We start from the raw sequence: 40,616 nt of genomic DNA, 5'->3' as shown, positions 1-40,616 counted from the left end.
CGCGGCAACGATAGCGCCGCAAGCTTGATCCGCATCAACTTCGCGCTGCGAGCCGTGTGAAGACAAGCGGCGTGCACTTTTCGTCGTCATTCCGGAGCGCGACGAAGTCGCGAGCCCGGAATCCATTGCGCCACCGACGATGCGGTCAGATGGATTCCGGATTCGCGCTTACGCGCGCCCCGGAATGACGAGCGGAGATGGCCGCCGTAAGATTGAAGTTCGTCCGGCGCTGACGTGTGCACCGCGAGATGAACTCGTCGCAAGAGAGTTCTGCACGCGCGCGGAAACACATGCAGCTCGACGCACCTCCGAACAGGACGCGCGGCTCGCGCTACATCGCGAGATGCGGACAGCATGAACAAAGTACTTCGATCATCCAAACAGTTGATTCAGGAACACACTGGAACCTACGCTCACAATCAACGCATATCTGTTCCGCTCGCTGCGACATCGACGCCGCGACGATTTACCTTGCCATCGCGTGACGCAGGCGATAGCCTTCTATTCTAGGTTGTTGCCCCGCCAGCCCCGGGCGACGCTGAAGACCAACAATAAACGGCGGGCTTTTCGGCCCGCCGTTTATTGAGGCTGAGGCCGGACCTCGCCGGCCGATCAATCCCCGATCAGTTATCCAGGAACGATCGCAGCTTCCGCGACCTCGACGGATGCTTCAGCTTGCGCAGCGCTTTCGCCTCGATCTGACGAATACGTTCGCGGGTGACCGAGAACTGCTGGCCGACTTCTTCCAGCGTGTGGTCGGTGTTCATGCCGATGCCGAAGCGCATGCGCAGCACGCGCTCTTCGCGCGGGGTGAGCGAGGCGAGCACGCGCGTGGTGGTCTCGCGCAGGTTCGACTGGATCGCCGCGTCGATCGGCAGGATCGCGTTCTTGTCCTCGATGAAATCGCCGAGATGTGAATCCTCTTCATCGCCAACGGGCGTCTCGAGCGAGAGCGGTTCCTTGGCGATCTTCAGAACCTTGCGCACCTTCTCCAGGGGCATGCCGAGCTTCTCGGCGAGTTCCTCCGGGGTCGGTTCGCGGCCGATCTCGTTGAGCATCTGGCGCGAGGTGCGCACGATCTTGTTGATCGTCTCGATCATGTGCACGGGGATGCGGATGGTGCGCGCCTGGTCGGCGATCGAGCGGGTGATCGCCTGCCGGATCCACCAGGTGGCGTAGGTCGAGAACTTGTAGCCGCGGCGGTACTCGAACTTGTCGACCGCCTTCATCAGGCCGATGTTGCCTTCCTGGATCAGGTCAAGGAACTGAAGGCCGCGGTTGGTGTACTTCTTGGCGATCGAAATCACGAGGCGGAGGTTGGCTTCCACCATCTCCTTCTTGGCCTGGCGTGCTTCGCGCTCGCCCTTCTGCACGGAGTGCACGATCTTGCGGAACTCGCCGATCTCGAGACCGGTGAGGGCAGCTAACTGATGCACCTCGTGGCGGAGGTCCTTGATGCGGTCCTTCTCGTGGTGGACGAAGTTCTTCCAGCCCTTGGCCGACAGCTTCGACACCCGGTTGAGCCAGCGCGGATCGAGCTCCGAGCCGGTGTAGTTGCGCAGGAAGTCGTCACGCGCGACGCCATGGCTGTCGGCAAGGCGCATCAGGCGGCCCTCATGCGAGACGAGGCGCTTGTTGATGTCGTAGAGCTGTTCGACGAGTGAATCGATACGGGCCTGGTTGAGGCGCAGCGACTTCACCTCGACGATGATCTCGTCCTTTAGCTTCTTGTACTTGCGCTCCTGGTGCGGCGAGAGCGACTCGTTCTGGAGCTGGTTGGCGATGTCCTGCTCCTGAAGCTTGCGCAGCTTCTTGTAGTTGTCGGCGATCTTGTCGAAGATCTCGACGACCTTCGGCTTGAGCTCGGCCTCGATCGCCGCGAGCGACATCTGGTTCTCGAACTCGTCGTCGTCCATGTCGGCTTCGGCTGCGGCCTCGCCCGGATCCTTCTCCTCGCCGCCTTCGCCGTCACCGGCGGCGGGCGCGGGGCGGAACGGGGTCGGCGACGGCGGCGCGGCTGGCGGCGCGACATGCGCGGGCGCAGCGGCCGTTGCCGGAGCGGCCTCGCCGCCTTCAGCCGGCGCTTCGCCGTTCTCCCCAGCGGGACCGCCGATCATCGCGGTGTTCATGCCGCCCTTGGCGTCAGGGCCGGCATAGGTCGCTTCGAGATCGATGATGTCGCGAAGGAAGATCTTTCCTTCGTTCAGCTCATCGCGCCAGATGATGATGGCCTGGAAGGTCAGCGGGCTTTCGCAGAGGCCCGCGATCATCGCCTCGCGGCCGGCTTCGATGCGCTTGGCAATCGCGATTTCGCCTTCGCGGGAGAGCAGCTCGACCGTGCCCATCTCGCGCAGATACATGCGCACGGGATCGTCCGTGCGCTCGCCCGGCTCGCTCTTCTTGACCTCGGTGACGGCCTTCTGGGTGACCTCGACGAGCTCGTTATCGGTGTCGTCGTCGCCGCCCTCGTCCTTCTCGTCCTCGCCTTCGCTGTCGTCGGCTTCGGTGACGTTGATGCCCATGTCCGAGAGCATCGACATGATGTCCTCGATCTGCTCGGGCGAGGTCTGGTCGGACGGCAAAACTTCGTTGAGCTGATCGAAGGTCACGAAGCCGCGCTTCTTGGCCTGCTTGATCATCTTCTTCACTGCCGCGTCGGAAAGATCGAGCAACGGCGAGGGCGCGTCCTGGGAATCCTTCTCCGGAGCGTCCGCTGCCTTGTCGTCTTTTTCCTTGTCCTTCGCCTGCAGCGTCTTTGCCTTGGTGGCCATCCATTGCTCCTAAACGCGCTTCATACAGACGTTCGCCGCGTCTGCCTGAATTCACTTGAACCTGTTGCTCGACGCTCTCGCTTCGGCAGCTCTCGACACGGAAAGGGCGGCGCAAACCTTTATCGCCACCCCGAAACTTCTCTCGCCGGATTTGCCTAACGCTTCGTGAGCCTCTTTGTCGCGGCGGATGCAGGTAAAGTGCCAACAGTGTTGCGCGGATTCATTCCTGACGCGTCTGTTCTGCCTGCGGCCGCCTGTGGGCCAAAGTGCTACAAGACCGTTAAGCCTCGATTAACCCTGTTTTTGCCGCCAAACCTTGGATTTGGCGAGTCTTTTAGCGGTTGCGGCCCCGGCCGTCCGCATGATTCTTCATCAAACGCTCTTCTGGAACCGGCCCGACAGCTCGCCAAAACCCTCGATCAGGGCCTCGGTGCCGTCGACCTCGCCCATCCGGGCCTTGACGTCACGCAGCCACGCCAAATTGGCCTCGCTGGGGTCTTCCCCCAAGGCCAGCTCAGCGTCTTTCAGCTCTCTAAGTAGTGAATGCCATTGCCGATGCAAGGCAACGAGCTGGTGCCAGGTGGCGAGAACATCGTCGCGCGCAGCGCCCTCGCGGGCGCCCCACACGGCCTGGGTTGTGATGGCGCGCTCAACCCTTTGAAGTAACGGGATAAATCCGCCCTTCTCCAGGTCGGCGTGCATCTTCTCGGCCTGCTCGCCAGGGTCAGGGCTGTGGTGATGATCGTTGGCGAAGGCGGCGATGATGCCGGCCCGGAGCTTGTGGGCCTCGGGATGAGCCAGCTCGAGGGCCGCCACCTCCTCCAGATGCTCGTGTAGCAGCCAGGGGTGATTGATCAGGCATTGCAGGATCAGGGCCTCGCGGCGGGACATGGCGCTGCGCTGGCCCCGCATGATCGGGCTTGCCGCCAGTTGCGGGCTCGCCGCCTGGTAGGGGCCGGAGGGGAGCAAGGTCGGGACCGGCCCGCCACGGCGGCCGGGCCCGGCGAATCGATTCGCGCCACCCGCCCCGCGCGGCTGGAACGGACGGCCGGCACCACCCCGGAAATTACCCCGGCCGGCAAAGCCGCCGCCTCCGCCCTCGGGCGCAAAGGCGCGCTGGAGCCGCTGGACAAAGTCGTCGCGGTAATAGCGCCGCACCACCTCGTCGCGGATGCCGTTGGAGAGCTCCTTGATGCGCGCCTCCAGCGCGGCGCGGCGTTCGGGCGTGACGAAGCTGCCGCCTTCGAGCTCACGCGACCAGATCATGTCGGCGAGCGGGCGGGCCGCCGCGATCACCTCCTCGATCGCGCCGCGACCACCGGAGCGGGCGAGATCATCGGGGTCCTGCCCCTCCGGCAGCAATGCGAAGCGCAGGCTCTTTCCTGGCGCGAGGAACGGCAAGGCAAGGTCGGCAGCGCGATACGCCGCCTTCTGGCCGGCCCGGTCGCCGTCGAAGCAGAGGATCGGCTCGTCCGCCATCTTCCAGAGCAGCGCAAGCTGGCTTTCGGTGAGCGCGGTGCCGAGCGGCGCGACGGTGCCGGCAAAGCCGGCGGTCACCATCGCGATGACGTCGACATAGCCTTCGACCACGATCAGCGGCGCGCCGTTATGGGAGGCTGCACGCGCAGCTTGGTGGTTGTAGAGATTGTCGCCCTTGTGGAAGAGCGGCGTCTCCGGCGAATTCAGGTATTTTGCCGGAACGTCCTTCTCCAGCGCGCGTCCGCCGAAGGCGATGACGCGGCCGCGCAAGTCCGTGATCGGAAACATCACGCGATCGCGGAAGCGGTCGTAGGGCACGGGAATATCGTTACCGGCGATCAGGAGGCCGGTCTCGACCATGTCGTCGACGGAGACGCCCTGCTTGCCGAGATGCTCCTTCAGCGCAAAGCGCTCGGGCGATGCGTAGCCGAGGCGGAACTGCAATTGCGTCGCGGGCGAGATCGCGCGATCGGCGAGATAGCCGCGCGCCTTCGCGCCGACGCGCGAGGCCAGCGTCTCCGCAAAGAATTTTGCGGCGAGGTCCATGACGTCATGCAGCGACTTGCGGCGCTGCTCGTGCCGCGCCGCATCGGGCGTCACCGCCGGCAAAGGCAGGCCCGCCATGTTGGCAAGCCGCTCCACCGCTTCGCCGAACGGCACGCCGTCGGTCTCCATCACGAAGGTGATGATGTCGCCGTGCTTGCCGGAGGAGAAGTCGTGGTAAAAACCCTTCTGGTCGTTGACGTAGAAGGACGGAGTCTTCTCCTGCTGGAACGGCGACAGCCCCTTCCACTCCTTGCCCGCCTTCTTCAGCTTCACGCGCCGGCCCACGACTTCCGAAACCGGAAGCCGGGCACGCAATTCGTCGAGGAACTGAGGCGTGAAGCGCATGGCCTGTGTTTAGCGCGAAACCGCGTGAGTCGGGCGAAAGGTTAGGGATATAGGTGCGGCCTGCCGAAAAGTCAGAATTGTCCGCCTTATCCGGGTTATTCGACCTATTCACAGCCCCGCCCGGTGGCGCGGTGGATTCCGGATTAGCCCTTCGGGCGCCCCGGAATAACGGCAATGGCCCCTTGAACCTGGGCCGCTTCCACGCTTCCATATGGTCATGTTCAGGACGTTTCGAGGCGGCCATAGCGGGGGTTGGCGCATCACCTCGATGTCGCCCGTGACGGGCGAACCCCTGCCCTTCGTGCCGGCGCTGTCGGTGACGGACAGCGACGCCGTCTCATTGCCGCTGGTGCCCTCGCGCAATTCGTGGCGGCTGGTCGGCGTCGCCAGCTACCTGCGCTACACCGAGCGCGCGGAGACGGAGCAGCTCACGGCCGTGCAGGCCGGGCTCGACCGACCCGAGGCGACCAGCGCGGCGTTGATCCCGATCCGCAAGTCGCAAGCCTGGTGGGAGCTGACGCCGGAAGAGCGACGCAAGATCTTCGAGGACAAGTCGCACCACATTGCAAGCAGCCTGCGCTTCCTGCCGGCAATCGCGCGGCAGCTCTACCATTGCCGCGACCTCGGCGAGCCCTTCGATTTCCTCACCTGGTTCGAATTCGCACCGGCAGATGCCTCGGCTTTCGAGGAGCTGGTCGCGATGCTGCGGCAGACCGAGGAGTGGACTTACGTCGAGCGCGAGATCGACATGCGCCTGGTGCGGGAGGTACTCGCGGGCTAGTGCTGAAGGAATTTGCCCGACTCGATGCGCGGCAGGTGTGTCACGGGCCAATTGTAGGCGTAGGTCCACGCTTTCGTGATCGCGCCATCTGCGAGCGTTACATCGATCCGCTCGCGCAGATATTCGGTCGGCTCCGGAAAGCCCTCGCCGCAGGCCTCATACATGTCGAGCTCGCGCAGGAGTTCGTCGCCCGCGCGCAGGCGAAACAGCTCGCCATGGACGAGGTCGGACGGCGCATCCGACAGCAGCAACCCGGGATAGTGCTTCACGAGGAACAGCCGCCCGCGGCAGGTCGCCTCCCCCAGGAAATCCGCATGCATGGCAAGCAGCCGCGCCATCGGATGATCGAAGCCGCGCATCAGGGTGCCGTAGACGAAAAGAAGATCGGAGGTCATGGGCTCTCTATAGCGGTCAATTTGACAGAGCGACAGCGCCACACACCCGCCGTCGTCCCGGCGAAGGCCGGGACCCATAACCCCAGGGAGTAGTTTGACGAAGACGCCCAGTTGCGTTGTCCGCCCGCGATACGCATCGCGCGCCCTCGTTAGATCACGCGGTATGGGTCCCGGCCTTCGCCGGGACGACATTGGGTTGGCATCGCACATTCGCTCAACGCCGGCATTGCGTAGAGCAACAGCTCACCCCGCCTTCACCACTTCCTCGCTGACCACCTCGAACCTCTTCAATTCCATCCGCCCAAAACTCGTCGAGAGCGCGACGTCGGCGGCGTCGCGCCCGGTCGCCATCAGGATGCGGCCGATGCGGGGGACATTATGGCGCGCGTCGAAGGTGAACCACCGCGCTCGGCAGGTAGACCTGCACCCAGGCATGCGTCGAGCCGCCGCCGACATGGCGCTGCTCGATATCCTCGGGCACGAAGATGTAGCCGGAGACAAAGCGCGCGGCGATGCCGAGCTGGCGCAGCGCCTCGATCATGAACAGCGCGTAATCGCGGCAGCTGCCGCTGCCCGACCGCAGCGTGTCGAGCGCGGATGCCGCGTGCCCTGCTCGTGGCGCTTGCGATACTCGAACGCCTCGCGGATGCCATGCGTCATGCCGCTCAGGATCTTGAACGTCGGCGTCGGCGCGTCCTCGTCGAGGAAGCCGCGCGCCCATTCCGAGAGCTCGCCGCCGGGATCGGCATATTGCGGCGTGATGTACTGGACGAGATCGGGGAATTCCTCGTCGTCATAGACGAAGGGATAGAAGAAAGCGGGATCGTCCGGCGTCAGCGCGAACTCCTCCACCGGATTGTGCTCGACCGTGACGTGCCAGTCAAAGGTCAGCCTGTCCGCGCGCTCGTCGAAATTAGCGATCGCGACCGAATTGCCGAACACGTCGTGGATCCAGCGCAGCGACATCGGCTCGGGCACGATGTCGAGCCGGCTGTCGAGCACGCGCAGATCATGCCCGTCGCGCGGACGCAGCATGATGCGATGTTCGCCGAATGCCACGGGACGGTTGTAGCGATACTCGGTCTTGTGATGAATCGTGAGCAGCGGCATCGTCAGGCGATCATGGTGATTTTAGACCGGTTATTCTATAGCGTTCGCTGCCCGATTTTGAGGGGCGGCGCGCTTTTTCCATAGGCATCGGAATGGCTTTAGACACGACGGACGCAACGTTTCAACTTCTCGGCAAAGGCGACATTCCTCCCGTGCATGAGGCGAATGCAGAGGGGGCATCGCCCTTCCTGCTCACCTCCGATCACCATGGACGGGTGCTGCCGCGCGCGCTCGGCGATCTCGGCGTCGCCGATCGCGAGCTCACGCGGCACATCGCCTGGGACATCGGCATTGCCGGCGTCGCCGAGCGGCTGGCCAAAATGCTCGATGCGCATCTGATCGCGCAACACTATTCGCGGCTCGTGATCGACTGCAACCGTCCACCCGGCGTCGCAAGCTCGATCCCGGCCATTTCAGAGGCAACCGCGATCCCGCGCAATGAGGGGATATCGGCGCAGGAGCGCGAGACGCGGCGGCGCGAGATCTTCGATCCCTATCACGGCCGCATTCACGCCGTGATCGATGCCCGCGTGCACGCCAAGCGGCCGACCGTGCTGGTGTCGCTGCACAGTTTCACGCCAGTCTATGCCGGCGTCGCGCGTCCCTGGCACATCGGCACGCTCTATCACCGCGATACGGTGCTGCCGCACCTGCTGCTGAGGCATCTGCGCTCCGAGAGCGATCTCGTCGTCGGCAACAACGAGCCCTATCCGGTGAGCGATCTCACCGACTACACCATCCCCGTGCACGGCGAAGCCCGCGGCCTGATCAACACCGGCATCGAAATCCGCCAGGACCTGATCACCGATCAATCCGGCCAGCAGCAATGGGCCGACCGGCTGGCGCGGATTTTTGCCGCGATCGAGGTGGAGCTGCGGGCGGAGGGATTGGTGTAGCGCCTTGCGTCCCGACCGTCGTCGACGCAAATCTTCTCGACGCATCAGACGGTGCAGCGACAACGCACGCCGCGTTCCCTCCCCCCTTGCGGGGGAGGGCTAGGGAGGGGGTGCCACGCGGCACACTCTCCCAATGGAGCAAGACTCTTTCTCGACGACGGCTACACCGTTTCCTGGGCTACCCCCCTCCCCTGCCCTCCCCCGCAAGGGGGGAGGGAGCAGAGCGGAGCCAATGGAGAGGACGGCAACCTATCTCGAACAGCTTTTCGACCAGCGCTCACTTCGCCCGGGTCAACGCCAGCCAGATACCGCCGCCGATCATGAAGCCGCCGGAGACGCGCGACATCATCCGCGTCCGGCGCGCGGAGAAGAATTTTCGCGCGCGGCCGGCGGCCGTGGCGTAGAGCGCGTCGGTCATCGCTGCTGTGACCATGAAGGTCGCGCCCAGCAGCGCGACCTGCGGGAAGTGGTCGCGGTTCATGTCCAAGAATTGCGGGATGAAGGCGCCGAAGAACACCAGCACCTTCGGGTTCGAGAGCAGCACCAGAAAACCTTGCAGGAAGAAACCGCCGCGCGGCGGCGCCGGCGGCTCGTCGACATTGACGCCTTCGACCGGCGCCCAGATCAGCTTGATGCCGAGCCAGATCAGATAGGCCGCGCCGGCAAAGCGCACCCAGTCGAACCAGTAGCCCATGGTGGCCATCAGCGAGGTCAGCCCGATCGCGACGACGCCGATCACGATCGCAAGGCCGGCCTGCGCGCCGGCGACATTGGTCAGCGCCGCACGCGTGCCGTGGCGCAGGCCATTGGCAATGACGAGGGTGACGATCGGACCAGGCAGCAGCGCCAGCGCAATGCTGGCAGCGACGAAGGCGAGATAGGCTTGCAGGGACATCATGGGGAGGACTCGCTGATGGCGTTTTGGCTCATTAATGCATGGCGGAGGCGGGAACGGAAGCTGAGACTATGAGGAAGATGCCACCTCAAACACTGCTGTCATACCCCGCGAAAGCGAGGTATCCAGTACGCCGCGGCCCCTCCATATCCCACAACCGTTTCTGGAATACTGGATCACCCGCTTTCGCGGGTGATGACAGCGTTGGAGGCGGCGCCGTCGCGCCTCCCTCACCTGCCATCCAGCGCCGCCGTCATCCATGACTTCATCTCCTGCGTCTCAAGGAACTCCAGTGCCACGCTTCGGACGGCCATCGCCTCGCGCGCACCTTGCGCGACCGCGACCAGGAGATCGCAGCGGCGCGAGAGGGCGATGCCGATGGCTACGCGGCGCGTGCCATCGGCCATGTCGAGATCGTACTGCCGGGCACGGCCATGCATCTCGCCGACGCCCACCTTCTCGCCCGGCGCTGTCGCCGCAAAGCGCGGGCTGATCAGATCGAGGTCGGTGACGCGGTCGACCTCATCGTCATCGGCAACGCCGCGGTCGCAATTGCAGAAGCCGAGCTTTGCGCGGACGTAGAGCTCGGCGCCCTCGCAGGCCCCGACGCAACGAAACGCGCGGCCTGCGGGCCAGCCATCGCGCGGGAAAGGCCAGGCGATCTCCCGCCAATGCGCGGGCCTGTCCGTCGGCGACGGCGCGAGCTGATAGGCTCCGACGCCCGATGCACCGAGCGCGATCAGCGCGAGCGCTATCGTCGCCACGCGGCGCATCGTCAGTTCTTCGGCAGGCCGGCGACGGCGCGCGCGGGCCCGGTCAGCTCGAGGACATGCATCCCCGTGTTGGCGCGATCGACGATGTAGATGTAACCGCGATCGTCGGTCTCGACATTGTTGGTCTGGATCGCGACCTTGCAGCGCTCGCCGCCTTCGATCGGAATGCAACGCTTGTCGGTCGCGCTCGTGATCGACGGAATGAAGTAGCCGACCTCCTTGGGATGGTAGGGATCGCGGATGTCGAGCGCGCGCACGCCGGCATTGAAGAAGGCGATGAAGGCCATCTTCTTGTAATAGACCGGCGCCATGCTTTCATTCGAGGAATGCGAGCCGAAGCGGCCGCCACGCTGGCAGAATTGCCCGCTCGCCTCCGGCACGGTGTAGCTCGAGATCATCATCGGCCGTGCCTCGGTGGTCACGTCCGCGAACCACACCATCTGACGCGCCTCGCCGCATTCGTTCAGGATCGCTTCATCAACGATCATGACGATGTCGCGGGTCTTGCCGTCCCTGTCCTCGGCGAACTCGGCGACGGGCATGTCCAGCATCGGGAATGTGGTGTGCGCGCCGTTGAAGGCGGACATCGGCAGCCGCGAAATCTCAGGATAGCGCAGATTGTCCGGCGTCGGCTCCTTCGGCCCGTTCAGGAGTTTCTCGCGATCGACGATCTGCAGGATGCCACCCTTGTTGGTGCCGTAGCCGAAAAACACGCGGTTGCCGGCGGGGCCGGTCGAGATCGGCCCGTGCAATTCGGTCGGCACCGCGCCGGTCGCGCCCGGCTCCTGGCCGGGCAGGCCGAAGTCGCGGATCTTCTGAGGATGCGCAGGGTCCGAGAGATCGTAGACCTGCGTCATGCGCCGCGTGCGCCAGTCCGGCGCGCCCGAGACGAGATAGGCAGTGCCGGTATCGCATTCCCACCAGTTCTTGTGCGTGTCCTTCAGGCCGGCGATGCGGGTGACGAGCACGGGATTGGCGGGATCGGCGACGTTCCAGATCTCGTGCGCCTCGCTGCCGAAGGTGCGGAGCATGTAGACCGCATTGGGATCGCCCTTCGGCAACGACTTACCGTCGCAGACCCGCACCATCTGCGCGCCGCCAGATTCATACTTGCCTTCCTGTCCCGGCAGGTGCCGCAGATATTTTGGATGCGCCGGGTCAGTGACGTCGACGATCGAGGTGCCGTTCGGCTCGGCCTGTCCCGTCATCGGATTGAGGGGTGCGGGCACGTCGTCGGTGCCGCCGTGATGACCGATATAGGCGATCCAGCGATCGCCCTGGTGATGGATGGTCGGCTGATAGGCGCTGCGCGCCTGGAGGTCGCTATTGCCGACCAGCTTCATGTTGGAGGCTTCCGGCGGGGCGCCGATCACCTGCTGCTTCTGGGCGTGGACGCTGGTGCTGCTGACGAAAAGGACAAGGCAAGCAGCAAGTTGAACTCGGCTGATCATTGATCCTCCCGGAACCAATCTGCGTTGGCTGAGGTGGCAGGCTAGCACAGGCTTTCGCGTGCGCCAAAAACACGATTTCGCGGGAGTCATTCCGGAAACCGCGCAGCGGTTACCCGGGATCTCGAATTTCACATTGCGCAATTGCGCAATGGGGTTCGACGCTAACGCGTCGCCCCGGAATGACGACGGCGCTTGACATGCAACCATTTGGTTGCATATTATTGCCGGTATGGATGAAGTCTTCAAAGCGCTGGCCGACGCATCGAGACGGTCGCTTCTGGACAGGCTTCACGCCAGGAACGGGCAGACGCTGAACGAACTCTGCGAGGGCCTGGACATGACGCGCCAGGCCGTCACGAAGCACCTTGCCATTCTCGAAGAGGCCAATTTGGTCACGACCTTCAAGCATGGCCGCGAGAAGCTGCACTACCTCAACCCGGTGCCGATCCATCAGATCGGCGAACGCTGGATCAAGAAATTTGAGCGCGGCAAGCTTGCCGCGCTCAGCGAGTTGAAACGTCAGTTGGAGAAACGCGATGAGTAAACCGAACTATGTCTACGTGACCTACATTGAGACCTCGCCCGAGGCACTGTGGCAGGCCTTGACCGACGGCGATTTCACCGAGCGCTACTGGTTCGGCCACCGCATCACCTCGGACTGGACGGAAGGCGCGCCCTACCGCTTCACCAACAACGGCAACCCCACGGTGGAGGGCGAGGTCATCACTTTCGATCCGACGCGGCGGCTTGCCTATAGCTGGCACAATCGCAAGCCTGAAGCTGCGGGCGAAGGAATCTCGCGCGTGACCTTCGATCTCGAGGCGCGCGGCAAGGTCGTCAAGCTGACAGTCACGCACGACGAGCTCGGCGAGGACGGCAAGACCCTGCGCGACATCTCCGGCGGCTGGCCGATGGTGCTGTCGAACCTGAAGAGCATGCTCGAGACCGGCCACACCATTGGAATCGTCCCGCCGAGCTACTCAACGAAGGATGCTGCGTGATGGCCCGGCCCGAATTCATCTACGTCACCTATATCGAAACCACGCCGGACAAGCTGTGGGAGGCGCTGACCAACAGCGAATTCACACGGCAGTACTGGTTCGACACCGAGGTCAGGTCCGACTGGAAGGTCGGCTCGTCCTTCGCGCTGGTGATGAGCGGCAAGACCACCGACACCGGCGAGATCCTCGAGGCCGACAGGCCGCGGCGGCTGTCCTACAGCTTCAAGCACGAAGTGAATGAAGAGATGCGGAACGAACGGCCGACCAAGGTCGTTTTCACGCTCGAGCCTTGGGGCAAACTCGTGAAGCTGACCGTGACCCATGAAGGCTTCGTCGAAGGTAGCAAGCTGCTTGACGGCATCTCCAAGGGCTGGCCCGCGATTCTGTCCGGGCTCAAGAGCCTTTTGGAGACCGGCAAGGCTTTCGCGATCCCACCGGCTGCGCTTGGCATCAAGGGATTTGAGTAAGCTGCCCGCCGCCCCCTCTCGCCGTTCTTACGGGGAGAGGATTGGGGTGAGGGGCTGCTTCCGCAAACACGATGACAGTTGAACTCGCGGAGAGTCCCCCTCACCCGGATTTTACGCCTCTGGCGTAAAATCCGACCTCTCCCCGCAAGCGGGGCGAGGTGAAATCACCTCGCCGCCGAACCGAAACAACTCAGAAGTCTGTACGACCATGGACATCAACCACTTCAAGCCGCTGACGGTCTACACCATCTACATCGCCTCCACACCCGAGAAGGTCTGGGAGGCGCTGACCACGGCGGAGTTCAGCCGGAAGTATTTCTTCGGCAATGCGGTCGAGGTCGAGCCGCGGCTCGGCGGCGCCTTCATTGTGCGCACGCCGGACGGAGCATTGCACATCAGCGGCGAAGTCCTCGCATACGATCCGCCGCGAAAACTCTCCGTCACCTTCAACGTCAACTGGCCCGACCTGATCGAGAAGCTTGGACCGACGCTCGTGACCTACGAGATCGAGCAGGTCGGCGACGCGGTCCGGCTCACCATGAGCGAGGGCCACGACCGGCCGCTCAGCGACGACATCCTGGCCGGCGGCCGCTCGGGTTGGCCTGCGATCCTCTCCAACCTCAAAAGCGTGCTCGAGACCGGCAAGCCGCTGGTCGTCAAGCTCGGCCCGCCGCAGCGGATGCTGGATGCGCTCAAGGCGATGGGGATCAAGACGCCGTAGCGGCTCCAAGCTGAGTCGTCGTCCCGGACAAGCGAACGAAGTGAGCGCCGATCCGGGAACCATAACCACAGGGAGTGGTTCGGCGAAGACTCGCAACCCAGATCTCGCGCCACAACTACTCCCTGGGGTTATGGCCTTCGCCGGGACGACGCTGGAGATTGTTACGGCACTGGCACCACCAAGCGGCGATAGAGATGCCAGGTCGCATGCCCGAGCACGGGCAGCGCCGGCGCTTGTCAGGAGCGCCACGCGAGCAGAAGCGCCACGCCAAGATTGGCCACGAACAGAGCCGCGTCGATGACGAAGATCCTGAGCATCGGGCCCTTCAACACCGGCCAATACGCCACCCCGACACGTCCGCCGCGCATCAGGACCGGAAGGTTATAGGCGAACTGGCTGAAGTGGCAGGCGGCAAAAAACAGGAACAGTACAAGCTGCGCCTCGACCGGTTGGAAGAAGGGCGGACGAGCGGCCAGAAGATAGAGCGACAAGAGCCCGATCGGCAGATTGATCCCACCCAGGAACGCCACGCTGGCCGCCAAGGTCGGCGCGATCGGATTGCTGCGCTCTTCGCCCGGCAGCAGTATCTTCAACGTATTGCGCTGGGCAACGCTGAACTGGATGAAGGCGCCGCCGAACCAGAGCGCGTTGAGGAGCAGAACGAAGTCCGAAAGGTGCATGGCTATTTTCCGTAGAAGGCTTCGCTGCGCACCACACGGCCGGCATCGTCGAAGTCCATGAACTCGCTGGCGCGGGTGTCGTCCAGTTGCCACCACACCGTCAGTCGCGCGATCGTGTCGTCCCAGCTCCAATTGAGGATCTTCAGGTCGGCGCTTTCGACACCGCCATAGGCTTTCCGCCAGTAGACGCGGATGTTCTCGGCGCCTGTGACGATGGGGGAATCGGTCAGCTTCAGCGCCAGAGGACTGCGCACCTCCGCATTGTCGGCAAGGTGCGCGACGACCGCGTCGATATCGACCCTGCACCAGTTCGCGCACCACGCCGCGACAAAGCGTTCGGCGGCTGCGCGATTCATGACCTGTCCGCTCATGACGTGGACCCTCCCCTTACTTTGTTGCAGGGAGAGTGGCAAAGCTCGCCTTTCATGTCAACTATATTGACCTGAGAAGTCGTCAGTTGTTGTCGGCGATGGTCTCCATGACGGCCATCCATGCGGCCGCACCCGACGTCCCGACGCGATCGAACGCCTCGCGCAGGGCCTTGCGCTCGTGGTCCGATGCCCTTTGTTCGACGCGTTGCCCCGCCTCCGTCAGGCGCAACAGTTTCGAGCGATGCTGCTCGGGCGACCGCTTCGAGGTCAGGAGCTTGCGCTCCAGCAACAGATTGAGCGGCCGGTTCAAGGCCTGCTTGGAAATGCCGAGGATCTCGATCAACGAGCCGATCGCGATATCGGGCCGGCGCGCCACCACGTAGAGGATACGATGGTGCGGGCGCGACAGGCCGAGCTTCGCAAGATACGCGTCGGCCTCCAGCGTCATCCCGCGCCAGCCGTAATACATGAGCTCCAGCGCCGCATCGAGATCGTGCAGCTTCTTGAGTGAGGCGCGGTGAAGCCCCGCGGCTTGAGACGTCTTTGGCATGATCTGACTGCGTCGAATTGAAAGAACCTATCCCCTCGCACGCAACTCGCGCCGCAGCACCTTGCCGGTGGCGGTCATCGGCAGCGTCTCCGCGAATTCGACGAAGCGCGGATATTCGTGAGCGGCAAGTTGCACCTTGACGAACTCCTGGATCTCGCGCGCGAGTGCGTCGCTTGCCGCAAAGCCAGGGCGCAGCACGATCCAGGCCTTGATCGATTCGGTGCGGATCGGATCGGGAATGCCGACCACCGCCGCCATCGCCACCGATGGATGCTTCATCAGCGTATGCTCGATCTCGGACGGGCCGACGCGATAGCCGGCGGTGGTGATGACATCGTCCTCGCGGCTGACGTACCAGAAATAGCCGTCCTCATCCTGCACGCCGAGATCGCCGGTGAGCAGGAATTCGCCGGCATATTTCTTCGCCGTCGCCTCGGGATTGCGCCAGTATTCGAGCATCGTGCACGGGCACGGCTGGCGCACGCCGATGATGCCGCGCTGACCGCGCGGCACTTCCTCGCCCTTGTCGGTGACGATGCGGACATCGAAGCCCGGCGTCGCCTTGCCCATGGAACCCGGTCGGATCGGAAACAGGTTCGAGTTGCTGCCGATCACGAGATTGCATTCGGTCTGGCCGAACACCTCGTGCGCATCGATGCCGAAGGTTTCGCGCACCCAGCCGAGCAGTTCGCCGCCGAGGGATTCGCCGCCGGTGAAGATGCTGCGCAGCTTCACGCCCGGATGCTTCACGCCGGCCTGCCGCATCAGCTTCAGCGCCGTCGGCGGCAGGAAGACGTTGCGCACGCCGAGATCGGCCATCATCTGCATCGCCGCCTGCGGCTCGAATTTTCGCGCGCGGTGACCGACCAGCGGAATGCCGTGATACCAGAACGCGAACAGGCCGTTGACGAGCCCGCCGATCCAGGCCCAGTCCGCCGGCGTCCACATCAGATCACCGGGGCGCGGCAGGAAGTTGTGACACATCTCCACATTCGGCAGATGGCCGAGCACGACACGATGGGCGTGCAGCGCGCCCTTGGGATTGCCGGTCGTGCCCGAGGTGTAGATGATCAGCGCGGGATCGTCGGCCGACGTGTCGACGGTCGCGAAGTCCTCGGACGCGGTTTCGATCGCCGACCAGAATGGTTTGGCGCCGGCGTGGACGGCGCCGCTCGTGACGTAGATGTCCTGCAAATAGGGCAGCCGATCGCGGATCTTCGTGAGCTTCTCCCAGCCCGCCTCATCGGTGATGATGGCTCTTGCTTGCGAATTCGACAGGCGGAATTCCAGCGCGTCCTCGCCAAACAGAGCAAACAGCGGGATCGAGATCAGCCCGGAGCGGAACGCAGCCATGTGCGCGATCGGCAGCTCCAGCGACTGCGACAGGAACACCGCGACGCGGTCGCCGCGGATGAGCCCGTCGGCCTTCAGCACGTTGGCGAAACGGCGCGACATCTCCGCGACCTCGTCGAAGGAGGTGCGGGACGTCGTGCCGTTCTCGTCGACATAGATCAGCGCAAGGCGGCCCGTGCCGTCGGCATGGCGGTCGCAGCAGGCCTCCGCCATGTTGAAACGCGACGGGACGTCCCAGCGAAAGTTGCGGTAGAGCTCGTCGTAGGTTGCGGCTTCGGTCAGCATGGCTGCGGGCGTTTCCCTCTTGCGCGGACGGCCGGAGCTTCCTCCATCCACGCGCTTCTTGCTTGACCGCCAGTTTAAGCACGTGGATGCCCGGGACAAGCCCGGGCATGACGATGGGGAAGCATCTCGCCTCTAAGGCGTCATCCCGGGGCGATGCGAAGCATCGAACCCGGAATCTCGAGATTCCGGGTTCGCCCTTTGGGGCCCCGGAATGACCGCGAGAGTTATCGCACCGTCCGGAAGAACGTCCTGACCTCGCCGACAAACAGCTCGGGCTGCTCGAATGCGGCGAAATGCCCGCCCTTCTCCATCTCGCGCCAATACGTGATGTTGGGAAAGTTCGGCTCCATCCAGCGCCGGACCGGCGTGATGATCATCGGTTGCCTCCCAGTGTCTTCGTCATTCCGGGGCGCGCGAAGCGCGAGCCCGGAATCCATTGATCAACGGATTCGGCGGCGCGATGGATTCCGGGTTCGACGCTTCGCGTCGCCCCGGAATGACGAGCTATCCGGTGAGCGCCGCCTTCACCAGGCCGCTGGCTTTGCCAAAATCCATCTGGCCGGTGTACTTCGCCTTCAGCGCCGCAATCACCTTGCCCATGTCCTTCATGCCGACCGCGCCGGTCTCGGCGATCACGTCCGAAATCGCCTTCTTCACGTCGTCATCCGACATCTGCTTCGGCAGGTATGCCGAGATCACCGCGATCTCCTCGCGCTCCTGGGCGGCGAGCTCGGCGCGGCCGCCCTTGTCGTAGAGCTCGACCGCCTCCTGGCGCTGCTTGATCATCTTCTGCAGCACGCCGAGCAGGTCGGCGTCCGATAGCGGCGGCTTGCCATTGCCGCGCGCCTCGATGTCGGCGTTCTTGATGGTCGAGTTGACCATGCGCAGCGTCGAGAGCTTGCGCTCGTCCTTGGCCTTCATGGCCTCCTTGACCGCATTGTTGATGTCGTCGCGCATCATGGCCGTGATCCCTTCAAATATCTGTCGCCTGATCTAGGCCGTTCGCGCCCCCGAGACAACCGGGCCCCTCAGCCATTCGACCAGCGCCTGCGCCGTCGCCTCGGGCTGTTCCGGCTGCGGCAGGTGTCCGCAATTGCTGAGCACGACGAGCTTGGCACCGGCAATGCCCTCCGCCATCTCCTTCGAGAGCGCGTTCGGGATGGTGTTGTCCTGATCGCCGGTCAGCACCAGCGTCGGGCATCGGATTGTTGCAAGCGTCGGCCGCGAGTCCACCCGCGCGATGATCGCGGTCTGCTGCCTGATGTACCCGTCGACGCCGACGTCCTCGCCCTGCGCATGCACGAGCTGGCGCAGCTTGGCGTCGTCGCGACGCGAAGGATGCACCAGTTCAGGAAACATCTCCTCGCGCGCTGCGCGCAGTTCGCCGCGCCGCGCCCGTTCCATCAGGCCGCGCCGGCGTGCAGTCGCCTCCGGCGTGTCGGGCCGCGCCTGGGTGCTGATCAAAGCGAGCTTCACCACCCGTTCGGGCGCCTGCCGCATGATCTCGAAGGCGATGTAGCCGCCCATGGAGTGGCCAGCGAGCGCAAAACGCGGTGGCGCTTCGCTGAGAATGCGCTCGCCGATCGCCGTCATGCTGTCGTCACGGATGTGGTTGGCGACCGTCACCGGGCCGAACGGCCAGAGTGCCGGGATCACCGGCGCGTAGATCCGGGCCGAGGAGGCCAGTCCCGGAACCAGCACAATCGGGGTCGTCTGGTCCATTATTGCCTCGCAAGCCCAGTAATTTGCCGGAAATTATTCTGCCGAGCTTAAGTGCCTGAGAGGGCCTGTCAAATATGCAAAAACGCATGTGAATCCGCCCTTTCCCGCTTTGACGGGCGCCACTTGCCAGACTATGAAGCGGGCTCATGACACAACCTGACAACGATCCCGCTTGGCCGGACCACAAGCCGACCGCGCTCTTGGTGCTTGCCGATGGCACGGTGCTCGAAGGCTTTGGTCTCGGCGCCGAAGGCCACGCCGTCGGTGAAGTCTGCTTCAACACCGCGATGACCGGCTATGAGGAGATCCTGACCGATCCCTCCTATGCCGGCCAGATCATCACCTTCACCTTCCCGCATATCGGTAACGTCGGCACCAACGACGAAGACATCGAGACGGTGAACATGGCCGCGACGCCCGGCGCGCGCGGCGTGATCCTGCGCACCGCGATCACCGATCCCTCGAACTATCGTGCGACCAGGCACCTCGACGCCTGGCTCAAGGCCCGCGGCATCATCGGCCTCTCCGGCATCGACACCCGCGCGCTGACCGCGCTGATCCGCAGCAAGGGCATGCCGAACGCCGTGATCGCGCATTCGAAGAGCGGCACGTTCGACCTGCACGGCCTCAAGGAAGAGGCGCGCGAATGGCCTGGGCTCGAGGGCATGGACCTCGTGCCGATGGTCACCTCCGGCCAGCGCTTCACCTGGGACGAGACGCCCTGGCTGTGGGACAAGGGTTTTGGCCGGCAGGAGAATCCGGAGTTCAACGTCGTCGCCATCGACTACGGCATCAAGCGCAACATCCTGCGCCTGCTCGCCGGCGTCGGCTGCAAGGTGACGGTGGTGCCGGCGACGACCTCGGCCGAAGACATCCTGGCGATGAAGCCCGACGGCGTGTTCCTGTCCAACGGACCGGGCGATCCGGCTGCGACCGGCAAATATGCTGTGCCGGTGATCCAGGACGTGATCAAGTCGGGCACGCCGACCTTCGGCATCTGCCTCGGTCACCAGATGCTCGGCCTCGCCGTCGGCGCCAAGACCAAGAAGATGCATCAGGGCCACCACGGCGCCAACCACCCCGTGAAGGATGAGACCACCGGCAAGGTCGAGATCACCTCGATGAACCACGGCTTCGCGGTGGACCAGGCGACGCTGCCGGAGGGCGCGACGCAAACACACATCTCGCTGTTCGACGGCTCCAATTGCGGCATCCAGCTCGACGGCAGGCCGGTGTTCTCGGTGCAGTATCACCCCGAAGCGTCGCCGGGCCCGCGCGACTCGCACTATCTGTTCCAGCGCTTCGCGGACCTGATGCGGCAGAAGAAGAGCGCGTAAGGCGCTCTCTCGATAAGTCGATTCCACAACGTCATGCCCGGGCTCGTCCCGGGCATTTTCGTTTTTGGTTGCGGGCCGTCATTCCGGGACGCGCGACTTGTCCGCCGAAGCTCGAAGAGCGAAGGCGCCCCGGAGTGATGGAGTGGCAACGGAAGGAACGTCATCTCTCGCGATCGGTTGATCTCTGCTACTCTCACGCAGGAGCCCCGCGATGCCTGTCGTCCGCGACAATGCCGAACCACTCGCCATCGTCTTCGAGGACGACGGGCTCGTGCCGAACAACATCCTCCCCTTCCTGGTCTATCAGGGCGCAGTCACGCTCGACCCGAAGCATCCCGAGGAAACCATCGAGAATCTGTTCGGTGCAAACGGCTGGGGCGGCACGTGGCGCAACGGCGTCTACGACTATCTGCACTATCATTCGACCGTGCATGAGGTGCTCGGCGTTGCGCGCGGCCACGCCCGCGTCCGCTTCGGCGGCGATCACGGCCAGGAGCTGGAGATCAGGGCCGGCGATGTCGCGATCCTTCCCGCCGGCACCGGGCATCAATGCATCGGGGCCAGCGACGATTTCTGCGTGATCGGTGCCTATCCGCCGGGCGCGAACATGGAGATCACGCGGGCAACGCCGGAGAACCACGCCAAGGCGCTGAAGACGATTCCCGCCGTGAAGCTACCGCCTGCCGATCCCGTCACCGGCAAGGATGGAGCGCTGATGCGGCTGTGGCGGTAACCGCAACTCGCGCCTCATACACGGTGTCGTCCCGGACAAGCAAGCGTAGCGAGCGCTGATCCGGGACGACATTGTTGAAGCGACGAGAAACTACGCCGCGTTGCTGCCTTCCTGGCGGGTGGCTTCGAACAGGAACCAGGTGCGGCGCTCGGTCTCGTCGATGAAGTTTTCGAGGATGCTCGCGCTCGCGACATCGCCGGCCTCGTCGCACACCTCATGCGCCTTGCGCATGGCGGCGGCGACGTGCTTATTGTCCTGCATCAATTCGCGCAGCATCTCACGCGGCGGGACGTAGTCCTCGTTGTTGTCCTTGATGGTCTGGAGCTTTGCGACCTGGCCAATCGACTTCAGCGTGGTGCCGCCGATCTTGCGGACGCGCTCGGCAAGCTGGTCGGTGGTGGCGAAGATCTGGTCCGACTGCTCGTCAAGCAGCAGGTGGTAGTCGCGGAAATGCCGCCCGCTGATGTGCCAGTGGAAATTCTTGGTCTTGAGATAGAGCGCGAACGCGTCGGCCAGAAGCACGTTGAGCGCCTGCGAAACCTTGTTGACCGCCTGGGGCGACAGATCGGTGGGAGTGTCGAGGTCGGGCGAGACCTTGTTGTTGGCTTTGCTCACGGGAAACCTTCCTGTTAGGACGCGGACATTGACGGCGCGCCGTCGCACCCCTAACGCAAGGCGGGCAGCGCCGGTTCCTGCGCAGGAACCGTTTGGCCGGGACCTTCAGATACCATGGACGATTGGATCGATTATTACGACTCCACGCATACGATCTATGTCAGCAAGCTGCATCGCGATTTGCACTTCCAGATCATTGCGCGCGACATCCTCAGCTACATCTCCTCGCCCGAGGCGACCGTGCTGGACTATGCCTGCGGCGAGGCGCTGTCGGCCGCTCAGGTGGCATCCGCCTGCGGCAAGCTGATCCTGGCCGAGCCCGCGCCCGGCGTCCGCGGCCGGCTGATCGCGCGATTTGCCCCGAACACGAAGATCCGCGTCCGCTCGCTCGAGGACGTGAAAAAGATGCAGGAGCAATCCGTCGACCTCGCCGTCATGAATTCGGTCGCGCAATACATGTCGCCCGAGGAGCTCGATTCCGCGCTTCTCAACATCCGGCGGCTCTTGAAGCCATCCGGCAGGCTGGTGCTCGGCGACATCCTTCAGCCGAATGTCGGCATGGGACGGGACGTGATGGCACTGCTCAGCTTCGGGCTACGTCACGGCTTCTTGAAAGACGCGCTGATCGGGCTGATCAGCACCGCACTGTCGGACTACCGTCATCTGCGATCGCGCATCGGGCTACAGCGCTACAGCGAGGATGAAATCACAGCCAAGCTGAGTGCGGCGGGGTTCGCTGTCCAGCGGGCCCACACCAATATCGGCCACAACCGCTGGCGCATGACCTTCGTCGCACGGCCGCCATTGGTGCGCGGTTAGGGTTAACGAGTGGCTGCGGTGGCTTGCCGCCCCGCGATCGGCGATGATCGAGACGGCCCGGTGGCGGAAGCGTCTACGCGAGGGCGGTGCATCGCTCTTTATCCTGGTTCAAATCCAGGCCGGGTCTCCACGCTTCGCCCCGACGGGGCTACGCGTGGCGCAGCCACGCTAGACCGACGCGGCAAAGCGTGTCCGGCGTAGCTTGAGCGAAGCGAAAGCGTAGACGGACTGGATCTCGCCGTAGCTCGAGGGCTTTCGCGGCCGTCCAACCAAAATCTCGAAAACAACCCCATGCAAAGTAGCCTGCTACGGCCGGGTGATGTCTCGCTGCATGTTGCGAAGGCATTGAAACGACGGGCAAATCAGCGGCCGACGCGCAAGTTCGCCGACGATCAGGCGAATCTCATCTCATCAAGCTTCAATCCACGCCGGCCACATCGCACTCGGGAACAAGCTGAAGCCGATCGGCATCCCTGGCTGCGGAGTTGATCACGGCATCGAGCAAGCCCGGGAAGCGCGCGTCCAGATCCTCGCGGCGGAGCCTCGTCATGCGGCTGGTGCCGACGATACGGGTCTGCGTCAGTCCGCATTCGCGCAGCTTGGCGAAGTGATAGGCGAGGTTCGACTTGGCCCCGAGCCCGCTGAAGTCGCCGCAGCGCAGTTCGCTGCTGACACGTTCTTGCTGGGCGAGCTGGTAGACGATCGCGAGCCGGATCGGATCGCTCAGGCAATCCAGAACCATCGGCAGCTCGATCTGCTCACGGGTGGGGTGGAGGGGCGTGCGGCTCATATCCGGGATCATAATGCGACGGCGACGATGTTCAATAGTTCTTGAACCAATTGACACTGAAACCTGCTCGAACAATAGTTCAATAAACTTTGAACATAGGAATATATCCCATGAGCGTGCTCTGGCTGGCCTTGGCCGCATTCGCGATCGGCACGGAAGGCTTTGTTATTGCGGGGCTTTTGCCGGCGATCGCCACTGATCTGGGGATTTCGGTCTCCGCCGCCGGGCAGTTGGTCACCACTTACGCCCTCACTTATGCGGTCGGTTCGCCGATCCTCGCCGTAACGCTGAACAACATCGACCGCCGCACGGTGCTGGCACTCGCGCTGTCGACCTTCATCGCCGGCAACCTCGCCGCAGTCGTGGCCTCGGGCTACGCCCTGCTGCTGGCATCGCGAATGCTAATGGCACTGGGTGCCGGGCTTTGCATGCCGACGGCGCTCGCCGTGTCCGTTGCGGTTGCCTCGCCCGAGCGGCGCGGCCGGGCGGTGGCGTTGGTCACCTCCGGCATCTCGGTCGCGACTGTCGTCGGCGTTCCCCTCGGCAACCTCGTCGGCAGCCTGTTCGGCTGGCGGGCGACCTTTGCCATGGTCGCCCTGCTCGGCGCCGTCGCGCTCGCAGGCCTGCTACTCGGCCTGCCCCGCGGGCTGCCGCGCAATACGGCCTCGCTCACTGAGCGGCTGGCCGTGGCTCGTCACGGCAACGTCCTGATTGCGCTCGTCATCACCATCCTGTGGGCGCTCGGCGGCTTCACCGTCTTCACCTATTTCGCTGTCCCGCTGAAAAGCCTCGGTTTCGACGCCTCCAGGATCAGTCTTGCGCTGCTGGTGTTCGGCGGGGCGGCCGCGATCGGGAACATGCTCGGCGGCGTCCTGGCCGACCGGCTCGGCACGCTGGCCACCGCAGGGCTCGGGCTCGCGGGCATGGCGACAGCCCTGATCCTGCATTCGGTGGTCCTGAAATTGATGCCTGACCAGGCGTATTACGCGGTGCTGGGCGCGATCTTCCTGTGGGGCATCTCGGGCTGGGCGTTCTATCCGGCTCAGCTCGCCAGCATCATCCGGATCGAACCGCAGGCCTCGATGATCGCACTCTCGCTGAATGCCTCGGCGATGTATCTCGGCTTCGCCATCGGCGGAGCGCTCGGCGGCGTGGTGCTTGCGGCGCTCTCGCCAACCGATCTCGGCTGGGTCGGCGGATCGAGCGTTGCGGCGTCGCTTCTGGTGCATCTCGCCCGGAGCTGGCAGGCCCGGCCAAAACCCGTGAAAATTGCCGGTTGATGGGCATTTTTCGGGGTTTCGCCGCCCCAAAAACTGGTCTATGACCCACCCGCGCGCGAGGGAACCCCCGCGCTCTCGGCTCAAGGGGACGCGCGGCGAGCGCGCCCTTTTTTTGTGCCTAAATTCCAGCCCGCGAGCGGTGATGCCCAAACGAACCGACATCTCGACCATCCTGATCATCGGCGCCGGTCCCATCGTGATCGGCCAGGCCTGCGAATTCGACTATTCCGGCACCCAGGCCTGCAAGACGCTGAGGGAAGAGGGCTACCGCATCGTCCTCGTCAATTCCAACCCGGCCACGATCATGACCGACCCGGAATTGGCCGATGCGACCTATATCGAGCCGATCACGCCGGAGATCGTCGCCAAGATCATCGAGAAGGAACGCCACGTCGTCCCCGGCGGCTTCGCGCTGCTGCCGACCATGGGCGGCCAGACCGCGCTGAACTGCGCGCTCTCGCTGCGCAAGCAGGGCACGCTGGACAAGTTCGACGTCGAGATGATCGGCGCGACCGCGGACGCGATCGACAAGGCCGAGGACCGTCAGCTCTTCCGCAACGCCATGGAGAAGATCGGGCTCCAGACGCCGAAGTCGCGGCTCGCCAACGCCTCGGCGCTGAAGAAGTCCTATCGCGACAAATACGTCGCCGAACGCGAGAAGCTGTCGGGCCACGCGCTTGAGGAGCTCGACCGACAGTGGTCGCTCGGCGAGAACGAACGCCGCAAGCACTATCAGCAGCATGCGCTCGGCGAAGCGCTGATGGCACTGTCCGAGATCGGACTGCCCGCGATCATCCGGCCTTCCTTCACGCTTGGCGGCACCGGCGGCGGCATCGCCTACAACAAGGAAGAATTCCTCGACATCATCGAGCGCGGCCTCGATGCGTCCCCCACCAACGAAGTCCTGATCGAGGAATCCGTTCTCGGCTGGAAAGAGTTCGAGATGGAGGTGGTGCGCGACAAGAAGGACAATTGCATCATCGTCTGCTCGATCGAGAACTTCGATCCGATGGGCGTGCACACCGGCGACTCCATTACCGTCGCGCCGGCGCTGACGCTGACGGACAAGGAATACCAGATCATGCGCGACGCCTCACTGGCGGTGCTGCGCGAGATCGGGGTGGAGACCGGCGGCTCCAACGTGCAGTTCGGCATCAACCCGGCCGACGGCCGCATGGTCGTGATCGAGATGAATCCGCGCGTGTCGCGCTCCTCGGCGCTGGCCTCGAAGGCAACGGGCTTCCCGATCGCCAAGGTCGCGGCCAAGCTCGCGATCGGCTACACGCTGGACGAGATCGCCAACGACATTACCGGCGGCGCGACACCGGCTTCGTTCGAGCCGACGATCGATTACGTGGTGACGAAGATCCCGCGTTTCGCCTTCGAGAAATTCCCGGGCGCCTCCTCCACGCTGACCACCTCGATGAAATCGGTCGGCGAAGTCATGGCGATCGGCCGCACGTTCCAGGAGAGCCTCCAGAAGGCCCTGCGCGGGCTCGAGACCGGTCTCACCGGCCTCGACGAGATCGAGATCGAGGGCCTCGGCCACGGCGACGACAAGAATGCGATCCGCGCGGCGCTCGGCACCCCGACGCCGAACCGGCTGTTGCAGGTCGCGCAGGCGATGCGGCTCGGCTGGTCCAACGAGGATATCTTCAACTCCTGCAAGATCGACCCGTGGTTCCTTGCCGAGATGCGCGTCATCGTCGACATGGAAGCCAAGATCAAGAAGAACGGCCTTCCGTCCAACGCCTTCGGCATGCGCAGCCTGAAGGCGATGGGCTTCTCGGACGCGCGGCTCGCCGTGCTCTCGGAAACCACGGAGGCCGAGGTCACGGCGAAGCGCCACGCGCTCGGCGTTCGTCCCGTGTTCAAGCGCATCGACACCTGCGCGGCCGAGTTCGCTTCGCCCACCGCCTATATGTACTCGACCTATGAGGCGCCATTCGCGGGCGCAGTTGCGGACGAGAGCGCGCCGTCGGACAAGAAAAAGGTCATCATCCTCGGCGGCGGCCCGAACCGCATCGGCCAGGGCATCGAGTTCGACTATTGCTGCTGCCACGCCTGCTTCGCGCTGCATGACGCTGGCTACGAATCCATCATGATCAACTGCAACCCGGAAACGGTGTCGACCGACTACGACACCGCCGACCGGCTCTATTTCGAGCCGCTCACCGCCGAGGACGTGCTGGAGATCATCGCGACCGAGCGCAGCAAGGGCACGCTGCATGGCGTGATCGTGCAGTTCGGCGGCCAGACGCCGCTGAAGCTCGCGCGTGCGCTGGAGGCGGCCGAAGTGCCGATCCTCGGCACCTCGCCCGACGCGATCGATCTCGCCGAGGACCGCGACCGCTTCAAGCGCGTGCTCGACAAGCTGCGGCTGAAGCAGCCGAAGAACGGCATCGCCTATTCGGTCGAGCAGGCCCGCCTCGTCTCCGCGGATCTCGGCCTGCCGCTGGTGGTGCGTCCGTCCTACGTGCTCGGCGGCCGCGCTATGCAGATCATCCGTGAGGAGAACCAGCTCAACGACTACCTGCTCGGCACGCTGCCGGAGCTCGTGCCGGCCGACGTCAAGGCGCGCTATCCGAACGACAAGACCGGGCAGATCAACACCGTGCTGGGCAAGAACCCGCTGCTGTTCGATCGTTATCTTTCCGACGCCACCGAGGTCGATGTCGATTGTCTCTGCGACGGCAAGGACGTCTTCATCGTCGGCATCATGGAGCACATCGAGGAAGCCGGCATCCATTCCGGCGACTCCGCCTGCTCGCTGCCGCCCTATTCGCTCGATGACAAGATGATCGAGGAGCTGGAGCGGCAGACCCGTGAGCTGGCGCTTGGCCTCGACGTCGTTGGCCTGATGAACGTGCAATACGCCATCAAGGACGGCGATATCTATGTGCTCGAGGTCAACCCGCGCGCCTCGCGCACCGTGCCGTTCGTCGCCAAGGTGATCGGCACGCCGGTCGCGAAGATCGCCGCGCGCATCATGGCCGGCGAGAAGCTCGCCGACTTCAAGCTCAGGAAGCGCGAGCTCAAGCATGTCGGCGTGAAGGAATCCGTGTTCCCGTTCGCGCGCTTCCCCGGCGTCGACACGGTGCTCGGCCCCGAGATGCGCTCGACCGGCGAGGTGATGGGCATCGACAGCTCCTTCGAGGTCGCATTCGCCAAGAGCCAGCTCGGCGGTGGCACGCCGGTACCAGGCAAGGGCACGGTATTCGTCTCGGTGCGCGAGAGCGACAAGCTTCGCATCACCGAGGCGGTGCGCCTGTTGCATTCGCTCGGCTTCAAGGTGTTGGCGACGTCGGGCACGCAGCGCTTCCTCACCGACCAGGGCATTCCGACCGAGAAGGTGAACAAGGTGCTGGAGGGCCGGCCGCACATCGTCGACGCCATCACCAACGGCGACATCCAGCTCGTCTTCAACACCACCGAAGGCCCGCAGGCGCTCGCCGACAGCCGTTCGCTGCGTCGCGCGGCCCTCTTGCATAAAGTGCCGTATTACACCACTCTTTCCGGGGCCGTGGCGGCCGCGCAGGGCATCCGCGCCTATCTGGGCGGGGACCTTGAGGTTCGTACCCTGCAGAGCTATTTTTCGGAAACCTGATCGTTGGTGGGGCGAAGCTTCCGCTAAGCGATTGGCAATGCAGCCACAATGGCCGGAGGAACTGTCCCGCCATGTGGTTGTTCTGTTCCGGCGCCAGACCCACATAACGTTCCGGTGGCTGCGTGTTCAGTCCCGGAAATAGTGTCGAATCATGGCTGCGACGCCCTTTCTTTTCGAGGGCGCGCAGCCGTAGAACGAGAGAAGCGATGGAAAAGGTTCCGATGACTCTGGCCGGTTTTACCGCGCTCGGGGAAGAATTGAAGCAGCGCCAGTCCGTGGACCGTCCGCGGATCATCGAACATATCGCGGAGGCGCGCTCACACGGAGACCTGTCGGAAAACGCGGAATACCACGCCGCGAAGGAAGAGCAGTCCCACAATGAGGGCCGCATCGCCGAGCTCGAGGACAAGCTCGCGCGCGCCGACATCATCGACATCTCGAAGCTGTCCGGCGACACCATCAAATTCGGCGCCACCGTGACGCTGGTCGATGAGGACACCGAGAAGAAGGCGGTGTGGCAGATCGTCGGCGAGGTCGAGGCCGACGCCAAGAAGGGCCGCATTTCCATCACCTCGCCGCTCGCGCGCGCGCTGATCGGCAAGAAGAAGGGCGCCACCGTCGAGGTCAACACGCCTGGCGGCGCCAAGGCCTATGAGATCACCAAGGTGGAGTGGCGGTAATTATTTGCCGTCACGTTTGACGATGATTTGAAAAGGCCGCGCATCGCGCGGCCTTTTTGTTGCGGCGTGTTTCGCGTCGTGAGGCGAGCTTGCGCCCTCACCACGCGTCATTGCGAGCGCAGCGAAGCAATCCAGAATCTTTCCGCGGAGACAGTCTGGATTGCTTCGCTACGCTCGCAATGATGGAGAAGACGGCTAGGCCAACTCGTTCGGGAGAGCCCCTCCCCCTCTCAGCGCGAGCGAAGCTCGTCGCGGCCCCGTCAGAACGGGGAGAGGGAGAGGAACGGCGAATAACGGGGAGACGGAGAAGACAGCAGGTCCTATCTCCGCCCCTTCACATCCAGCGGTACGGCGGCCTCGTATTTCGAATTGTGCAGCACGAGCGAGGTCCGCACGTTGCGCACATGGGGTGCCGCAGTCAGGTGCGTCACGAAATCCTGGAAGGTCGCCATGTCGGGCGCGACGCATTTGAGGATGAAGTCGACTTCGCCCGACAGCATCCAGCACTCGCGCACCAATGGCTCGGCGCGGACGAACTCCTCGAAGGCGCGCAGGTCGGCCTCGGCCTGGCTGGAGAGGTGCACGGCGGCGAACACCGTGACGTCGAAGCCGAGCTTTCGGGCGTCCAGGAGGCCGCGATAGCCGTGGATATAGCCTTCCTCCTCCAGCGCCCGGACGCGGCGCAGGCAGGGCGGCGGCGAAATTCCGACCCGTTTGGCCAGTTCGACATTGGTGATTCGACCGTCGGCCTGAATCTCGGCGAGAATTTTGAGATCGATCTCGTCTAGGTTCCGCGACACGTGATTGGAACTCCTGGCCTAGCGGCGGTATCGGGTGGGTCTGTCGCAATCCTCATAGCCGAGTCCGCATCGGGTGCGCAATTTTATTGCGCGTGCAACGCAATCGAGTTTTGTTCCCTGTTGGAAAAATCCGCCGATTGGGAATGCAATTCTTGCATAGCTCACCAGAAGGCTTAGATTAGCTCTGATATTTCAGCGCCTCCGCGACGCCCTCTTGGCACTTTCCGCGCCCGCGCTGCGAATCCCCCAAGAAAGGCGTCCGTGAAAATGCCCGCCCCTGTCCATGCAAAGGTCGTCATCATCGGCTCCGGCCCCGCCGGCTACGCGGCGGCGATCTACGCCGCGCGTGCGATGCTCGAGCCGATCCTGATCCAGGGCATCCAGCCGGGCGGCCAGCTCACCATCACCACCGACGTCGAGAACTACCCCGGCTTCGCCGACGTGATCCAGGGCCCCTGGCTGATGGAGCAGATGGAGAAACAGGCGCTGCACATGGGCACCCAGATCAAGACCGATCTGGTGACCAAGCTGGAGACCTCCCACCGTCCGTTCCGGCTCACCTGCGACTCCGGCGACGTCTATCTCGCCGATACCGTCATCCTCGCCACCGGCGCCCAGGCGCGCTGGCTCGGCATCCCGTCCGAGGAGACCTTCAAGGGTTTTGGTGTGTCGGCCTGCGCCACCTGCGACGGCTTCTTTTATCGCGGCAAGGAAGTGATGGTGGTGGGCGGCGGCAACACCGCGGTCGAAGAGGCGCTGTTCCTGACCAATTTCGCCTCCCGGGTCACGCTCGTGCACCGCCGTGACCACTTCCGCGCCGAGCGGATCCTTCAGGACCGCCTGTTCAAGCATCCCAAGATCAAGGTGGTCTGGGAGAGCGTCATCGACGAGATCTGCGGCGAGGCCAATCCGGGCAAGGTCACCCATGTCCGCCTCAAGAACGTCAAGACCGGCGCGCTCACCGAGGTGAAAGCCGACGGCGTGTTCATCGCCATCGGACATGCGCCGGCAACCGAGCTCGTGAAGGATCAGGTCAAGCTCAAACCGTCGGGCTATGTCGAGGTCGCCCCGAACTCGACCGCCACCTCGGTGCCCGGCCTGTTCGCCGCCGGCGACGTCGCCGACGAGACCTATCGCCAGGCCGTCACGGCCGCCGGCCTCGGCTGCATGGCAGCGCTCGAAGCCGAACGTTTCTTGGCCCTGCGCGCCAGTGAGCGCGCGGCAGCGGAATGATGACCATGGCTAGAACACGCGACGGATTTACGGACATGGACTGGGACAAGCTGAAGGTGTTTCACGCGGCGGCGGAAGCGGGCAGCTTCACGCATGCGGGAGAACAGCTCGGCCTGTCGCAATCGGCGGTCTCGCGGCAGGTCAGCGCGCTGGAACAGGAGCTCTCGGTTTCGCTGTTCCACCGCCACGCCCGCGGCCTGATCCTCACCGAGCAGGGCGACCTGCTGTTCCGCACCGCGCATGACGTGTTCATGCAGCTCCAGGCCGCGCGTGCGAAATTGACCGACAGCCGCGAGCGGCCGAGCGGCGATCTCAAGATCACCACCACGCCCGGCGTCGGCATCAACTGGCTGATCCCGCGACTCGGCGAATTCACCGCGCTCTATCCGGAGATCCGGATCTCGCTGATCGTCACCGACGAGGAGCTGGATCTGTCGATGCGCGAGGCTGACGTCGCGATCCGCACCCGCAAGCCGACGCAGCCCGATCTCATCCAGCGCAAGCTGTTCGCGATGGGCTTCCACGCCTATTGCTCGCCGGAATACATCAAGCGCTTCGGCACGCCGCGCACGCTGGAGGAGCTCGACTCCCACCGCATCATCACGCTCAGCGACGGCAACTTCGCGCCGCATCTTCAGAACCGCAACTGGCTGATCGAAGCCGGGCGCAACGGCAGCGGTCCGCGCGAAGCGTACTTCAAGGTCAACAACATCCTGGGCCTCGTGCGCGCCTGTCAGCAGGGCCTCGGCATCGCCGCGCTGCCGGATTACCTCGTCGAGGAAAACAGCCGCCTGGTGCAACTGTTCGGCGAGTCGGATTCGATCCAGCTTGATACGTATTTCGTTTATCCCGAAGAGCTGAAGACGGTCGCGCGCGTGCAGGTGTTCCGCGACTTCGTGGTGAGCAAGGCGCAGCGCTGGCCGTCCTGATTTCCGCATGTCTGACATGCGACCTCGGCGGTTGCTGCAAGGCTCAGGGCAAGCCCATAATGTTTGCACGCTGAGCCTTCGCGTTGCGCATTTGTCCCCCTCCTCCAGTGGCGCGGGAGTTCAGTAATCCCTCTTGGAAGGTGATTGTGTCGGCCTCACGTGGCCAATACCTAAGCCGGGCTCATTGGGCCCGGCTTTTTTTCGTCAAATTGGGTATTCGCCCTCCGCGTGTATTGACAGTTCCAGGCATACCCCGCATCATTTGCCAATGATCACGAAGTCGTGCGCAGTTGTCTCGAAAAAAGGCCCCCATCCGGGGACCTCGGAATTTTGCGCGCGCTAGCCAAGCTTCGTCATCGTCGCAATCCCGAAAACCCCGCCACCTGGACGGGGTTTTTTCATGTGCCCTCCGTCTCAGGTCAATCTGACAAGGAGATGGAACATGACCGGTCTACGAGAACATCTGCAAGGGCTCTGGCTGCCGCTGGTGACGCCGTTTCGCGACGGCCGTCTCGACGAGACGTCGCTGCGGCGGCTGACGCGGCACTACACGGCGCAAGCGGTCGACGGCTACATCCTCGGCGCGACCTCCGGCGAAGGCATGACGCTGCGGGACGCCGAGCTCGAACGCCTCGTCGCTACCGTGCGCGACGAGATGGCGGCCGGCCGCCGCACGGTGCCGATCTGCCTTGGCCTCTCCGGCGCGGACACCTCGCGGCTCAAGGATCGGCTCGACGAGACCGCGGACTGGCCGATCGACGGCTATCTGATCGCGAGCCCCTACTACGTGCGGCCGTCGCAGCGCGGATTGCTTGCGCATTTCGAAGCGCTCGCCGATCACGCCGCCTGGCCGCTTGCGCTCTACAACATCCCCTATCGCACCTCGGTCAACGTCACCAACCAGACGCTGCTGCGGCTTGCCGAGCATCCGAACATCGTCGGCCTGAAGGATTGCGGCGCGAGCCGCGAGCAATCGATCGCGCTGCTCCGCGACCGGCCGAAGGGCTTCCGCGTGCTCACCGGCGAGGACGCCAATTATCACGAGGCGCTCACCGACGGCGCCGACGGCGGCATCCTGCTCTCCGCCCATCTCGAGACCGCAGCCTTCGCCGCCATCTACACTGAGCTGAAGCGCGGCAACGCCAGCGCGGCGCTGGCGCGCTGGCAAGACGTCGCGGAGCTGACGCGCCTGTTGTTCGCTGAACCGAGTCCGGCGCCGGCGAAGTACTGGCTATGGCGAACGGGTCTGATCGACAGCCCCGAAGTGCGCCTGCCGATGGTGGAGGTGAGCAGCGAGCTCGCCGCCACACTCGATCACGAGATCGAACGACGGGTGAAAGTCGCGGCGTAGCTCTTCCCTCGCCTCTCCACCGCGCACGCTGCCGTCCCTTCTCCCCTTGTGGGAGAAGGTGGCGCGCACATCGTGCGCGCCGGATGAGGGGTTTAGCTCCGCACACTCACTGCAGCAGATCAGTTCGCGGAGAGAGACCCCTCACCCGTCTCGACGCTCCGCGGCGAGCCACCCTCTCCCACAAGGGGAGAGGGGAAGAAGCGCTCTTGGTTAACCCCACCCCAACCGCCTTCGCAGCCGCGGCATGGCGCGTCCACGTCCCGTTTGCGCAACCGCGCCTATCGTCTTCACCGAAGACCTTCCGAAGGGGGAAAAACCATGGGGCATCGAACCCGGCCTACGGCCGCGCGCCAATTCGCGCCCGCCGATCTCTTGCAGGGAATTCTGGTGGTGTCGTCGTTCGGCTTCTGGGCCGTGATGCTCGGCCTGCTGTCGGTCCTGCTGTTTCGCGTTTGGCTCGTGGGCTGACAAAGGCCCAGCGCGGATGGTTAATCCGCGGGTAGCATCTGTGTTCAAATGCCAACGCAGTTGCGATCCGGAATCTTAAAACCTCTCGCGTATCACCTGGGCCCATAAGCGAAGAAATCGCGGGGGCGTTTGTGAATAGTCAGAACGATATGGCGTCGCATTACGACGCCGGACAGCAAGGCTTTACCACCGAGGACATTCTCTGGTCCGTCGGCATCTGGTCGGTGATCCTGACCCTGTCGCCGGTGATCGTGTTCTACATGCTGATGGTGGCGTAACCCGCCTCCACCGGACTTCGGACACGCAAAACGCGCGGCTTGTCCGCGCGTTTTTCGTCCGGGAAACGCAATAATGAAACTAAGCCGCCTGCTTGTGCATTGCGCCGGATGCCGACGCCGTGCCGCGAATAGCCTTCACTGAACGCTCGATCGCCGCCCACAGCCTCGCAATTTCCTGAGCCGCACGGCTCTCGGCCTGATACTCCCGCGCGCCCTCGCCATGGCTCAGCGCCATCAGGAGGTCGGAACGGTTGGTGATCTGGCCGCCCCACACCGGTGCGCGGAACTTCGCCAGCGCCTCGCGGGCGATGGTGACGATCGGACTCTCGGCGTCATCACGACGGGCCGGCGCACCGTTCAGCACGACCGCGTAGGGCTTGCGCGCCGCGCGGCACATCTGAATCGTTTCCTGCACCGCGTTGACGTCGAACACGCCGGGACGCGCCGGAATGATGACCATGGTCGCGTTCCTGATCGCGTCGTCGACGACGGCCGACAGATTCGGCGGCGTGTCGATCAACACCCATTCATATCCGTCGCGCTTGGCAGCGGAGACGATGCCGCTGACGGAGTTCACTGCTGCCTTGATCGGCGGCTCGTTGGTGCCACGCAGCTTGTGCCACAGCGTGAGCGACCCCTGCGGATCGGCATCGACGAGCAGAATGGGCTTGGTCGCCTTGATCTGCGCGGCAAGATGAGCAGCCAGGGTACTCTTGCCCGAGCCGCCTTTACGCGATGCAAAAACAATAACGTTCATACCTCTGGCCTCCAGATTGACCCCAGACCACGAAAATGAATCACCGCGCTGATTCGTGAAAGAAAAATTTACCGGGAGTTGCGTCGCCGCCACGAAATAACAAGGCGTGTTGGCTTTTGAGTCACACTGCTTCGCGCGACGCGGATACGAACAGCAATGAATCGCCTGTCACACCAGCATTTCGTGCGCTTTTTGAGCAGCAATGCGGGAAAGAGTGGAATGCAACCTCGCCGCGCAAATCCTGATGCGGCTCTTTTCCGCCGATCGCAATGGGTAATTGCTGCAGCCACCCGCGTGGGGCGTGAACAAAAGGAGTCCTTAGGCTGTCGCGAAGCTGATGCCCTGAGTCATTTTGACTGAGGGTCCTCCGCCTCTCCACAATCGGATGAAAGGTCCCACGTTGAATCTCGGGGTGCAGGCATCTCCTCGCCGTCAGGACCAGGCTCCGCGCAAGCGACACCAAAACGCGAATGCCCGGGACAGGCCCGGGCATGTGTCTGCGGATGAGCGGTGCAGCAGGGCGCTCAGGTCTCGTCGGCCTTTTTCTTCTTGCTCGCCTTCGACGCCGGCTTGGTGCTCTTCCTCGCGGTATGCGGCTTGATGTCGGCCGGCCGGCCGGCGCGGACCTCGCCCGGCTCCGGCCCCTGCCGGAAGAACACCCGGCATGGCGGCGAGAGCTGCGCCTTCTTCTGGACCATGCAGGCGGTGATGGCATCGACGTTTGGAACGAACTCGCCGCACAGCCGCATCGCATCCGGCGAGCAGGCCTGCTGCTGTTCGGGAGTGTAGGCGAAGCCAGCGCCGGGCTGGATCAGGATGGCCAGGGCAATCCCGGAGATTGCAGCAGCCAGGGACTTCTCAAAGCGGAACGCCGGCATTGATCCCCCCAAATTGTCTTGTCGGAGGGAATAGTGGGTGAACGCCCGTTCGTTGGCAACCGAGCCCTGATGCGAAAACCGCGACCTGTGCGCTCCGGGCAACAGGCAGTCAGCCCAGCACCGGCCAGACCGGCGGCACCAACGCGCCGAGGCTGGTGGGTCACACCGCATTCTCCGCTGTCGTCACCCGCCTGGCGCGGATGCGCACTGGGGCGGGTGACCCAGTATTCCAGAGACGCCTGAAGTTCCCCGAGGAGCCGCGGCGTACTGGATCCCCCGCCTTCGCGGGGGATGACAGCTGTGTGCGGGGACAAAGTGAAGCGATGCCCGGTAGCCGATCGATCCATCCCGGGCAAGACTCCGCGGTGCGCGGCTAACCCTTTGGAAGAACTGGCGAGATCGGGTGGGGCCTAGAGCTTCGGTGACCGTCCGACAAAAAATGCGAAAACAACCCCATGCAAAGTAGCCAATGGGACCGAAGCGGCTTTTTGCGGATTTTACGAAGCCCCTTTGACATGTCGGGCAAAACAGCGGCATGATGCCATGATCGAGGGCGCGTGGGGGTGGTCAGCGGATATCCCCATGATGTGAGGACCGCATGGCCACCGTGTTGATCGTCGCGCCGGTCTTTGCCCTGATCGCGGCCGGCTATGCGGCGGTGCTGTTTCGCTTCGTCTCCGAGACCGCGCACAAGGGCATTTCCGAATTCGCCTTCAGCATTGCCATCCCGGCCCTGCTGTTCCGCACCATCGTCGTCTCGGAATTCCCGCACCTGAGCGCCTTCCGGATGTGGGGCGCCTATTACGGGGCGCTGGCGATCACCTGGATCGCGGCGCTGGCGCTGTCGGCCCTGCTGCGCGAGGACCGTGAGGACGGCGTGGTCTTCGCGATCGGGTCGGTCTACGGCAACATCGTGATGCTCGGCATTCCGCTCACGCTCTCGGCGCTGGGAAACGAGGCGGCGGGGCCGATGGCGCTGATCCTGTCGGTGAACACGCCGCTGCTCTGGCTCTGCGGCACGCTGCAAATGGAATGGACCGGTCGCAAGCAGACGGGCTCGGCCCTGTCGATCATTCTGCCGGTGCTGCTGGATCTTTCGCGCAACCCGATCATGCTGGCGATCGGCTTCGGCCTCGTCTGGCGCTTCACCGGCTTTGGCCTCAATCCCGTCGTCGACAGGACGATCGAGCTACTCGCGCAGGCGGGATCGCCCGCAGCGCTGATCGCGCTCGGCATCAATCTGTTCCGCTTCGAGGTCAAGGGCGAGAAGCTCGGCATCGTCGTCATGTGCGCGCTAAAACAGCTGGCGATGCCGGCGGCCGCCTTCCTGCTGGCAAAGCTCTTGGACCTGCCGCCGCTAGCGGCCGGCGTGGTCGTGCTGTTCGCGGCGATGCCGACCGGTGCGAACGCGTATATCTTTGCGGTTCAGTATCAGCGGCTGGTGAACCCGGTGTCGGGAGCGGTTGCGCTGGGCACGCTGCTGGCGGCGGCGACGTTACCGGTGGTGGTGGTGGTGATCGTGGCGGGGTTGAATTAGGGCGTGTACTGATAAGACAATGTCGGCTCCTGAGGGTCGAGCGGAAATCCTCTGATCGGTTGGAGCATTGCTGCTAGTGACCCGCAGCGGATTTTCTGCCGACATCGAATTGAGCTTGAGGTGCGCTCAAAGCGGTAGTTGAACTGGGTCCTATCTTCGACCAAGATTTGTTATCCGCACCTTGGGATGACCTGCGATGGAGCAAGAAGCCAGCAACACGAGCGGCGACAGGGAGACTAAGACGGAGAGGCTCGCGCTGGATTGGGAGCGCCTTCGGTTCGACCGGAAGAAAGCCGCGATAGAGTTTCGGCTGAAACGTGAAGAACTGGCGGGCGCTCGAGACAAAGAATGGAAAGAGTTGCTTGCCAACCCATTCACCCTCGCGATCGTGGGTGGTTTCATCACCGTCATGAGTACAATTATCTCAAATCATCTCACCGCATCTGCAAACGTTGAGCTTGAAGGTACCAAGGCACAGCTCGCCGCAAGGGCCGAGACCGCCAAAGCAGAGGCGGCAGCGCAAGCCGCAAAGCAGGCGCTTCAGGCTGATCTCATAAAAAAGTTTGTTGAAAGTCCGAAAACCCAAACGGTACGAGACAATCTTAAATTCCTGGTCGACGCTGGCTTGTTGCCGGACTATGCAGCGAAAATCAGTGCGTACCTCAAGAATAATCCCGATGCCGCCCCCCAGGTAGGAACTACATCTGAGCCGCGTCCTCCGGTGATCGGCGGAACCCTAAACTCTGGCGTGGCTTGGCCTTGGTTAGTTGGGTTAAAATTGACCGGAGCTCCCGTTGCCACGCTCTTTTGTCAGGGCACGGTAATTGGTCCGCACACGGTACTAACGGTTGCCCACTGCGTTTCTGGCTTTAACGGGTCAACCCCTGCGGTTTCGATAGTGCTTGCAAACGCAGAGGGAACCAAAAAAGAGGTACAGGTTGCGAAGGTTTTTGTGCATCCGTCGTTCTCGACGGATCCAGTACCGCGGAACAACATCGCTATCCTCGACCTAAAAGAGTCATTGCCGCCCCCATACGTGACGCTATCGCGAGCGAAAGCAACTGACCCAGCCCCTGGGACTGTAGTGATGGTTGCAGCAATAGCCTCAAAGGACTTTGCTTTCTTAGAAGCCCAAATTCCCATTGTTGAAGACAAGGTGTGCTTGGCGAGTATGAGTAAGGATATTGATCCGACTAGCAACGTATGTGCTGGCTTTGCAGCTGGCGGAGTTGACTCTTGCCAGGGGTCAAGCGGAGGACCGCTCGCCGCCGTTGATAAAGCGGGCCGCAAGTATCAGATTGGAATTACGAGTTGGGGTGAAGATTGCGCAAAGCCAAATAAGTATGGCGTCTATACTCGCGTCTCGGCATTTACGGATTGGATAAAGCAAGTCGTTCCTGATTTGCCAACCGACACTAGTGTCGCGTCGAAGCCGTAATCAGGACGCAGTGGTCGCATTTCTATGGATTACGTTGCAATTTGGAAGACGGTATGACCGGCGCGTCACCGCTTCTGGCCCATCGGCGACCCCCGGCAATGTCTGCTTTTGTACCGCTGTTGAGGATGAGCGGACATCTGGGCCGCCCAAATTAAGCGCTTGAGTTATGAGTACACGCCCCTAGCTAGTTTAGGGCGTGTACTCATAAGACAATGTCGGCTCCTGGGGGCCGAGCGGAAATCTTCTGATCGGTTGGAGCATTGCTGCTAGTGATCCAGAGCAGTCGATTGGTTTGCTCAGGCGAACATTAGTTCTTGATGAAGATCCTGCATCATTGGAGAGGACAGGCACAGAACGGGTACCCCGAACGCGAACGTGACGACGTTACTTCCATGGTTCTGACCACGGCATACCCTGATGGTCAGGGATTGCGCCGCGAGAACGAAACAGCATATGCGGCACCGCGGATGTCAATCAGCGGATCATCGGACTGCTCGATTCCATCGGTGAGCTGTCCCGGTAGAAACAGTAATCTTTTCTGGGCCTCGACACTGTTCGCTGCTGCCCTGTCGATCGTCAGCACTCCAAGCTCTACCACCTTACGATTGTCGGGCCAGGGCTTCGCCGGATCCTTCGTGGAATCGTCCGCCGCAGCGAGTTGTGCCTTGTAGTGAAAAATCACCGGTCCCCGCTTCAGGCGTTCTGGCAACTCTTCCATCAAGAAGTCCGGTGCTCGTTTCGCAGCGTCAGACTTATCCAGATGAACGACGTTCTCGGGCAGCATCTGATAACGGACCGCCTGCCTCTCACCCGCTTTGTTGACGAAAACGAACGCATCAATGCCGAAGTATTCTTCGTCGGCGAAGCTGTCTGGCGTGGCCACGGTGCTGAAGGCGGCAGGAACCGAGGGGTGGCTCGCCGCGAACTGTTCGGATTTCGTCGGCTTGGTAGCACTCGGCGGGCTCTCCGACAGCGCCAATAGCAGGTCGCGAAACTCTTCGCCCGTAGACACAGGGAAGAACTTGAGGGAATTGATCACAATGTCGGTGTCGCTGCCGTCCGGCAGATGGAACTTCACAGCCATCCCGTGCGGGTTGGCGTCTTTGGACCCATCCGGCAGGTTCGGTACCCCGTGGAATCCGAGAAGCGCACCGTCACGGGGATCGTGCCGCCGTTGAAAAGGGCCGCTCGGCTTAGCTCTGCGGCTTCCGGAGATGCTTTGAAACTACCCTCGACCACGATGCCTTTAGCATGATTGGCACGAAATCCGGGATGTACCCCGAATACCTTGTTCATTGCATTGACGAGCTGTTCCTCGAGGGGCTGGTCTTGCGCCAGTGCAACGACGGGCAAGGCAAAACCCAACCCAACTAGCGCAGCAACGACTGTGCGGTTTGTCATAGGGGACCTCCTATGTAAGGCGCAAGCAGTATAGCACCAAGAAGCTGGCCTATGGGCGAGTTCAGTCTCGGCATGAGTCAGTCAGCGGAGCGCATTGCGCCGGCGAGGCGATGGAATAGGTAGAGTGCACTGGCCCACCGGCGACCTCCGGCGATGTCCGCTCCTGTGCCGCTGTTGAGGGATGAGCGGACATCTGGGCCGCCGAAATTAAGCGCTTGAGTGATGAGTACACGCCCTAGCTAGTCCGCGGACTAGGGTCCAGACTCAATTGATCCAATAGGCGACGATGGCTGCGATGTGGACGGCAGCCAAGAAGTTTCTGGCGAGTTTATCGTAACGAGTTGCGACACGCCTGAAATCCTTGAGCCGGCAGAAGCAACGCTCGATAACATTGCGCCCTTTATAGATGCGCTTGCTGAAGTTGTGGAAGGTCACCCTGTTGGATTTGTTTGGAATGACGGGCTTGGCGCCACGATTGACGATTTCGGCGCGAAAGCCGTCGCCGTCGTAGCCTTTGTCCCCAATGAGGGCAGACATGGGCGGCGCGAGTTCCAAAAGGGCCGGCGCTGCGGCAATATCTGCGTCCTGGCCCGGAGTGAGATGAAATGCGCAGGGTTTGCAATCAGGGTCGCTCAGCGCGTGGATTTTCGTGGTCCGCCCGCCGCGCGAGCGGCCGATCGCCTGTTCATGTTCCCCCCTTTTCCGCCGCTCGCCGAGCGATGCGCCTTGATCGAGGTGGAGTCGATGGACAAAGTCACGCCATCCTTGCCGCAGCGGGCGAGCGCTTCAAAGATCGCCTGCCAATGTCCGCGCTTGGCCCAGCGATTGAACCGATTGTAGATCGTCGTGTAAGGACCAAAGTCGGGCGGGCAATCGCGCCAGCGCGCGCCACACTGAAGCATGTGGATGATACCGCTGATGATGCGTCGATCATCTTCGCGCTCCGGTCCGGTCTGGTTCGTTGGCAGATGCGGCTTTATCTGAGCCCACTGCTTGTCGTTGAGCCAGAACAGCCCCTTGCGCATCAAAGCCCCCGTGCCGAATCAGTTCGGGTGCAAGAGAATCAGAGCGCGCTAATTAGGTACAGACCCTA

General features: G+C 63.2%; 37 protein-coding genes and 4 pseudogenes. 19 read left to right on the top strand and 22 right to left on the bottom strand.

From position 1 onward, the window contains the following. Positions 1–623: 623 nt before the first annotated feature. A complete protein-coding gene (gene rpoD / locus AYJ54_RS24700; protein ID WP_063702166.1) occupies positions 624–2,771 on the bottom strand; it encodes an RNA polymerase sigma factor RpoD in 2,148 nt (715 codons plus the stop codon). A gap of 372 nt (positions 2,772–3,143) precedes the next feature. Then, positions 3,144–5,141 carry a DNA primase gene (dnaG, locus tag AYJ54_RS24695; RefSeq protein WP_063702164.1) on the bottom strand — a complete coding sequence of 666 codons (1,998 nt, stop codon included), beginning with the start codon at positions 5,139–5,141 and terminating at the stop codon, positions 3,144–3,146. Between the two features lie 217 nt (positions 5,142–5,358). Here dnaG and AYJ54_RS24690 point away from each other — a divergent pair, with 217 nt between their 5' ends. Next, on the top strand, positions 5,359–5,922 hold the full coding sequence (locus AYJ54_RS24690) for a chlorite dismutase family protein (RefSeq protein WP_063702254.1): 564 nt from the start codon (positions 5,359–5,361) through the stop codon (positions 5,920–5,922). Here the strand turns inward: AYJ54_RS24690 and AYJ54_RS24685 are convergent. From AYJ54_RS24685 to AYJ54_RS54335, 3 genes and pseudogenes are all read right to left on the bottom strand, one after another. Next, positions 5,919–6,317, bottom strand: a complete 399-nt coding sequence (locus tag AYJ54_RS24685; protein WP_063702162.1) for a gamma-glutamylcyclotransferase family protein — start codon at positions 6,315–6,317, stop codon at positions 5,919–5,921. The genes AYJ54_RS24690 and AYJ54_RS24685 overlap by 4 nt on opposite strands. Before the next feature lie 376 nt (positions 6,318–6,693). After that, positions 6,694–7,038, bottom strand: coding sequence for a transglutaminase-like domain-containing protein (locus AYJ54_RS54340; RefSeq protein ID WP_488226334.1), 345 nt, complete (start codon positions 7,036–7,038; stop codon positions 6,694–6,696). A 200-nt stretch (positions 7,039–7,238) separates the two neighbouring features. Beyond that, positions 7,239–7,427: pseudogene (locus AYJ54_RS54335) on the bottom strand (transglutaminase N-terminal domain-containing protein); the annotation flags it as partial. 92 nt (positions 7,428–7,519) lie between these two features. On the opposite strand from AYJ54_RS54335, the gene AYJ54_RS24675 reads away from it, so the two are divergent. Beyond that, a complete protein-coding gene (locus AYJ54_RS24675) occupies positions 7,520–8,323 on the top strand; it encodes an N-formylglutamate amidohydrolase (RefSeq protein ID WP_063702160.1) in 804 nt (267 codons plus the stop codon). A 277-nt stretch (positions 8,324–8,600) separates the two neighbouring features. On the opposite strand, the gene AYJ54_RS24670 is transcribed toward AYJ54_RS24675, so the two are convergent. The 3 genes from AYJ54_RS24670 to AYJ54_RS24660 form a co-directional block, all read right to left on the bottom strand. Next, positions 8,601–9,221: a LysE family translocator gene (locus AYJ54_RS24670; protein ID WP_082905787.1), complete on the bottom strand. Its 621-nt coding sequence runs from the start codon at positions 9,219–9,221 to the stop codon at positions 8,601–8,603. A 227-nt stretch (positions 9,222–9,448) separates the two neighbouring features. Further along, entirely contained in the window at positions 9,449–9,991 is a 543-nt protein-coding gene (locus tag AYJ54_RS24665) for a hypothetical protein (protein ID WP_063702158.1), read from the bottom strand. Between the two features lie 2 nt (positions 9,992–9,993). Then, the gene (locus AYJ54_RS24660; protein ID WP_063702157.1) at positions 9,994–11,442 is read right to left on the bottom strand and encodes an LVIVD repeat-containing protein; all 1,449 of its coding nucleotides are present in this window, start codon (positions 11,440–11,442) and stop codon (positions 9,994–9,996) included. A gap of 229 nt (positions 11,443–11,671) precedes the next feature. Here AYJ54_RS24660 and AYJ54_RS24655 point away from each other — a divergent pair, with 229 nt between their 5' ends. The 4 genes from AYJ54_RS24655 (at position 11,672) to AYJ54_RS24640 (ending at position 13,631) form a co-directional block, all read left to right on the top strand. Beyond that, positions 11,672–11,986, top strand: coding sequence for an ArsR/SmtB family transcription factor (locus AYJ54_RS24655; protein WP_063702156.1), 315 nt, complete (start codon positions 11,672–11,674; stop codon positions 11,984–11,986). Further along, positions 11,979–12,443: an SRPBCC family protein gene (locus AYJ54_RS24650; RefSeq protein ID WP_063702154.1), complete on the top strand. Its 465-nt coding sequence runs from the start codon at positions 11,979–11,981 to the stop codon at positions 12,441–12,443. Before AYJ54_RS24655 ends, AYJ54_RS24650 begins: the two co-directional genes overlap by 8 nt. Further along, on the top strand, positions 12,443–12,910 hold the full coding sequence (locus AYJ54_RS24645) for an SRPBCC family protein (protein ID WP_063702153.1): 468 nt from the start codon (positions 12,443–12,445) through the stop codon (positions 12,908–12,910). Before AYJ54_RS24650 ends, AYJ54_RS24645 begins: the two co-directional genes overlap by 1 nt. Before the next feature lie 208 nt (positions 12,911–13,118). Beyond that, positions 13,119–13,631 (top strand): SRPBCC family protein, encoded by a 513-nt coding sequence (locus AYJ54_RS24640; protein ID WP_063702149.1) that lies wholly within the window; start codon positions 13,119–13,121, stop codon positions 13,629–13,631. Positions 13,632–13,867: 236 nt separating this feature from the next. Here AYJ54_RS24640 and AYJ54_RS24635 read toward each other — a convergent pair whose 3' ends face one another. From AYJ54_RS24635 to AYJ54_RS24610, 7 genes and pseudogenes are all read right to left on the bottom strand, one after another. After that, a complete protein-coding gene (locus AYJ54_RS24635) occupies positions 13,868–14,311 on the bottom strand; it encodes a hypothetical protein (protein ID WP_063702147.1) in 444 nt (147 codons plus the stop codon). A 2-nt stretch (positions 14,312–14,313) separates the two neighbouring features. Further along, positions 14,314–14,682, bottom strand: a complete 369-nt coding sequence (locus tag AYJ54_RS24630) for a Cif family virulence factor (RefSeq protein ID WP_063702142.1) — start codon at positions 14,680–14,682, stop codon at positions 14,314–14,316. An 82-nt stretch (positions 14,683–14,764) separates the two neighbouring features. Further along, positions 14,765–15,232, bottom strand: a complete 468-nt coding sequence (locus AYJ54_RS24625; protein ID WP_063702140.1) for a MarR family winged helix-turn-helix transcriptional regulator — start codon at positions 15,230–15,232, stop codon at positions 14,765–14,767. 27 nt (positions 15,233–15,259) lie between these two features. Continuing rightward, entirely contained in the window at positions 15,260–16,870 is a 1,611-nt protein-coding gene (locus tag AYJ54_RS24620; protein WP_063702139.1) for an acyl-CoA synthetase, read from the bottom strand. 224 nt (positions 16,871–17,094) lie between these two features. Then, a pseudogene (locus AYJ54_RS47765) lies at positions 17,095–17,244 on the bottom strand (alpha/beta fold hydrolase); the annotation flags it as partial. A 130-nt stretch (positions 17,245–17,374) separates the two neighbouring features. After that, positions 17,375–17,830: a GatB/YqeY domain-containing protein gene (locus AYJ54_RS24615; protein ID WP_063702137.1), complete on the bottom strand. Its 456-nt coding sequence runs from the start codon at positions 17,828–17,830 to the stop codon at positions 17,375–17,377. A 33-nt stretch (positions 17,831–17,863) separates the two neighbouring features. Further along, the gene (locus AYJ54_RS24610; protein ID WP_063702135.1) at positions 17,864–18,592 is read right to left on the bottom strand and encodes an alpha/beta fold hydrolase; all 729 of its coding nucleotides are present in this window, start codon (positions 18,590–18,592) and stop codon (positions 17,864–17,866) included. Positions 18,593–18,738: 146 nt separating this feature from the next. Between AYJ54_RS24610 and carA the strand changes: the two genes are divergently transcribed. Both carA and AYJ54_RS24600 read left to right on the top strand, forming a co-directional pair. Beyond that, a complete protein-coding gene (gene carA / locus AYJ54_RS24605) occupies positions 18,739–19,929 on the top strand; it encodes a glutamine-hydrolyzing carbamoyl-phosphate synthase small subunit (protein WP_063702133.1) in 1,191 nt (396 codons plus the stop codon). 211 nt (positions 19,930–20,140) lie between these two features. After that, entirely contained in the window at positions 20,141–20,662 is a 522-nt protein-coding gene (locus AYJ54_RS24600) for a cupin domain-containing protein (RefSeq protein WP_063702131.1), read from the top strand. Between the two features lie 90 nt (positions 20,663–20,752). Here AYJ54_RS24600 and AYJ54_RS24595 read toward each other — a convergent pair whose 3' ends face one another. After that, the gene (locus tag AYJ54_RS24595) at positions 20,753–21,277 is read right to left on the bottom strand and encodes a Dps family protein (protein WP_063702129.1); all 525 of its coding nucleotides are present in this window, start codon (positions 21,275–21,277) and stop codon (positions 20,753–20,755) included. 114 nt (positions 21,278–21,391) lie between these two features. On the opposite strand from AYJ54_RS24595, the gene AYJ54_RS24590 reads away from it, so the two are divergent. Further along, positions 21,392–22,096: a class I SAM-dependent methyltransferase gene (locus AYJ54_RS24590; protein WP_063702127.1), complete on the top strand. Its 705-nt coding sequence runs from the start codon at positions 21,392–21,394 to the stop codon at positions 22,094–22,096. A gap of 418 nt (positions 22,097–22,514) precedes the next feature. Here AYJ54_RS24590 and AYJ54_RS24585 read toward each other — a convergent pair whose 3' ends face one another. Next, the gene (locus AYJ54_RS24585; RefSeq protein WP_063702250.1) at positions 22,515–22,886 is read right to left on the bottom strand and encodes an ArsR/SmtB family transcription factor; all 372 of its coding nucleotides are present in this window, start codon (positions 22,884–22,886) and stop codon (positions 22,515–22,517) included. Between the two features lie 110 nt (positions 22,887–22,996). Between AYJ54_RS24585 and AYJ54_RS24580 the strand changes: the two genes are divergently transcribed. The 3 genes from AYJ54_RS24580 to greA all read left to right on the top strand — a co-directional run bounded on the left by AYJ54_RS24580 (position 22,997) and on the right by greA (position 28,453). Next, the gene (locus AYJ54_RS24580) at positions 22,997–24,166 is read left to right on the top strand and encodes an MFS transporter (RefSeq protein WP_063702125.1); all 1,170 of its coding nucleotides are present in this window, start codon (positions 22,997–22,999) and stop codon (positions 24,164–24,166) included. A gap of 142 nt (positions 24,167–24,308) precedes the next feature. Continuing rightward, positions 24,309–27,773 (top strand): carbamoyl-phosphate synthase large subunit, encoded by a 3,465-nt coding sequence (gene carB, locus AYJ54_RS24575; RefSeq protein WP_063702123.1) that lies wholly within the window; start codon positions 24,309–24,311, stop codon positions 27,771–27,773. Between the two features lie 206 nt (positions 27,774–27,979). Next, entirely contained in the window at positions 27,980–28,453 is a 474-nt protein-coding gene (greA, locus tag AYJ54_RS24570; protein ID WP_063702121.1) for a transcription elongation factor GreA, read from the top strand. A gap of 320 nt (positions 28,454–28,773) precedes the next feature. Here greA and AYJ54_RS24565 read toward each other — a convergent pair whose 3' ends face one another. Then, positions 28,774–29,253, bottom strand: a complete 480-nt coding sequence (locus AYJ54_RS24565; RefSeq protein WP_027534298.1) for an Lrp/AsnC family transcriptional regulator — start codon at positions 29,251–29,253, stop codon at positions 28,774–28,776. A 267-nt stretch (positions 29,254–29,520) separates the two neighbouring features. On the opposite strand from AYJ54_RS24565, the gene trxB reads away from it, so the two are divergent. The 5 genes from trxB (at position 29,521) to AYJ54_RS50820 (ending at position 33,512) form a co-directional block, all read left to right on the top strand. Continuing rightward, positions 29,521–30,486, top strand: coding sequence for a thioredoxin-disulfide reductase (gene trxB / locus AYJ54_RS24560; RefSeq protein ID WP_063702120.1), 966 nt, complete (start codon positions 29,521–29,523; stop codon positions 30,484–30,486). A gap of 5 nt (positions 30,487–30,491) precedes the next feature. Continuing rightward, positions 30,492–31,415, top strand: coding sequence for a LysR family transcriptional regulator (locus AYJ54_RS24555; RefSeq protein ID WP_027551803.1), 924 nt, complete (start codon positions 30,492–30,494; stop codon positions 31,413–31,415). Between the two features lie 442 nt (positions 31,416–31,857). Continuing rightward, the gene (locus tag AYJ54_RS24550; protein ID WP_063702118.1) at positions 31,858–32,766 is read left to right on the top strand and encodes a 4-hydroxy-tetrahydrodipicolinate synthase family protein; all 909 of its coding nucleotides are present in this window, start codon (positions 31,858–31,860) and stop codon (positions 32,764–32,766) included. A gap of 318 nt (positions 32,767–33,084) precedes the next feature. Next, the gene (locus tag AYJ54_RS51390) at positions 33,085–33,234 is read left to right on the top strand and encodes a hypothetical protein (protein ID WP_201724238.1); all 150 of its coding nucleotides are present in this window, start codon (positions 33,085–33,087) and stop codon (positions 33,232–33,234) included. Between the two features lie 131 nt (positions 33,235–33,365). Beyond that, positions 33,366–33,512, top strand: coding sequence for a hypothetical protein (locus AYJ54_RS50820; protein WP_161491885.1), 147 nt, complete (start codon positions 33,366–33,368; stop codon positions 33,510–33,512). 79 nt (positions 33,513–33,591) lie between these two features. Here AYJ54_RS50820 and AYJ54_RS24545 read toward each other — a convergent pair whose 3' ends face one another. Together AYJ54_RS24545 and AYJ54_RS24540 are read right to left on the bottom strand one after the other, a co-directional pair. Beyond that, positions 33,592–34,269 carry a ParA family protein gene (locus AYJ54_RS24545; RefSeq protein WP_063702116.1) on the bottom strand — a complete coding sequence of 226 codons (678 nt, stop codon included), beginning with the start codon at positions 34,267–34,269 and terminating at the stop codon, positions 33,592–33,594. A 524-nt stretch (positions 34,270–34,793) separates the two neighbouring features. Then, on the bottom strand, positions 34,794–35,147 hold the full coding sequence (locus AYJ54_RS24540; RefSeq protein ID WP_063702114.1) for a hypothetical protein: 354 nt from the start codon (positions 35,145–35,147) through the stop codon (positions 34,794–34,796). Between the two features lie 598 nt (positions 35,148–35,745). On the opposite strand from AYJ54_RS24540, the gene AYJ54_RS24535 reads away from it, so the two are divergent. Both AYJ54_RS24535 and AYJ54_RS24530 read left to right on the top strand, forming a co-directional pair. Further along, on the top strand, positions 35,746–36,684 hold the full coding sequence (locus AYJ54_RS24535; protein WP_063702112.1) for an AEC family transporter: 939 nt from the start codon (positions 35,746–35,748) through the stop codon (positions 36,682–36,684). 196 nt (positions 36,685–36,880) lie between these two features. Then, entirely contained in the window at positions 36,881–38,122 is a 1,242-nt protein-coding gene (locus AYJ54_RS24530; protein WP_063702110.1) for a serine protease, read from the top strand. A 421-nt stretch (positions 38,123–38,543) separates the two neighbouring features. On the opposite strand, the pseudogene AYJ54_RS24525 reads toward AYJ54_RS24530, so the two are convergent. Next, positions 38,544–39,523 (bottom strand): annotated as a pseudogene (locus AYJ54_RS24525) (catalase family peroxidase). Positions 39,524–39,787: 264 nt separating this feature from the next. Then, positions 39,788–40,548: pseudogene (locus AYJ54_RS47760) on the bottom strand (IS5 family transposase). Between the last annotated feature and the right edge of the window lie 68 nt (positions 40,549–40,616).

This window comes from Bradyrhizobium centrolobii, assembly GCF_001641635.1.
GTDB lineage: Bacteria > Pseudomonadota > Alphaproteobacteria > Rhizobiales > Xanthobacteraceae > Bradyrhizobium > Bradyrhizobium centrolobii.
Note: the sequence above shows the minus strand (reverse complement) of the source record. Positions and strands in the feature narration are given on the sequence as shown.

Bases quoted from the DNA above. Each gene is read 5' to 3' on its own strand.
- AYJ54_RS24545 (WP_063702116.1), bottom strand. From the start codon at position 34,269: ATGAACGTTATTGTTTTTGCATCGCGTAAAGGCGGCTCGGGCAAGAGT.
- AYJ54_RS24635 (WP_063702147.1), bottom strand. From the start codon at position 14,311: ATGCACCTTTCGGACTTCGTTCTGCTCCTCAACGCGCTCTGGTTCGGC.
- AYJ54_RS24530 (WP_063702110.1), top strand. From the start codon at position 36,881: ATGGAGCAAGAAGCCAGCAACACGAGCGGCGACAGGGAGACTAAGACG.
- AYJ54_RS24670 (WP_082905787.1), bottom strand. From the start codon at position 9,221: ATGATGTCCCTGCAAGCCTATCTCGCCTTCGTCGCTGCCAGCATTGCG.
- carA (WP_063702133.1), top strand. From the start codon at position 18,739: ATGACACAACCTGACAACGATCCCGCTTGGCCGGACCACAAGCCGACC.
- AYJ54_RS24535 (WP_063702112.1), top strand. From the start codon at position 35,746: ATGGCCACCGTGTTGATCGTCGCGCCGGTCTTTGCCCTGATCGCGGCC.
- trxB (WP_063702120.1), top strand. From the start codon at position 29,521: ATGCCCGCCCCTGTCCATGCAAAGGTCGTCATCATCGGCTCCGGCCCC.
- AYJ54_RS24585 (WP_063702250.1), bottom strand. From the start codon at position 22,886: ATGAGCCGCACGCCCCTCCACCCCACCCGTGAGCAGATCGAGCTGCCG.
- AYJ54_RS24630 (WP_063702142.1), bottom strand. From the start codon at position 14,682: ATGAGCGGACAGGTCATGAATCGCGCAGCCGCCGAACGCTTTGTCGCG.
- AYJ54_RS24660 (WP_063702157.1), bottom strand. From the start codon at position 11,442: ATGATCAGCCGAGTTCAACTTGCTGCTTGCCTTGTCCTTTTCGTCAGC.
- AYJ54_RS24615 (WP_063702137.1), bottom strand. From the start codon at position 17,830: ATGATGCGCGACGACATCAACAATGCGGTCAAGGAGGCCATGAAGGCC.
- AYJ54_RS24645 (WP_063702153.1), top strand. From the start codon at position 12,443: ATGGCCCGGCCCGAATTCATCTACGTCACCTATATCGAAACCACGCCG.
- AYJ54_RS24590 (WP_063702127.1), top strand. From the start codon at position 21,392: ATGGACGATTGGATCGATTATTACGACTCCACGCATACGATCTATGTC.
- AYJ54_RS24665 (WP_063702158.1), bottom strand. From the start codon at position 9,991: ATGCGCCGCGTGGCGACGATAGCGCTCGCGCTGATCGCGCTCGGTGCA.
- AYJ54_RS51390 (WP_201724238.1), top strand. From the start codon at position 33,085: ATGGGGCATCGAACCCGGCCTACGGCCGCGCGCCAATTCGCGCCCGCC.
- AYJ54_RS24675 (WP_063702160.1), top strand. From the start codon at position 7,520: ATGGCTTTAGACACGACGGACGCAACGTTTCAACTTCTCGGCAAAGGC.
- carB (WP_063702123.1), top strand. From the start codon at position 24,309: ATGCCCAAACGAACCGACATCTCGACCATCCTGATCATCGGCGCCGGT.
- AYJ54_RS24640 (WP_063702149.1), top strand. From the start codon at position 13,119: ATGGACATCAACCACTTCAAGCCGCTGACGGTCTACACCATCTACATC.
- AYJ54_RS24550 (WP_063702118.1), top strand. From the start codon at position 31,858: ATGACCGGTCTACGAGAACATCTGCAAGGGCTCTGGCTGCCGCTGGTG.
- AYJ54_RS24650 (WP_063702154.1), top strand. From the start codon at position 11,979: ATGAGTAAACCGAACTATGTCTACGTGACCTACATTGAGACCTCGCCC.
- AYJ54_RS24555 (WP_027551803.1), top strand. From the start codon at position 30,492: ATGGCTAGAACACGCGACGGATTTACGGACATGGACTGGGACAAGCTG.
- AYJ54_RS24685 (WP_063702162.1), bottom strand. From the start codon at position 6,317: ATGACCTCCGATCTTCTTTTCGTCTACGGCACCCTGATGCGCGGCTTC.
- AYJ54_RS24655 (WP_063702156.1), top strand. From the start codon at position 11,672: ATGGATGAAGTCTTCAAAGCGCTGGCCGACGCATCGAGACGGTCGCTT.
- AYJ54_RS24610 (WP_063702135.1), bottom strand. From the start codon at position 18,592: ATGGACCAGACGACCCCGATTGTGCTGGTTCCGGGACTGGCCTCCTCG.
- AYJ54_RS24600 (WP_063702131.1), top strand. From the start codon at position 20,141: ATGCCTGTCGTCCGCGACAATGCCGAACCACTCGCCATCGTCTTCGAG.
- AYJ54_RS54340 (WP_488226334.1), bottom strand. From the start codon at position 7,038: ATGGGCGCGCGGCTTCCTCGACGAGGACGCGCCGACGCCGACGTTCAA.
- greA (WP_063702121.1), top strand. From the start codon at position 27,980: ATGGAAAAGGTTCCGATGACTCTGGCCGGTTTTACCGCGCTCGGGGAA.
- dnaG (WP_063702164.1), bottom strand. From the start codon at position 5,141: ATGCGCTTCACGCCTCAGTTCCTCGACGAATTGCGTGCCCGGCTTCCG.
- AYJ54_RS24620 (WP_063702139.1), bottom strand. From the start codon at position 16,870: ATGCTGACCGAAGCCGCAACCTACGACGAGCTCTACCGCAACTTTCGC.
- rpoD (WP_063702166.1), bottom strand. From the start codon at position 2,771: ATGGCCACCAAGGCAAAGACGCTGCAGGCGAAGGACAAGGAAAAAGAC.
- AYJ54_RS24625 (WP_063702140.1), bottom strand. From the start codon at position 15,232: ATGCCAAAGACGTCTCAAGCCGCGGGGCTTCACCGCGCCTCACTCAAG.
- AYJ54_RS24540 (WP_063702114.1), bottom strand. From the start codon at position 35,147: ATGCCGGCGTTCCGCTTTGAGAAGTCCCTGGCTGCTGCAATCTCCGGG.
- AYJ54_RS24580 (WP_063702125.1), top strand. From the start codon at position 22,997: ATGAGCGTGCTCTGGCTGGCCTTGGCCGCATTCGCGATCGGCACGGAA.
- AYJ54_RS24690 (WP_063702254.1), top strand. From the start codon at position 5,359: ATGTTCAGGACGTTTCGAGGCGGCCATAGCGGGGGTTGGCGCATCACC.